General features: G+C 72.7%; 48 protein-coding genes (1 of these 48 running past the window's edge). 24 read left to right on the top strand and 24 right to left on the bottom strand.

Annotation, left to right across the window (positions count from 1 at the left end):
• The 3 genes from V5O46_RS26430 to V5O46_RS26420 form a co-directional block, all read right to left on the bottom strand.
• Positions 1-110, bottom strand: the start of a protein-coding gene (locus tag V5O46_RS26430) for an SDR family NAD(P)-dependent oxidoreductase (protein WP_332887214.1). It extends 655 nt beyond the left edge of the window; the window shows 110 of its 765 coding nt (coding positions 1-110); the start codon lies at positions 108-110; its stop codon lies off the left edge, out of view.
• A 32-nt stretch (positions 111-142) separates the two neighbouring features.
• Entirely contained in the window at positions 143-997 is an 855-nt protein-coding gene (locus V5O46_RS26425; protein WP_332887213.1) for an Fpg/Nei family DNA glycosylase, read from the bottom strand.
• Positions 998-1,128: 131 nt separating this feature from the next.
• On the bottom strand, positions 1,129-6,150 hold the full coding sequence (locus V5O46_RS26420; RefSeq protein WP_332887212.1) for an ATP-dependent helicase: 5,022 nt from the start codon (positions 6,148-6,150) through the stop codon (positions 1,129-1,131).
• Positions 6,151-6,264: 114 nt separating this feature from the next.
• Here V5O46_RS26420 and V5O46_RS26415 point away from each other — a divergent pair, with 114 nt between their 5' ends.
• From V5O46_RS26415 to V5O46_RS26405, 3 genes are read left to right on the top strand one after another with little or no spacing between them, the layout of a single operon-like run.
• Positions 6,265-7,125 carry an AraC family transcriptional regulator gene (locus V5O46_RS26415; RefSeq protein WP_332887211.1) on the top strand — a complete coding sequence of 287 codons (861 nt, stop codon included), beginning with the start codon at positions 6,265-6,267 and terminating at the stop codon, positions 7,123-7,125.
• Between the two features lie 22 nt (positions 7,126-7,147).
• The gene (locus V5O46_RS26410) at positions 7,148-7,879 is read left to right on the top strand and encodes an AzlC family ABC transporter permease (RefSeq protein WP_332887210.1); all 732 of its coding nucleotides are present in this window, start codon (positions 7,148-7,150) and stop codon (positions 7,877-7,879) included.
• The gene (locus V5O46_RS26405) at positions 7,876-8,184 is read left to right on the top strand and encodes an AzlD domain-containing protein (protein ID WP_332887209.1); all 309 of its coding nucleotides are present in this window, start codon (positions 7,876-7,878) and stop codon (positions 8,182-8,184) included. Before V5O46_RS26410 ends, V5O46_RS26405 begins: the two co-directional genes overlap by 4 nt.
• A 25-nt stretch (positions 8,185-8,209) precedes the next feature.
• Here V5O46_RS26405 and V5O46_RS26400 read toward each other — a convergent pair whose 3' ends face one another.
• Positions 8,210-9,154, bottom strand: a complete 945-nt coding sequence (locus V5O46_RS26400; RefSeq protein WP_332887208.1) for a hypothetical protein — start codon at positions 9,152-9,154, stop codon at positions 8,210-8,212.
• Between the two features lie 79 nt (positions 9,155-9,233).
• Between V5O46_RS26400 and V5O46_RS26395 the strand changes: the two genes are divergently transcribed.
• From V5O46_RS26395 to recX, 4 genes are all read left to right on the top strand, one after another.
• Entirely contained in the window at positions 9,234-9,428 is a 195-nt protein-coding gene (locus V5O46_RS26395) for a DUF3046 domain-containing protein (RefSeq protein ID WP_332887207.1), read from the top strand.
• A gap of 60 nt (positions 9,429-9,488) precedes the next feature.
• A complete protein-coding gene (locus tag V5O46_RS26390; RefSeq protein ID WP_332887206.1) occupies positions 9,489-10,802 on the top strand; it encodes an AI-2E family transporter in 1,314 nt (437 codons plus the stop codon).
• A 328-nt stretch (positions 10,803-11,130) separates the two neighbouring features.
• Positions 11,131-12,252, top strand: coding sequence for a recombinase RecA (gene recA, locus V5O46_RS26385; protein ID WP_332887205.1), 1,122 nt, complete (start codon positions 11,131-11,133; stop codon positions 12,250-12,252).
• A 3-nt stretch (positions 12,253-12,255) separates the two neighbouring features.
• Positions 12,256-13,080 (top strand): recombination regulator RecX, encoded by an 825-nt coding sequence (gene recX, locus V5O46_RS26380; protein ID WP_332887204.1) that lies wholly within the window; start codon positions 12,256-12,258, stop codon positions 13,078-13,080.
• Positions 13,081-13,280: 200 nt separating this feature from the next.
• Here recX and V5O46_RS26375 read toward each other — a convergent pair whose 3' ends face one another.
• The 8 genes from V5O46_RS26375 to V5O46_RS26340 all read right to left on the bottom strand — a co-directional run bounded on the left by V5O46_RS26375 (position 13,281) and on the right by V5O46_RS26340 (position 19,656).
• The gene (locus V5O46_RS26375) at positions 13,281-13,679 is read right to left on the bottom strand and encodes a rhodanese-like domain-containing protein (RefSeq protein WP_332887203.1); all 399 of its coding nucleotides are present in this window, start codon (positions 13,677-13,679) and stop codon (positions 13,281-13,283) included.
• Complete coding sequence (locus V5O46_RS26370) at positions 13,676-14,224, bottom strand: cupin domain-containing protein (RefSeq protein ID WP_332887202.1); 549 nt, start codon at positions 14,222-14,224, stop codon at positions 13,676-13,678. Before V5O46_RS26370 ends, V5O46_RS26375 begins: the two co-directional genes overlap by 4 nt.
• A gap of 92 nt (positions 14,225-14,316) precedes the next feature.
• Positions 14,317-14,364, bottom strand: a complete 48-nt coding sequence (locus V5O46_RS32010) for a hypothetical protein (protein WP_311314449.1) — start codon at positions 14,362-14,364, stop codon at positions 14,317-14,319.
• A gap of 71 nt (positions 14,365-14,435) precedes the next feature.
• Positions 14,436-16,028, bottom strand: a complete 1,593-nt coding sequence (locus V5O46_RS26360; protein WP_332887201.1) for an FAD-dependent monooxygenase — start codon at positions 16,026-16,028, stop codon at positions 14,436-14,438.
• Between the two features lie 184 nt (positions 16,029-16,212).
• Positions 16,213-17,109, bottom strand: a complete 897-nt coding sequence (locus V5O46_RS26355; protein WP_332887200.1) for an amino acid ABC transporter permease — start codon at positions 17,107-17,109, stop codon at positions 16,213-16,215.
• Entirely contained in the window at positions 17,106-17,771 is a 666-nt protein-coding gene (locus tag V5O46_RS26350) for an amino acid ABC transporter permease (protein WP_332887199.1), read from the bottom strand. Before V5O46_RS26350 ends, V5O46_RS26355 begins: the two co-directional genes overlap by 4 nt.
• Before the next feature lie 84 nt (positions 17,772-17,855).
• Entirely contained in the window at positions 17,856-18,689 is an 834-nt protein-coding gene (locus V5O46_RS26345; RefSeq protein WP_332887198.1) for a glutamate ABC transporter substrate-binding protein, read from the bottom strand.
• Between the two features lie 190 nt (positions 18,690-18,879).
• Positions 18,880-19,656, bottom strand: a complete 777-nt coding sequence (locus tag V5O46_RS26340) for an amino acid ABC transporter ATP-binding protein (RefSeq protein ID WP_332887197.1) — start codon at positions 19,654-19,656, stop codon at positions 18,880-18,882.
• A gap of 304 nt (positions 19,657-19,960) precedes the next feature.
• Here V5O46_RS26340 and V5O46_RS26335 point away from each other — a divergent pair, with 304 nt between their 5' ends.
• Positions 19,961-20,647, top strand: a complete 687-nt coding sequence (locus tag V5O46_RS26335; protein WP_332887196.1) for a response regulator transcription factor — start codon at positions 19,961-19,963, stop codon at positions 20,645-20,647.
• Positions 20,648-20,656: 9 nt separating this feature from the next.
• Complete coding sequence (locus V5O46_RS26330; protein WP_332887195.1) at positions 20,657-22,087, top strand: HAMP domain-containing sensor histidine kinase; 1,431 nt, start codon at positions 20,657-20,659, stop codon at positions 22,085-22,087.
• Between the two features lie 42 nt (positions 22,088-22,129).
• Here the strand turns inward: V5O46_RS26330 and V5O46_RS26325 are convergent, their stop codons facing one another.
• Positions 22,130-23,125 carry a TAXI family TRAP transporter solute-binding subunit gene (locus tag V5O46_RS26325; RefSeq protein ID WP_332887194.1) on the bottom strand — a complete coding sequence of 332 codons (996 nt, stop codon included), beginning with the start codon at positions 23,123-23,125 and terminating at the stop codon, positions 22,130-22,132.
• 251 nt (positions 23,126-23,376) lie between these two features.
• Here V5O46_RS26325 and V5O46_RS26320 point away from each other — a divergent pair, with 251 nt between their 5' ends.
• On the top strand, positions 23,377-23,763 hold the full coding sequence (locus tag V5O46_RS26320; RefSeq protein WP_408649065.1) for a pyrophosphohydrolase domain-containing protein: 387 nt from the start codon (positions 23,377-23,379) through the stop codon (positions 23,761-23,763).
• 275 nt (positions 23,764-24,038) lie between these two features.
• On the opposite strand, the gene V5O46_RS26315 is transcribed toward V5O46_RS26320, so the two are convergent.
• The 7 genes from V5O46_RS26315 to V5O46_RS26285 all read right to left on the bottom strand — a co-directional run bounded on the left by V5O46_RS26315 (position 24,039) and on the right by V5O46_RS26285 (position 31,137).
• Positions 24,039-25,274: a cation:proton antiporter gene (locus V5O46_RS26315; RefSeq protein WP_332887192.1), complete on the bottom strand. Its 1,236-nt coding sequence runs from the start codon at positions 25,272-25,274 to the stop codon at positions 24,039-24,041.
• A gap of 4 nt (positions 25,275-25,278) precedes the next feature.
• A complete protein-coding gene (locus V5O46_RS26310; RefSeq protein ID WP_332887191.1) occupies positions 25,279-25,764 on the bottom strand; it encodes a cation:proton antiporter regulatory subunit in 486 nt (161 codons plus the stop codon).
• Positions 25,765-26,221: 457 nt separating this feature from the next.
• Positions 26,222-26,779 carry a hypothetical protein gene (locus V5O46_RS26305; RefSeq protein WP_332887190.1) on the bottom strand — a complete coding sequence of 186 codons (558 nt, stop codon included), beginning with the start codon at positions 26,777-26,779 and terminating at the stop codon, positions 26,222-26,224.
• Positions 26,776-28,227 (bottom strand): sensor histidine kinase, encoded by a 1,452-nt coding sequence (locus V5O46_RS26300; protein WP_332887189.1) that lies wholly within the window; start codon positions 28,225-28,227, stop codon positions 26,776-26,778. Before V5O46_RS26300 ends, V5O46_RS26305 begins: the two co-directional genes overlap by 4 nt.
• Entirely contained in the window at positions 28,224-28,916 is a 693-nt protein-coding gene (locus tag V5O46_RS26295; RefSeq protein ID WP_332887188.1) for a response regulator transcription factor, read from the bottom strand. The genes V5O46_RS26300 and V5O46_RS26295 overlap by 4 nt, the downstream gene beginning before the upstream one ends.
• 88 nt (positions 28,917-29,004) lie before the next feature.
• Positions 29,005-30,243, bottom strand: coding sequence for an acyltransferase family protein (locus V5O46_RS26290; protein WP_332887187.1), 1,239 nt, complete (start codon positions 30,241-30,243; stop codon positions 29,005-29,007).
• Positions 30,244-30,297: 54 nt separating this feature from the next.
• Positions 30,298-31,137, bottom strand: a complete 840-nt coding sequence (locus tag V5O46_RS26285; RefSeq protein WP_332887186.1) for an SGNH/GDSL hydrolase family protein — start codon at positions 31,135-31,137, stop codon at positions 30,298-30,300.
• Positions 31,138-31,772: 635 nt separating this feature from the next.
• On the opposite strand from V5O46_RS26285, the gene miaB reads away from it, so the two are divergent.
• Complete coding sequence (gene miaB, locus V5O46_RS26280) at positions 31,773-33,302, top strand: tRNA (N6-isopentenyl adenosine(37)-C2)-methylthiotransferase MiaB (protein ID WP_332887185.1); 1,530 nt, start codon at positions 31,773-31,775, stop codon at positions 33,300-33,302.
• 126 nt (positions 33,303-33,428) lie between these two features.
• Positions 33,429-34,145 (top strand): class III extradiol dioxygenase subunit B-like domain-containing protein, encoded by a 717-nt coding sequence (locus tag V5O46_RS26275; RefSeq protein WP_332887184.1) that lies wholly within the window; start codon positions 33,429-33,431, stop codon positions 34,143-34,145.
• A 697-nt stretch (positions 34,146-34,842) separates the two neighbouring features.
• Here the strand turns inward: V5O46_RS26275 and V5O46_RS26270 are convergent.
• Together V5O46_RS26270 and V5O46_RS26265 are read right to left on the bottom strand one after the other, a co-directional pair.
• Positions 34,843-35,127 carry an antitoxin gene (locus V5O46_RS26270; protein ID WP_332887183.1) on the bottom strand — a complete coding sequence of 95 codons (285 nt, stop codon included), beginning with the start codon at positions 35,125-35,127 and terminating at the stop codon, positions 34,843-34,845.
• Between the two features lie 23 nt (positions 35,128-35,150).
• Complete coding sequence (locus tag V5O46_RS26265) at positions 35,151-35,435, bottom strand: hypothetical protein (protein WP_332887182.1); 285 nt, start codon at positions 35,433-35,435, stop codon at positions 35,151-35,153.
• Between the two features lie 183 nt (positions 35,436-35,618).
• Between V5O46_RS26265 and miaA the strand changes: the two genes are divergently transcribed.
• The 6 genes from miaA to hflX all read left to right on the top strand — a co-directional run bounded on the left by miaA (position 35,619) and on the right by hflX (position 43,865).
• Positions 35,619-36,557, top strand: coding sequence for a tRNA (adenosine(37)-N6)-dimethylallyltransferase MiaA (gene miaA / locus V5O46_RS26260; RefSeq protein ID WP_332887181.1), 939 nt, complete (start codon positions 35,619-35,621; stop codon positions 36,555-36,557).
• 108 nt (positions 36,558-36,665) lie between these two features.
• Positions 36,666-37,148, top strand: coding sequence for a hypothetical protein (locus V5O46_RS26255; protein ID WP_332887227.1), 483 nt, complete (start codon positions 36,666-36,668; stop codon positions 37,146-37,148).
• A gap of 76 nt (positions 37,149-37,224) precedes the next feature.
• On the top strand, positions 37,225-38,157 hold the full coding sequence (dapF, locus tag V5O46_RS26250) for a diaminopimelate epimerase (RefSeq protein ID WP_332887180.1): 933 nt from the start codon (positions 37,225-37,227) through the stop codon (positions 38,155-38,157).
• Positions 38,158-38,326: 169 nt separating this feature from the next.
• Positions 38,327-40,564, top strand: a complete 2,238-nt coding sequence (locus V5O46_RS26245) for a RelA/SpoT family protein (protein ID WP_332887179.1) — start codon at positions 38,327-38,329, stop codon at positions 40,562-40,564.
• Positions 40,565-40,676: 112 nt separating this feature from the next.
• Positions 40,677-42,188 (top strand): M1 family metallopeptidase, encoded by a 1,512-nt coding sequence (locus V5O46_RS26240; RefSeq protein ID WP_332887178.1) that lies wholly within the window; start codon positions 40,677-40,679, stop codon positions 42,186-42,188.
• 186 nt (positions 42,189-42,374) lie between these two features.
• Entirely contained in the window at positions 42,375-43,865 is a 1,491-nt protein-coding gene (gene hflX / locus V5O46_RS26235) for a GTPase HflX (protein ID WP_332887177.1), read from the top strand.
• Positions 43,866-44,058: 193 nt separating this feature from the next.
• Here the strand turns inward: hflX and V5O46_RS26230 are convergent, their stop codons facing one another.
• The gene (locus V5O46_RS26230; RefSeq protein ID WP_332887176.1) at positions 44,059-45,285 is read right to left on the bottom strand and encodes a trypsin-like serine peptidase; all 1,227 of its coding nucleotides are present in this window, start codon (positions 45,283-45,285) and stop codon (positions 44,059-44,061) included.
• Positions 45,286-45,631: 346 nt separating this feature from the next.
• Here V5O46_RS26230 and V5O46_RS26225 point away from each other — a divergent pair, with 346 nt between their 5' ends.
• From V5O46_RS26225 to V5O46_RS26210, 4 genes are all read left to right on the top strand, one after another.
• Entirely contained in the window at positions 45,632-46,909 is a 1,278-nt protein-coding gene (locus tag V5O46_RS26225) for an aminotransferase class III-fold pyridoxal phosphate-dependent enzyme (RefSeq protein WP_332887175.1), read from the top strand.
• A gap of 5 nt (positions 46,910-46,914) precedes the next feature.
• On the top strand, positions 46,915-48,843 hold the full coding sequence (locus V5O46_RS26220) for an IucA/IucC family protein (RefSeq protein WP_408649064.1): 1,929 nt from the start codon (positions 46,915-46,917) through the stop codon (positions 48,841-48,843).
• A 60-nt stretch (positions 48,844-48,903) separates the two neighbouring features.
• Positions 48,904-49,632 (top strand): GNAT family N-acetyltransferase, encoded by a 729-nt coding sequence (locus V5O46_RS26215; RefSeq protein WP_332887173.1) that lies wholly within the window; start codon positions 48,904-48,906, stop codon positions 49,630-49,632.
• A gap of 285 nt (positions 49,633-49,917) precedes the next feature.
• The gene (locus tag V5O46_RS26210) at positions 49,918-51,894 is read left to right on the top strand and encodes an ATP-dependent DNA helicase (RefSeq protein ID WP_332887172.1); all 1,977 of its coding nucleotides are present in this window, start codon (positions 49,918-49,920) and stop codon (positions 51,892-51,894) included.
• A 290-nt stretch (positions 51,895-52,184) separates the two neighbouring features.
• Here V5O46_RS26210 and lexA read toward each other — a convergent pair whose 3' ends face one another.
• On the bottom strand, positions 52,185-52,964 hold the full coding sequence (gene lexA, locus V5O46_RS26205; protein WP_332887171.1) for a transcriptional repressor LexA: 780 nt from the start codon (positions 52,962-52,964) through the stop codon (positions 52,185-52,187).
• Positions 52,965-53,487: 523 nt separating this feature from the next.
• Here lexA and nrdR point away from each other — a divergent pair.
• Together nrdR and V5O46_RS26195 are read left to right on the top strand one after the other, a co-directional pair.
• On the top strand, positions 53,488-54,072 hold the full coding sequence (gene nrdR, locus V5O46_RS26200; protein WP_332887170.1) for a transcriptional regulator NrdR: 585 nt from the start codon (positions 53,488-53,490) through the stop codon (positions 54,070-54,072).
• A 164-nt stretch (positions 54,073-54,236) separates the two neighbouring features.
• Positions 54,237-57,119, top strand: coding sequence for a vitamin B12-dependent ribonucleotide reductase (locus V5O46_RS26195; RefSeq protein WP_332887169.1), 2,883 nt, complete (start codon positions 54,237-54,239; stop codon positions 57,117-57,119).
• Positions 57,120-57,671 lie beyond the last annotated feature (552 nt).

Raw genomic sequence — 57,671 nt, 5'->3', positions numbered from 1 at the left:
ACGGTGGCACCGGCCTCGGCGAGCAGGACCGCCGTGGCGCGGCCGATGCCGGAACCGGCGCCGGTGACGAAGGCGGTGCGGCCGGTGAGGTCGTACGCCGTGACGGGCATGCGGGGACCGTACGGCGATATCTGACGGCCCGTCAATCCGTGCTGCGGGAGCGGCTCTGCCCGACGTCATGCGGCGCGGACGTGGGGCGGCGGGCGGGCGCCGGGCCCGGCTGGCAGGCGGGGCACCAGTACGTCGGGCGCTCCCGGGAGCCGTCGCCCTGCTCGGAGACCCGGATCGACGTGCTGCAGCGCAGGCAGGGGCGGGGCGCGCGGCCGTAGACGAACAGCTCCGGGGCACGGCGGCCGGTGGTGTTGCGGACCAGGCGGTCGCGGTTGGCCTCCAGCAGCCGCTTGGCCAGGGCGGGCAGCGCCTCGGCGCGCTCGGCGGACAGGTCGCCGACGGGCAGCCAGGGGGTGACGCCGAGCAGGAAGCAGAGCTCGCTCTTGTACACGTTGCCGATGCCGGCGAGGTTGCGCTGGTCGAGCAGGGCCTCGCCGACGGGGCGGGCAGGATCGGCGAGGAGATTGTCCCGTGCCCGCTCGGGATCCCAGTCGGGGCCCAGCAGGTCCGGGCCCAGATGGCCGACGACGCGCTGCTCGTCGGCGGTGCGGAGCAGTTCGAGCACCGGGAGGCGGTAACCGACGGCGGTGCGGTCGGCGGTGCCCAGGACCACACGGATCTGGTGCGCGGGGCCGCCGGTCCAGCGGCCGTCGGGTGCGAAGACCTTCCAGGAGCCGTCCATCCGCAGATGCGTGTGAAGTGTCAGGCCGCCCTCGATACGAGTGAGCAGATGCTTGCCGCGCGGGGTGATGTCATGGACCGTACGGCCGGTGAGGTCCACGGTGGCGTACTGGGGCACGCGGAAGTCGCTGCGGGTCAGCACCTTGCCCGCCAGGGCGTCGTGCAGCAGCCGCGCGGCCTGCCGGACCGAGTCTCCTTCGGGCATGGGTCCAGGGTGGCACGGCGGGCCCGGGCCGGGGTGAGGTGACCGGGAGCGCGGGCCGACCGGGGCAGGACCGTGCCCCGGCGACGATCGGATCCGGTGCTGTGGCCGCGACGGCCCGGGCCTTGCCCGGGTCAGGCCCGTATCCGCAGCCCGCGAGGCGTGGCGATGAAGCCGGCCGCTTCCAGCAGGGTGCCGAACGGGGAGGTCAGGGCGGCAGCACCGTTGACCCGCTCCACCGTGACCGTACCGAGGGAACCGGCGCGGGCCGCCGCGGCGAGCGCCTCGGTGGCCGCCTGCAGCCGGAGGTCGTCGACGGTACGGCCCTCGGGATCGGCCTGCCAGGCCAGCAGGGTCTTGCCACCGCGCTCCATGTAGAGCGCCAGCTCTCCGTCGACGAGCACCACCAGCGAGCCCGCCTTGCGACCGGGCTTGTGCCCGGCCCCGGTCGGAGGCTCGGGCCAGGCGAGGGCCGCGCCGTAGGCGTTCGCCGGGTCGGCGGCGGCCAGGACGACGGCTCGGGACCCGGGGGCCGGGCGGTGCGCACGGCGGGAGCCCGGGAGGCCGGGCGGGTAGGGGCCGGGGTCGGCCGATGCGCGGTCGTACGGGATGGGCGTGGGCCCGCCGCCGCGGGGTCCGCCGGCGCCCGGTGAGGCGAAGTCGGTGTCGAGGGCGGGGTAGGAGCCGCCGGTGGGCGCGGGGTGGGCCTGGTCGTCGGGCCAGGGGTGGCCGGCCGCCCAGGTGTCCTCGGGACTCCCTTGAGCGTGGGGGGCGCTGCCGTAGGGCCAGGTGTCGGAACCGGGGGCGTCGCCGCGAGGAGGCCAGTGGCCGGGGTCGCCCGGGCCGGTGCCGTGGGGCGTGCCGTCCCCTCCCGGACCGCCGGGGCCGGGATCCGGGGCGGGGAGGGCGTCGCCGCGCTCGCGGGCGTTGGCCACCGCGCGCAGCCGGTCCACCGCGCCGTCCATGGCGAACTGCGCCGCGCCCAGCCCCTCCACCACGTAGCCGCGCCGGGTCTGCCCGCTCTCCTCGAACGCCGACAGCACGCGGTACGTCGCCGAGAAGCCGCCCTCTACACCCTCCGCGGCGACCGCGCCGCGGGTCACCACCCCGTGCCGGTCGAGAAGGACGCGGGCCCGGGCGTGGGCGCGCACCGTGAGGTCGGCCTCCCGGTCGGGCAGCAGCGACCAGCGGCCGGCGACCGTAGGGGGACCGGTGCGGGAGGCGGGCCGGGCACCGGCCGCGAGAGCGCCGTAGCGCCCGCGCGGCACGGCGCGCCTGGCCCGGTGGGCCGTGGAGCCCGCGGTGCGCCCGGAGCCCAGGAACGAACGCAGCGGCGCCAGGGTGTCGTTGGTGAGCCGCCCGGACCAGGCCAGGTCCCACACGGCGTCGGCCAGCTGCGGATCCGTGACCTCCGGATGGGTGGTGGCACGGACCTGGTCGGCGATCTGGCGGAAGAACAGGCCGTACCCTCCGGAGAGCGCGTCCAGCACCGACTGGTGGAGCGCGGTCAGCTCCAGTGGCTGCGGCGTCGGCAGCAGCAGCGGGGCCGCGTCCGCCAGGTAGAGCGAGATCCAGCCGTCCTTGCCGGGGAGCGCACCGGCTCCCGCCCACACCACCTCGCCGGCGGCGGTCAGCTCGTCGAGCATCGTGGCGGTGTAGCCGGTCACCCGGGACGGCAGCACCAGCTTCTCCAGCGCGGAGGCCGGGACCGAGGCGCCCTGGAGCTGCTCCACGGCGCGGACCAGTCCGTCGATGCCGCGCAGGGAGTGGCCCTTGCCGAGGTGCTGCCACTGCGGCAGGAACTGGGCGAGCGCGGTCGGCGGCACCGGCTCCAGCTCGTGCCGCAGCGCGGCCAGGGAGCGGCGGCGCAGCCGGCGCAGCACGCCGGCGTCGCACCACTCCTGGCCGATGCCCGCCGGATGGAACTCCCCCTGCACGATCCGGCCGGCCGCCGACAGCCGCTGCAGCGCGCCCTCGGTCACCGCCACGCCCAGGCCGAAGCGGCCCGCCGCGGTGGCGGAGGTGAACGGGCCGTGCGTACGGGCATAGCGGGCGAGGAGGTCGCCCAAGGGGTCCTTGACCGGTTCGGTGAAGGCTTCGGGCACGCCCACCGGCAGCGCCGTGCCCAGCGCGTCGCGCAGCCGTCCGGCGTCCTCGACCGCGGCCCAGTGCTCGGCGCCCGCGATCCTGACCCGGATCGCCCGGCGGGCGCCGGCCAGCTCCCGGACCCACTGCGGCCGGGCACCGCGCTCGGACAGCTCGGCGTCCGTGAGCGGGCCGAGCAGCCGCAGTACGTCCGCGACGCCCTCGACGTCCTTGACCCGGCGGTCCTCGGCCAGCCACTGCAGCTCGCGCTCCAGCCCGGTCAGCACCTCCGCGTCGAGCAGCTCGCGCAGCTCCGCCTGCCCGAGCAGCTCGGCAAGCAGCCGGGAGTCCAGGGAGAGGGCGGCGGCGCGGCGCTCGGCGAGCGGAGAGTCACCCTCGTAGAGGAACTGGGCGACGTAACCGAACAGCAGGGACCGGGCGAACGGGGACGGCTCCGGCGTGGTCACCTCGACCAGGCGCACCCGGCGGGCCTCCAGATCGCCCATCAGCTCGACCAGTCCCGGCACGTCGAAGACGTCCTGGAGGCACTCGCGGACCGCCTCGAGAACGATCGGGAACGAGCCGTACTCGCTCGCCACCTCCAGCAGCTGCGCGGCCCGCTGCCGCTGCTGCCACAGCGGGGTGCGCCGGCCGGGGTTGCGGCGCGGCAGCAGCAGAGCCCGGGCGGCGCACTCGCGGAAGCGGGAGGCGAACAGGGCCGATCCGCCCACCTGGTCGGTGACGACCTGGTCGACCTCCCCCTTGTCGAAGACGACGTCGGCCGCGCCGACCGGGGCCTGGTCCGCGTCGTACTCCGTGCCCGTCCTCGCCGGTGCCTGGTCGAGGAGGTCCAGGCCCATCAGGTCGGCGTCGGGCAGCCGCAGCACTATGCCGTCGTCGGCGTGCATCACCTGGGCGTCCATGCCGTACCGCTCGGACAGGCGGGCGCCGAGGGCGAGGGCCCAGGGGGCGTGCACCTGGGCGCCGAACGGGGAGTGCACCACGACCCGCCAGTCGCCCAGCTCGTCCCGGAAGCGCTCCACGACGATGGTGCGGTCGTCGGGGATGTGGCCGCAGGCCTCGCGCTGCTCGTCGAGGTATCCCAGGACGTTGTCCGCGGCCCGGGCGTCCAGCCCGGCGGCGAGCAGGCGGAGCCGGGCGTCGTCCTTCGGCAGGGCGCCGACCTCGCGCAGGAACGTGCCCAGGGCTCGCCCCAGCTCCAGGGGGCGGCCGAGCTGGTCGCCCTTCCAGAACGGCAGCCTGCCCGGCACGCCCGGCGCGGGGGAGACCAGGACCCGGTCGCGGGTGATGTCCTCGATCCGCCAGGAACTGGTGCCGAGCGTGAACACGTCCCCGACCCGGGACTCGTACACCATCTCCTCGTCCAGCTCGCCGACCCGGCCGCCGCCCTTCTTCGGGTCGGCGCCGGCGAGGAAGACGCCGAACAGTCCGCGGTCGGGGATGGTGCCGCCGGAGGTGACCGCGAGCCGCTGGGCGCCGGGCCTGCCGGTGACCGTGCCGGCGATGCGGTCCCACACCACGCGCGGGCGCAGCTCGGCGAAGGCGTCGGACGGATAGCGGCCCGCGAGCATGTCCAGGACCGCGGTGAACGCCGACTCCGGGAGGGAGGCGAAGGGCGCCGCCCGCCGTACCGCGGCGAGCAGGTCGTCGACCTGCCAGGTGTCCAGGGCCGTCATCGCGACGAGCTGCTGGGCCAGGACGTCGAGCGGGTTGGCCGGGACCCGCAGGGACTCGATGGCGCCGGTGCGCATCCGCTCGGTGACCACGGCCGCCTGGACCAGATCGCCCCGGTACTTCGGGAAGACCACGCCGGTGGAGACCGCGCCGACCTGGTGGCCGGCCCGGCCGACGCGCTGGAGGCCGGAGGCGACCGAGGGCGGGGACTCCACCTGGACCACGAGGTCGACCGCGCCCATGTCGATGCCCAGCTCCAGACTGGAGGTGGCGACCACTGCGGGCAGTCGGCCCGCCTTGAGGTCCTCCTCGACCAGGGCCCGCTGCTCCTTGGAGACGGAGCCGTGGTGGGCACGGGCGATGACGGCGGGGGCGCCCTGCGCTGCTCCGCTGCTGCCCATGAGCTCGGCCGGGGAGTGGTGCTCGTCCAGGGGCTCTCCGGTGGCGCGTTCGTACGCGATCTCGTTGAGCCGGTTGCACAGGCGCTCGGCGAGGCGGCGGGAGTTGGCGAAGACGATCGTGGAGCGGTGGGCCTGGACGAGGTCGGTGATCCGCTCCTCGACGTGCGGCCAGATCGAGGGACGGTCCGCGCCGTCGTTGCCGTCCGCGACCGGGGAGCCGCCCAGCTCCCCCAGATCCTCGACGGGGACCACCACGGACAGGTCGAACTCCTTGCCCGAGGCCGGCTGGACGATCTCCACCTTGCGGCGCGGGGAGAGGAAGCGGGCGACCTCGTCGACCGGGCGCACCGTCGCGGAGAGGCCGATCCGGCGGGCGGGCCGGGGGAGCAGCTCGTCGAGCCGCTCCAGGGTGAGCGCGAGGTGGGCGCCGCGCTTGGTGCCGGCGACCGCGTGCACCTCGTCGAGGATCACCGTCTCCACGCCGGTCAGCGCGTCGCGCGTGGCCGACGTGAGCATGAGGAACAGGGACTCCGGCGTGGTGATCAGGATGTCCGGGGGGCGGGTGGACAGCGCGCGGCGCTCGGCCGCCGGGGTGTCGCCGGAGCGAATGCCGACCTTGACCTCCGGCTCGGGCAGGCCCAGGCGGACGGATTCCTGACGGATGCCGGTCAGCGGGCTGCGGAGATTGCGCTCGACGTCGACGGCGAGAGCCTTGAGCGGCGAGACGTAGAGCACCCGGCAGCGCTTCCTGGGGTCTGCGGGCGGCGGAGTGGAGGTCAGCTGGTCCAGCGCGGCGAGGAAGGCGGCCAGGGTCTTGCCGGAACCGGTGGGGGCGACGACCAGCACGTCCGAGCCCTCGGCGATGGCGTGCCAGGCGCCTGCCTGCGCGGCGGTGGGCGCGGGGAAGGCACCGGCGAACCAGCCGCGGGTCGCGGGGGAGAAGCCGTCCAGGGCTCGGTGTGCGGAGCTGACCATGGATCCATCGTGCACCCGGGCACTGACAATCGAGGGCGGCGCGGGGCCCTGGAGACCCCGGGCTCGGGGACGCCACCGGTTCGTGTGTCCCGGGCCGTCACGGAGAATGGAGGCATGGGAAGCGGGGAACGGGCACGGCACTGGCAGTACGCGGAGCTGCCCGGTGTCGATCTGCTGCGTGCCCGGTACATACGCAAGACGTTCGTGCGGCACACGCACGAGCACTTCGTCATCGCCGCCATCGCGGACGGGGTGGAGGTCTTCCACCACGGCGGCGGTGACCAGTACGCGGGGGCCGGGGCGCTGGCGCTGGTTAACCCGGACACCCCGCACACCGGGCGCGCGGGGGTGCCGGAGGGCTGGCGGTACGGCGCCGTCTATCCGTCGCCCGAGGTGGTGGCGGGCATCGCCGCCGAGACCACCGCGCTGCGGGGGACGCCCGGGTTCGTCCGGCCGGTGCTCGACGACCCGTACACCGTCGAGCTGGTGCACCGGGTGCTGCGGGCCGCCGACGAGGGCAACGCGCTTGCGGCGGACACGCTGCTGCGGGTCGCCGTGACGAGACTGCTCCGGTTGAACGGGGGAACGCTGCCGCGGCGGCAGGTGCGGACGGCGGGGGCGCGGATCGCGGCCCGCGCGCGGGCCCTGCTGGAGGAGCGGATGGCCGAGCCGCCGAGCCTGGAGCGGCTGGCCGCTGATCTCGGGACCGGCCCGTTCGCCCTGCTGCGGGCGTTCCGGGAGGCCTACGGGATGCCGCCGCACACCTGGCTGACCGACGCGCGGGTGCGCCGAGTGCGCGGGCTGCTCGACGCGGGGGTCACGCCGGCGGAGGCCGCCCTGACGGTGGGGTTCACGGACCAGCCGCATCTGAACCGGCACTTCACCCGGATCGTGGGCGTTCCTCCCGGGGCCTACCAGCGGGAACGCAACGACATGCCGAGCGGCGGCGCAAGAACGTACAAGACGCGCGGCTGACGCCGGCCGTAGCGTCGCGCACGTGGCAGAACAGACAGCAGTTCCCGTGGACGCGGGTGCAGGACGTGAGGGAGGCAGGCCGGACGCCGCCGTCGTGCGGGACGCCCTGGGGGTGGGCGTCGCCGTGGGGCTGTCCGGGTTCGCCTTCGGGGTGACGTCCGCGGGCAGCGGACTCACGCTGCTGCAGACATGCGCGCTCAGCCTTCTGGTGTTCACCGGGGCGTCCCAGTTCGCGCTCGTGGGGGCACTCGCCGCCGGCGGGAACCCGCTCACGGCCGCCGCCGGAGCTTTCTTCCTCGGCGTGCGCAACGCCTTCTACGGGCTGCGGCTGTCGCAGCTGCTCGCGCTCCCGCGCGCGGTACGGCCGTTCGCCGCGCAATGGGTGATCGACGAGACGACGGCCGTGGCGCTGGCGCAGCCGACCCGGCGCAGTGCCCGGATCGGGTTCGCCGTCACCGGGATCACCCTGTACGTGCTCTGGAATCTGACCACGCTGCTCGGCGCGCTGGGCGCCGAGGCCATCGGGGACACCGACGCCTGGGGGCTCGACGCGGCCGGGCCCGCCGTCTTCCTCGCACTGCTCGCACCGATGCTGAGCAGCACCGTCGAGCGGGCGGTCGCCGGTCTCGCCGTGCTGCTGGGGCTCGGCCTCCTGCCCGTGCTTCCGGCCGGGATTCCGGTGCTGGTGGCCGCGCTCGCCGCTCCGGTCGTGCTGTGGGCCCGGGGCCGCCGGGTTGGGGAGGAGGAGCGGTGAACATCTGGATCGCGATCGGTGTGACCGTGCTCGGCTGCTACGCCGTCAAGCTGGCCGGGCTGCTCGTCCCCGCGGGCGCCCTGGAGAAGCCGCTGGTCAAGCGGCTGGCGGCGTTGCTGCCGGTGGCGCTGCTGGCGGCGCTCACGGCCCAGCAGACCTTCGCCGACGGGCAGGCGCTGGTACTCGACGCGCGGGCCGCCGGGCTGGCGGCCGCGGCCGTGGCCCTGGTGCTGCGCGCCCCGTTCCTGCTCGTCGTCGCGGCGGCCGTCCTGGTGACCGCGGGGGTGCGGGCCCTGGGCGGGTGAGCCACCTTGCACGCGGCCGGCGGTCTCAGGACGGCGGTCGGCCGTACGCGCTGAGGGTGCGCAGCGCGTCGAGGGTCACCATGGAGCGCGCCTCGAGGGCGGGTGCCGGGGCCCAGTGGCGCCACCGCACGGGCCAGCCGCCGTCCTGCTGCTGCTCGGCGGCCAGGTGGTCCAGGGAACGGGCCATCTCGTCGTCGGTGAACCACGCGCGCGCGAGGGAGTGCGGTGCGGGCGCGAAGTCGTACGGGAAGTGGTGCTCGCCGGGGGCGTAGCCGGGCGCGACCGGGTAGGCGGCGCGGTCGTCCGGGTCCAGCACCGCCAGGCGCTGCTCGCGCACCAGGAGGCCCAGCCGGCCGGCCGCCGCCTGCGCGCGCGTGCGGTCGGGTACGGAATCCAGGAAGGCCACCGCGGCCTCGATCTCGTACGGGTGCGAGATCTGCAGCGACTCGACCGCCTGCCAGCAGAAGTCGGTGGCCCGGAAGAGCCAGGCGTGCCACACGTCGTTGCGGTGCAGCAGGCCGGCCACCGGGCCGGTGGTCAGCAGCGCGCCGGGCGGGTCGTCGACGACCGGGACGAAGGGCGCCGCCGGGTAGCCGCGCTGCGCTGGGTGGACCGCGGGCAGGGCACCCTCCGGGGTGGAGACGGCCGTCAGATACCGGCACATGCGTTCCACGCGCTGCCCGCCGCAGCGGTCCACGGCGTCCAGGACCTGCAGGGCGTGCGCGGTGTGCAGCGGCTGGCTGACCGGGCCGCGCAGGTCGGGCTCGAGGGCGTGACCGTACCCGCCGTCGCCGTTGCGGTAGGCGTCCAGTGCGGTCACCACCGGGTCGGCGCCGCCGTCCCGGAAGTGGTGGGCGAACAGACGTTGCTCCAGCACGCGCGCGGTGAGCCAGACGAACCGTTCGGCCCGCGCGAGCAGGGAGTGCGCCGGGGGCGTCGAGGGGGACGGGGCAGCTCCGGTATCGGCCATGCGTCAGACCGTAGGGCGGAAAGCGGTCCCGCCAGGTGGTCCCGGCCGAGGCACACCCCGGGGGCGGGATACTGGGGTCATGCGGTTGACGGTCTTCTGGCAGCGGATGGCGGACCACTTCGGTCCGGGCTACGCCGACACCTTCGCGCGCGACCATGTGATGTCGCAGCTCGGCGGGCGGACGGTGCACGAGGCCCTGGACGCGGGGTGGGACACCAAGGATGTGTGGCGCGTGGTGTGCTCGGTCATGAACGTGCCACAGGAAAAGCGCTGATGAGCCGCGGAGACCTCGGGACGGCGTCCGGCTGTCGGCGGCGTGGGCGACACTGGGTCCGTGGCATCCACTGAGGAGACCGGGCAGGCAGCCCCGCAGACATCCCCGTCCGACCCGACGCCGCCCGCCCGGCCCCCGGCCGCGGGCACCGCCGGGCCGAACAGGCGCATGCCGCGCTGGCTGCCGCGCGCCATGGTGCTCGCCCTCACGCTCTACGCAGTGTTCCAGCTGGGCAGCTGGGCCTTCCACCAGCTCACCGGTCTGCTGATCAACATCCTCATCGCGTTCTTCCTGGCGCTGGCGATCGAGCCCGCGGTCAGCTGGATGGCCGGGCGCGGCATGCGCCGGGGGCTGGCCACCTTCCTCGTCTTCCTCGCGGTGGTGATCGCCGCGGCCGGGTTCGTCACCTTGCTCGGGTCCATGCTCGCGGGCCAGATCGTCAAGATGGTCGAGGACTTCCCGCAGTACCTCGACTCCGTGATCAACTGGATCAACGCCCACTTCCGCACCGAGCTGAGACGGGTGGACATCCAGGAGGGCCTGCTCCGCTCCGACTGGCTGCGCGACTACGTGCAGAACAGCGCGACCGGCGTCCTGGACGTGTCCGCCCAGGTTCTCGGGGGGCTCTTCCAGCTGCTGACGGTCATGCTGTTCTCGTTCTACTTCGCCGCGGACGGCCCCCGGCTGCGGCGCGGGCTGTGTTCGGTACTGCCGCCCGCCCGGCAGGCCGAGGTGCTGCGCGCGTGGGAGATCGCCGTGAACAAGACCGGCGGGTATCTGTACTCGCGCGGTCTGATGGCGCTGGTCTCCGGCATCGCGCACTACGTCCTGCTGGAGATCCTCGGGGTGCCCTACGCCCCGGCGCTCGCCGTCTGGGTGGGTCTGGTGTCGCAGTTCATCCCGACCATCGGCACCTATCTCGCAGGCGCGCTGCCCATGCTGATCGCCTTCACCGTCGACCCCTGGTACGCGCTGTGGGTGCTGGGTTTCGTGGTGGTCTACCAGCAGTTCGAGAACTACGTGCTACAGCCCAAGCTGACGGCCAGGACCGTGGACATCCACCCCGCGGTCGCGTTCGGCTCGGTGGTCGCCGGCACCGCCCTCCTGGGCGCCGTCGGCGCGCTGATCGCCATTCCCGCGGTGGCCACGCTGCAGGCGTTCCTGGGGGCGTATGTCAGGCGGTACGACGTCACCGACGACCCGCGGGTCCACGGGCACCGGGAACGGGGACGGGCCCGCAGCCCGCTCGCGCGCGTGAGAGGACTGTGGGACCAGCGGACCGAGACGGCCCGGACCGCGACGGGGAGCCCGGCGGACGCCGAATCTCCCGCGGTCGCCGAACCGTCCGCAGGCTCTGCGCCGGCCCGTTCCTGACCCGAGCCGACCCGAGGCCGGTTCGAGCCGGTTCGAGCCGGTTCGAGGCAGGTCCATGTGCTCCCGAGGGCCCGTCCGCGGCGGTGACGGCCGCCCAGGACGGGCCCGGCGTACGCTCGGAAGTGCCGTGCGGTGCGCTTGACACGAAAATCGAACATCCATTCTCATGGAGGCTCCGGCGACGCTCGAGAAGGGTGATTCGGCAGAGTTTCGACAGAGATGTGCCCGAGTTGTCCACAGGCCGGACCCGCGTCGGGGCGCATTGTCAGTGGCAGGCGTTAGCGTCTTTGACGTGAAGCGATCGACTCAAGCAAACCGGGTGGAACCCATGGCAGGAACCGACCGCGAGAAGGCCCTGGACGCCGCACTCGCACAGATTGAACGGCAGTTCGGCAAGGGCGCGGTCATGCGCATGGGCGAGCGGTCGAAGGAGCCCATCGAGGTCATCTCGACCGGTTCGACCGCGCTCGACGTGGCCCTCGGCGTCGGTGGCCTCCCGCGCGGCCGTGTCGTGGAGATCTACGGCCCCGAGTCCTCGGGTAAGACGACCCTGACCCTGCACGCGGTGGCGAACGCGCAGAAGGCCGGTGGCCAGGTCGCGTTCGTCGACGCCGAGCACGCTCTCGACCCCGAGTACGCGAAGAAGCTCGGTGTCGACGTCGACAACCTGATCCTGTCCCAGCCGGACAACGGCGAGCAGGCCCTGGAGATCACGGACATGCTGGTCCGCTCCGGCGCCCTCGACCTCATCGTCATCGACTCCGTCGCCGCGCTCGTGCCGCGCGCGGAGATCGAGGGCGAGATGGGCGACAGCCACGTCGGCCTGCAGGCCCGGCTGATGAGCCAGGCCCTGCGGAAGATCACCAGCGCGCTCAACCAGTCCAAGACCACCGCGATCTTCATCAACCAGCTCCGCGAGAAGATCGGCGTGATGTTCGGCTCCCCGGAGACCACGACCGGTGGTCGAGCGCTGAAGTTCTACGCCTCCGTGCGCATCGACATCCGCCGCATCGAGACGCTGAAGGACGGCACGGAGGCGGTCGGCAACCGCACCCGGTGCAAGGTCGTGAAGAACAAGGTCGCGCCGCCCTTCAAGCAGGCCGAGTTCGACATCCTCTACGGCCAGGGCATCAGCCGCGAGGGCGGCCTGATCGACATGGGCGTGGAGCACGGCTTCGTCCGCAAGGCCGGCGCCTGGTACACGTACGAGGGCGACCAGCTCGGCCAGGGCAAGGAGAACGCCCGCAACTTCCTGAAGGACAACCCCGACCTCGCCAACGAGATCGAGAAGAAGATCAAGGAGAAGCTGGGCGTCGGTGTGCGCCCCGAGGAGTCGGGCACGCCGGGCGCGGACGCCTCGGCATCCGGCCCCGCGGCCGAGACCGCGACGGTGCCCGCCCCCGCACCGGCCAAGGCCACCAAGTCCAAGGCCGCCGCAGCCAAGAGCTGACCCGTGACACGACGAACCGACTGGGCCGAGTACGCCTACCTGGACGCCGCCGCGCATGAACGGCGCCGGGACGGACCGGGCGCCGCGGGCCTCGCCGGGGAGGGCGGCGACGGGTACGGCGGGGACCCCGCGACGGCCGGCGAGACGGGTGACGGAACACAGAGTGGGCCGCGGAAGCCGGAGTCGGACAGCGTCCCCGCGGGGTACGGCGGCAGCCGACCCCGCGGCACGGGCGGCTCGCGCGGGCGCCGCGGCCGTGGCCGCGGCCGGACACCCGCTGAGGACGGAGGTACCACTTCCTCGTCGAGGGCCGAGAAGGGGGAGCCTCCGCGGGACCCGGTCGAGCAGGCACGGGCGATCTGCCTGCGCCTGCTCACCGGGACCCCGCGCACCCGCCGACAGCTCGAGGACGCCCTGCGCAAACGACAGATCCCGGACGACGCCGCCGAAGAGGTGCTCTCCCGGCTCGAGGAGGTCGGCCTGATCGACGACGGCGCCTTCGCCGACGCCTGGGTGGAGTCCCGGCACCACGGCCGCGGACTGGCCCGGCGAGCGCTCGCCCAGGAGCTGCGCACCAAGGGCGTCGACCCGGCCACCATCGACGCGGCCGTCTCCCAGCTCGACTCCCAGCAGGAGGAAACGACCGCCCGCGAGCTCGTCGACCGGAAGCTGCGCTCCACCCGCGGCCTCGACCGCGACAAGCGCCTCCGCCGCCTCGCGGGCATGCTGGCCCGCAAGGGGTACCCCGAGGGCCTGGCGCTGCGGGTGGTCCGGCAGGCGCTGGAGGAAGAGGGCGAGGACACCGACTTCCTCGACGAAGGGGCCTGACGCCGGTCGGCGTCCACGACGTCCCCTTGTCCTCTTCGGGAGGCGGAAGGCCCGGTCCCGTCGAGGTTTGCCCGGGAGGGCCCGGTCTCGTCGATGTCTGCTCGGGAGGGACCTGCCGCGTCGACGTTCGTACGGGGAGGGCCCGGAGTCGTCGAGGCTTTGACCGGGAGTGGGCCAGCCCCGTCGGCGCTCCCACGGCATCACTGCACCACCGGTTCCACCGGCAGCCCGGCCGCCCGCCAGGCCTGGAAGCCACCGGCCAGATCGGTGGCCCGGTACAGCCCCAGCCGGTGCAGGGACTCCGCCGCCAGGCTGGAGGCGTAGCCCTCGTTGCAGATCACGACGGTCCGCAGGTCGTGGCAGGTGGCCTCGGGGTGGCGGTGGCTCCCCGAGGGATCCAGCCGCCACTCCAACTCGTTGCGCTCGATCACCAGCGCGCCGGGGATCAGCCCGTCCCGCTCGCGCAGTGCGGCGTACCGGATGTCCACCAGCAGCGCCGACCCGGCCCGGGCGGCCTCGAAGGCCGCGTGCGGCTCGATCCGCTCGTAGCTCCGGCGCACCCGCTCCAGAAGCGCGTCGATGCCGATCGGCTCGTTCACTGCCAGTCCTCCGGCCGCTCGACCTGCTCCAGCCGCAGCACCAGCCCGGTGCGGCTGTACCGGCGGATACGCGGCAGTGGCGGGTGGTAGGCGTGCACCGAGACGGCATGCCGGTCGGGGGACTCGTTGAGCACCTCGTGCACATGGTGCCGGCCGAACGCGCGGCCCTGTCCGGCCGGGAGCCGCCGCTCCCGGTCCACACCGTCGGTGAGTTCCAGTGTCCGCCAGCCGTCGGTGGGCAGCCGGGCGGCGAGCGAGAACTCCGTCAGTTCGCCCGCGGCGGTCACGAAGGCGCCCACGGAGTCGGCGTGGTCGTGCCAGCCGGTGCCCGTGCCGGGCGGCCAGCCGATCAGCCAGGCCTCACTGCCGGCCGGTCCCGCCAGCCGGACCCAGGTACGGCCCTGGGGATCGAGCGGCAGCGACGCGACGAGCGTGCTGTCAGCGGCCGTACGTCGCGCGAAGTCGAGGAGCTCGGCCTGCGTCGGCGCAGCACCGACGACAGCCGGAGAAGAGACAGCCGGAGAAGAGGGAAGGGAGCCGGACACGGATACCGTCCTGAGGAAGTGCGTTCGCGAGGACGCGCACCGGCTGTGAGAGCGCGGGAAGCGGCGCGCGCATGAAGGAAAGTGACGCGAGTTCAGCAGGACGGACGACACACACAGCCTGCATAGCGGAGCAGGTCCATATGGACCCTTCGCCACAGGCGTACAGCGGTGTCGGTCACGCTCCGGAGTACACCATGGGGGTACAGCCCGGTCAACTCACCCCAACCCTGGCCGCCGCCTTCTCCGGTCCGCCCAGAACGGTCTCGGCCGCCTCGTACAGATCGGCGGGCCGGACCCCGCCCAGTGCCGTGACCAGGTGGCCGTCGGGCCGCACCAGCAGCACGGTGTGCGCGGCGGCGCCCGGGTAGTGCTCGGCGACGAGCAGTTCGGCACGGTACGGCAGCGCCGTCACCGCCGCCGCCAGCCGCGGCATGATGCCGGCGCTCACCCAGTGCTTGCGCTCCCATACCCCGGTACCCGGCGCGATCAGCACCACCAGCAGCGCCCCGCGTCCGAGCCGGTCGCGCAGCCGGACGAAGGTGCCGTCCTCCGCAGTGACCCGGACGTCCGTGACGAGCGCACCGGGTGCCGTGTCCACGGGCACCTCACCGCCGAGGCGCGGGGGCGCGAGCGGCGAATCGGCGTACGCCCCCGGCGCACCCAGCGCCCCACGCCCCAGATGGCCGTCGGTGAGCAGAGAATCATGGCCACGGGAGGCACCGAGAACGTACGAGCGCAGTCCCCCGCCGCCGCGCAGCAGCGGCAACACCTGGTCGGCGGCGCGCAGCCGGCCGGCGACGGTCGTGCGCCGCTCCGTCTGGTAGCTGTCGAGCAGCGCCTCGTGCGGCCCGTGGTGCCAGGCCAGGGCCAGCTTCCAGGCGAGGTTGTCGGCGTCCCGCAGCCCTTCGTCGAGCCCCTGCGTGCCCAGCGCACCGAGCAGATGCGCCGAGTCCCCTGCCAGGAAGACGCGCCCCGCCCGCCAGCGACGGGCCAGCCGGTGGTGGACGGTGTGCACACCGGTGTCGAGCAGCTCGTACGACGGCGCCTCCCCGCCGCCCCAGCCGGACAGGGTCTCCCGGATCCGGTCCACCAGCAGCTCCGGCGTGACCAGGTCCTTGCCCGGCGGCAGCAGCCAGTCCAGCCGCCACACGCCGTCGGGCAGCGGACGAGCGGTGATCTCCCCGGCCGACGGGCCCGATGAGCGCCACGGCGGCAGCCGGTGCAGCAACGCCTCCTCGGTCCAGGGCAGTTCGGTGCGCAGGGCGGCGACGGCATGCCGCTCCACCGCCGTACGACCGGGGAAACGGATGTCCTGGAGCTTGCGGACGGTCGAGCGGGGGCCGTCGCACCCGACCAGGAAGCTGCCGCGCCACCAGGTGCCCTGCGGTCCGCGGGTGTGGGCGGTGACGCCCGAGGGCTCCTGCTCGACGGCGTCCAGGCGGCTGTCCGTCGCGATCCGTACCAACGGCTGGTCGGCCAGCGCGGCGCGCAGGGCACCGGTCAGCACATGCTGGGTGATGTGCAGGGGTGCGGGTCCGGTGTCGAACGTGACCTCACGCATCACCTGCCTGCGCCGCATGGACCGCCATCCGGCCCAACGGAATCCCGCCTCCGCGAGCGGCTGTCCGGTCAGGCGTTCGGTCAGGGCGATGGTGTCGTGGTGCAGGACGACGGTGCGGGCGGGGCGCGGTTCGTCCTTGCCCTGGCCCTCGTCCAGGACCACACAGGGCACCTCCTGGCGCGCCAGCGCCAGGGCGAGCGTCAGCCCCACGGGCCCCGCTCCGACGATGATCACCGGGTCCACGGCGCGGCGCCCCCTGCCTGCGGCGGTGTCACGGGGGACGTGGGTGAACAGAGAGTTGGGGCAGGGTGCACGATCACAGAACGTATGCAACCCATTGCCGCTGCTTGCGTCAAGTGACGGAGGCAGCGGCGATCACGCCGCTGCCTCCATGATGGTCATACGAATTGACTGGGGCTCAGACGGTTCAGGCAGCGCCGCCCGCGCCGGTCGCGGCGGTGCCCCCGGTGCCCGCGTCGTCCGCCTTCAGCACCGCCCCCGTCGACTTCTTGCCCTGCCGCAGCCGGCGCTCCAGCCAGCTCGCGAAGGTCGTGAGGGCGAAGTTCAGCGCGATGAAGATCACGGCCACGACGGTGAAGCTGGCGATGGTGTTGGCGCCGTAGTAGCCGCTCATCGTGCTGGCCGAGGAGAGCAGTTCGGAGAAGGTGAGGACCGCGCCGCCGAGGGCGGTGTCCTTCACGATCACGACCATCTGGCTGACGATGGCAGGGAGCATCACGGTGACCGCCTGCGGCAGCAGGATCAGGCGCATCGTCTGGTTCTTGCGCAGACCGACCGCCATCGCCGCCTCGGACTGGCCCTTGGGCAGCGCCAGGATGCCGGCGCGCACGATTTCCGCGAGAACGGAGGCGTTGTACAGCACCAGGCCCGTGACGACCGCGTACAGCGGGCGGTCGTCGGAGCCGACGCTGGTGTACTCGGCGTACAGCGCCAGACCGAAGATCATCAGGACCAGCACGGGGATGGCCCGGAAGAACTCGACCACGATCCCGGCCGGGACGCGGACCCAGGCGTGGTCCGACAGCCGGGCGATGCCGAGGGCGGCACCGAGAGGCAGCGCGATGATCATCGCGAGCGCAGCGGCGGTCAGGGTGTTCTTCAGGCCCGGCCAGATGTAGGTGGTCCAGGGCTCGCTGCTGGTGAAGAACATCTCCCACTTGGCCCACTCGAGCTGGCCCTTCTCCTCGAGTGTGCTGAACACCCACCACAGCAGGGCTGCGAGGGCGACCACGAAGACCGCCGTGAAGACGATGTTGCGCCGCTTGGCCCGGGGGCCCTGGGCGTCGTACAGAACGGAGCTCATCGCTTCACCGCCACCTTCTTGCCCACCCAGCCGAGGATCAGGCCGGTCGGCAGCGTCAGAACCACGAAACCGAACGCGATGACCGCGGAGATCAGCAGCAGCTGCGCCTCGTTCTCGATCATCTCCTTCATCAGCAGGGCCGCCTCGGCGACACCGATGGCGGCGGCCACCGTGGTGTTCTTGGTGAGCGCGATCAGCACGTTCGCGAGCGGACCGACCGAGGAGCGGAACGCCTGGGGCAGCACCACGAGGCTCAGCACCTGGCTGAAGCTGAGGCCGATCGCGCGGGCCGCCTCCGCCTGCCCGACCGGCACCGTGTTGATGCCGGAGCGGAGCGCCTCGCACACGAAGGCCGAGGTGTAGAGGATCAGGCCGAGGACCGCGAGCCGGAAGTTGATCGTCTCGAAGTCCTCCGCACCGAGACTGACGCCCAGTGACTGGTTCAGGCCCAGTGACGTGAACAGGATGATCACGGTCAGCGGGATGTTCCGCACGATGTTCACGTACGCGGTCCCGAAACCGCGCATCAGCGGCACCGGGCCGACACGCATGGCGGCCAGCAGGGTGCCCCAGATCAGGGAGCCGACGGCGGAGAGCACAGTGAGCTGCACCGTCGTCCAGAACGCCCCCAGCAGGTCGTAATCCTCAAGAAAGTCGAACACGATCTCCCGCGATTCCGCGTGTAGGGATGCCTGCCCCGGCGCGCCGCCCCTGGCCCGGGGCGGCGCACCCCGTCAGGCGTTGCCTCAGCTCTTGATGTCGCCGATCTTCGGCGCGGGCTCGTTCTGGTAGTTGGCCGGACCGAAGTTGTCCTTCACGGCCTGGTCCCACGCACCGTCGGCGACCATGGCCTCCAGCGCCTCGTTGATCTTCGCCTTGAGGTCGCTGCCCTTCTTCACGCCGATGCCGTAGTTCTCGTTGGTCATCTTGAAGCCGGCGAGCTTGAACTTGCCCTCGAACTGCTTCTGCGCGGCGTAGCCGGCCAGGATCGAGTCGTCCGTGGTCAGCGCGTCGATGGCGCCGTTCTCCAGACCGCCCAGGCAGGCCGAGTACGTCGGGTAGTTCTGCAGGTTGGCCTTGAGGCCCAGCTTGTCGTTGACGTTCTGCGCCGAGGTGGAGCCGGTCACCGAGCAGAGGTTCTTGCCGTTGAGGTCCTCGGGCTTCTTGATCGAGTCGTCGTCGGCGCTGATCAGCACGTCCTGGTGGGCGAGCAGGTACGGGCCGGCGAAGTCGACCTTCTCCTCGCGCTTGGGGGTGATCGAGTAGGTCGCGGCGATGAAGTCGACGTCACCGCGCTGCAGCATCGTCTCGCGGTCGGCGCTCTTCGACTCCTTCCACTCGATCTGGTCCTCGCTGTAGCCGAGCTTCTCGGCGACGTACGTGGCGACGTCCACGTCGAAGCCCTCGTAGCCCTGCGGGGTCTTCTGGCCGAGACCCGGCTGGTCGAACTTGATACCGACGGTGATCTTCTTGTCGCCGGAGGAGCCGCTGTCGCCGTCGTCGCCGGAACCGCACGCGGTGGCGGTCAGGGCGAGAGCGAACACGGTGGCCGAGGCCGCGGTGACCTTGCGGAGCTTCATGGTGAACATCCTTTGGCTGTGATCGGACGATCGGACGGAACGACCGCCGGGACGGGCAGGCCGTCGGGGCGGAGGGACCGCCGGTACGGACGAACCGTCGCGGCGGGCGGACCCGGGGGGCCGGGCAGACCGTCGGGACGGGCGGGCCGTCAACGGGTGACGCAGGCCGTCCGGGGACGGACCGGCGACGTCAGTGGTGCAGGATCTTCGACAGGAAGTCCTTGGCGCGGTCGCTGCGCGGGTTGCTGAAGAACTGGTCCGGGGTGGCTTCCTCGACGATCCGGCCGTCCGCCATGAAGACCACGCGGTTGGCGGCCGACCGGGCGAAACCCATCTCGTGGGTGACGACGATCATCGTCATGCCGTCCCGGGCGAGCTGCTGCATGACCTCCAGCACCTCGTTGATCATCTCGGGGTCGAGCGCGGAGGTCGGCTCGTCGAAGAGCATGACCTTCGGGTCCATGGCCAGCGCCCGCGCGATCGCGACACGCTGCTGCTGGCCGCCGGAGAGCTGGGCGGGGTACTTGTCCGCCTGCGCGCCCACGCCGACCCGGTCGAGCAGCCGGCGGGCCTTCTCCTCGGCCTCCTTCTTGTCGGCCTTGCGGACCTTGACCTGGCCCAGCGTCACGTTCTCCAGCACCGTCTTGTGCGCGAAGAGATTGAAGGACTGGAAGACCATGCCGACGTCGGCGCGGAGCCGGGCCAGTTCCTTGCCCTCCTGGGGCAGCGGCCTGCCGTCGATCGTGATCGAACCGGAGTCGATCGTCTCCAGGCGGTTGATGGTGCGGCACAGCGTGGACTTACCGGACCCGGAGGGCCCGATGACCACGACCACCTCGCCGCGGGCGATCGTCAGATCGATGTCCTGGAGTACGTGCAACGCGCCGAAGTGCTTGTTGACGCTCTTCAGGACGACCAGATCGCCGGTCGCGGCCACGTCTTCCTTGGCCACCGATACTTCGGTCATCGCTCTTGGGCTCCGTCCTCCTCGGTTTCGGAGGACAGTAGTGAGCCACGACGACCTGCGTCATTACATCTGAGGGGAATCTGAGCATCACGATCCGGTAGCAATCGGACACGCGTCGTAGCACTTCGGAGCCGGTGCATATCGGCCGGATAACTTCGGGCGGTCCGTGGCCGGAACCCCCTTGACTCTGTCACCGTCCATCGGCGTGACTGCACAGGATGCACACGCGCGCGTGCACATGCGCGGGTTCACCCACCTGTGTAGCGACCTTGATCGTACGGCCGATGAACCGAAGGGGGCTCGGATGAGACTGCTGCTCGTCGAGGACGACAACCACGTCGCGGCGGCGCTGTCCGCGGTCCTGGCCCGGCACGGCTTCGACGTCACCCACGCGCGCAGCGGCGAGGAGGCGCTGCAGGCGCTGGTCCCCGAGGGCAGCGGCTTCGGCGTGGTGCTGCTCGACCTCGGCCTGCCCGACCAGGACGGATACGAGGTCTGCGGCAAGATCCGCAAGCGCACCAGCATTCCGGTGATCATGGTCACCGCCCGCTCCGACGTGCGCTCCCGCATCCACGGCCTGCACCTCGGCGCCGACGACTACGTGGTCAAGCCGTACGACACCGGGGAGCTGCTCGCCCGGATCCACGCCGTCAGCCGGCGCACTTCCCAGGAGGAGACCGCCGCACCCGCCGACACCGGCCTAAGGCTGGGCCCGGTCCATATCGAACTGCCGACGCGCCAGGTCAGCGTGGACGGTTCGGTCGTCCAACTGACCCGCAAGGAGTTCGATCTGCTCGCCCTGCTCGCCCAGCGCCCCGGGGTGGTCTTCCGCCGGGAGCAGATCATCAGCGAGGTCTGGCGGACCAGCTGGGAGGGCACAGGCCGCACCCTGGAGGTGCACGTCGCCTCCCTGCGCGCCAAGCTGCGTATGCCCGCGCTGATCGAGACCGTTCGCGGCGTGGGCTACCGGCTCGTCGCGCCCACTTCCTAGCGGGCCCGGGTGCGCACACGACTGCTTCCGCTGCTCATCGTGCTGATGGCGGCCGTCCTGCTCGCGCTCGGCATCCCGCTCGGGGTCAGCGTCGCCCGGGCCGAGCAGCAGAAGGTCGTCGTCGACCGGATCGACGACACCGCCCGCTTCGCCGCCCTCGCACAGTTCGTCACCGACGTCGTCGACGCCCCCTACGGATCCCGCACCGCACCGACCGAGCGCCTGGAGACGCTGCAGAGCGAGCTGACGAGCTACTACGAGGTCTACGACATCCGGGCGGGGGTCTTCTACCGCAACGACATCCCCATGGCCAACGCGCCCACGACCTGGTTCCTCCCTCAGGAGGGCGATGTGCGCTCGGCCTTCGACGAGGCGCTGCTCAGCCGACGCAGCCACGACCCGCGGCAGGTGTGGCCCTGGGAGGAGGGACGGATCGTGGTCGCCTCGCCGGTCATCCGGGACGGGGACGTCGTCGCCGTGGTGGTCACCGACTCGCCCACCGACTCGATGCGGTCCCGCACCCTGCGCGGATGGCTGCTCATCGGAGCCGGCGAACTGGCAGCGATGCTGCTGGCCGTCGGCGCGGCCCTGCGGCTGACCGGCTGGGTGCTGCGTCCCGTCCGAGTCCTGGACGCGACCACCCACGACATCGCCACCGGACGCCACAAGTCCCGGGTCGCGGCGGCCGGCGGGCCGCCGGAGCTGCGTCGCCTGGCCAAGTCGTTCAACGAGATGGCGGACCACGTCGAGGACGTGCTGGAGCAGCAGCGTGCCTTCGTCGCCGACGCCTCCCACCAGCTGCGCAACCCTCTCTCCGCCCTGCTGCTCCGCATCGAGCTGCTCGCCCTGGAGCTGCCCGAGGGCAACGAGGAGATCGCCTCGGTCCAGGCCGAGGGAAAACGCCTGGCCCGCGTCCTGGACGACCTGCTCGACCTGGCGCTGGCCGAGCACGCCGAGCCCGACCTCCAGGTCACCGACATCGGCGCGCTGACCGCCGAACGCGTCGCGGCCTGGGCGCCGACCGCCGAGGCCAAGGGCGTACGGCTGGCCGGGGAGTGCCCGCCGACCACGGCGTGGGCCGACCCGGTGGCCCTGTCCAGTGCGCTGGACGCGGTCATCGACAACGCGGTCAAGTTCACGCCGGAGGGGGAGTGCGTGCGGGTCGAGGTGGGCTCGCGCGGCGCCGACTCGACCGTCGTCGTCACCGACAACGGGCCGGGTCTCGCCGACGACGAGCTCGCCCGCGTCGGCGACCGCTTCTGGCGCAGCGGCCGGCACCAGAACGTCAAGGGCTCCGGCCTCGGGCTGTCCATCTGCCGGGCGCTGCTGTCCGTGAGCGGCGGCAGCATGGCGTACGACCACCATGAGCCGCACGGGCTGAAGGTGACGGTGACCGTGCCGCGGACGCCGCCCCAGGTCGACGGACCGGTCTCAGGTTGAGCGGCTTCAGGGCTTGACGGACCGGCCTCAGGTTGAGCGGCTTCAGGGCTTGACGGACCGGTAGTAGCTCCGGGCGCCCTCGTGGAGCTGGAGCGGGTCGGTGTAGATCGCCGTGCGCAGGTCGACCAGCTGGGCGGAGTGGACGTGGGCGCCGATGCCGTCCCGGCTCTCGAGCACCGTCCGGGTCAGCCACTCGGCGAGCCGCGGATCCAGGTCGTCCCGGGTCACGAGGAGGTTGGACACCGCCATCGTCGGCACCGCGGAACCGTTCTGCACCGTGGGGTAGGCCGACTCCGGCATGCTGGTCGCACGGTAGTAGCGGGTGGCGCCGCCCTGGTCGTGCAGCTCGGCGACGCGTTCCTCGCCGATCGGCACGAACCGGAACGCGGAGGTCTCCGCAACCTGCTTCAGCCCGTCGGTCGGCAGACCCCCGGACCAGAAGAACGCGTCGAGCTCCTCCCCGAGCCGCTCCGGGCCGGTGTCGATGCCGTCCGACCGGGGCGTGATGTCCTTGTCCGGGTCGATGCCCACCGTCCTCAGCAGCCGGGTGGCGATCAGCCGCACGCCCGAGTTCGGCAGCCCTATGGCCACCCGCTTGCCCCGCAGATCGGCGAGCGAGTGGACGTCCGAGTCCACCGGGACGACGAGCTGCACGTAGTCGTCGTACAGCCGGGCCACTCCGCGCAGCCGGTCGGCGGCCGGAAGCTCCTGGATCTTGTACGTCTCCACCGCGTCGGCCGCCGCGATGGTGACGTCGGCCTTTCCCGACGCCAGCCGCTCGAGGTTCTCCTGGGAACCCGCGCTGGGCTCCAGCCGGACCTTCAGCCCGGGCATGTCCTTGGCGAGCCGGTCGCGCAGCAGCTCCCCGTACTCGTGATACACACCCGCGCGCGTGCCGGTACTGAACGTGATCGTCCCCCTGGGCGGCTCCTCGCCCAGGGGCAGCAGCCACCAGAGCAGCAGCCCCAGGGCGACGACGGCCGCCGCCGCGGCCTGCACGGCCCGGCGTCCGCCGATACGGGGGAGCGTCCTGGACATGGGCGCGATCCTGCCAGCCCGAGTCGCCGCTGACCAGGGCCGGGCTCACAGGAGGCGGTGGGCGTGCCGGTGCGGGCGGCTAGGGTCGGCGCATGAGTTCCACCTCCGCCGCAGGCTCCGTCCCCGCCTCGAGCCCCGCTTCTGCCTCAGGCTCGGCTTCTGTCTCAGGCTCCGCCTCTCCCTCGGGCTCGGCTTCTCCCACGCCCACTGCCTCTGGCGTACGCTCTGCCTCCGCCGCCTCGCCCGCCGGCCTGGTCCGTGCCTTCCACCTCGCCTTCGGCCTGGACGCCCGCAGCGCGCCCGCCGAGGTCCCGCCGGAGCTGGCCGCGCACCGCGGCGAGCTGCTCGCGGAGGAGGCGGCGGAGGTCGCGGAGGTATCGGTCGAGGGACCGCTGGACCGGCTGGCGCACGAACTCGCAGACGTGGTGTACGTCGCCTATGGCACCGCGCTCGTGCACGGCATCGACCTCGACGCGGTGATCGCGGAGATCCACCGCGCCAACATGTCCAAGCTGGGCCCCGACGGCAGCATCGCCCGCAGAGCCGACGGCAAGGTCCTCAAGGGGGAGCACTACCGCGCCCCGGACGTGGCGGCCGTGCTCCGTCGGCAGGGGTGGACACCGGGTGGGGGCGGCTGAGGCAGCCACCCGGCGTCGGCCTGCCGGGTTCCGGGGTCCGGGTTCCTGGGGCCCTGGGGTTCCGGGGTTCCCGGGTCCTGGGGTTCTAGGGTCCCCCCTGGTCCCGGATTCCCGGATTCCCGGGGCACCGGGTCCACCCGCGCCGGTCGTGCCGTCGGAGTCCCCGCCCATCCGGCAGCCGCGGACTCCGGCCACCACCGGTCCGGCAGCCGCCGACTCCGGCCACCACCGGTCCGGCAGCCGAGACCCCGGCCACCACCGGTCCGGCCTGCGCCTCAGTCGCCCACCGACGCCTCCGCCCCCGTAGCCCGCGGGGTGCCTGCGGCGGTGTCCGGGCCGCGGCCGGGGTCGGGCCTGCGCCTGGCGGACAGCCGCATGGCCAGGGGCTCGGTGTAGCGGGCGGTCAGCGGACCGAGGACCACCAGGATCAGGACGTACGCGGTGGCCAGCGGGCCCAGCGACGGCTCGATGCCCGCCGACACCGCGAGCCCGGCGATCACGATCGAGAACTCGCCGCGCGCCACCAGCGCACCGCCCGCCCGCCAGCGGCCCTTCACGGAGATACCGGCGCGCCGCGCCGCCCAGTACCCGGTGGCGATCTTCGTCAGCGCGGTGAGGGCGGCCAGCGCCAGTGCAGGCAGCAGCACCGGTGGGATGCTCGCCGGATCGGTGTGCAGCCCGAAGAAGACGAAGAAGACCGCGGCGAACAGGTCCCGCAGCGGACTCAGCAGCGTGTGCGCACCCTCGGCGACCTCCCCGGAGAGGGCGATGCCCACCAGGAACGCACCGACCGCGGCCGACACCTGCAGCTGCTGCGCCACGCCCGCGACCAGGATCGTCAGGCCCAGCACCACCAGCAGCAGCTTCTCCGGATCGTCGCTGGAGACGAACCGCGAGATGACCCGCCCGTAGCGCACCGCCAGGAACAGCACCAGCCCCGCCGCCCCGAGCGCGATCGTCAGCGTGATGCTGCCGGTCATCAGACCCACCCCGGCCACCAGCGCCGTCACGATGGGCAGATACACCGCCATCGCCAGGTCCTCCAGGACCAGCACGCTGAGGATGACCGGGGTCTCCCGGTTGCCGATCCGGCCGAGATCGCCGAGCACCTTGGCGATGACGCCGGACGACGAGATCCAGGTGACCCCGGCCAGCACCACGGCGGCCACCGGCCCCCAGCCCAGCAGCAGCGCCGCCGCGGCCCCCGGCAGGGCGTTGAGCGCGCAGTCGACGAGGCCCGCCGGATAGTGCGCCTTGAGGTTGGTGACGAGGTCGCCGGCCGTGTACTCCAGGCCCAGCATCAGCAGCAGCAGGATGACGCCGATCTCGGCACCGGTCGCGATGAACTCCTCGCTCGCGCCCAGCGGCAGCAGCCCGCCCTCCCCGAAGGCCAGACCGGCGAGCAGATACAGCGGGATCGGGGAGAGCCGGAAACGGCCGGCGAACCGGCCGAGGAGTCCGAGCCCGAGAATGATGGACCCGAACTCGATGAGCAGAACCGCGGAGTGCACCGGCTCACTCCCGCCCGAGTATCGCCGCCGCGGCGTCGACGCCCTCGCGGGTGCCGATCACGATCAGCGTGTCACCGCCCGACAGCCGGAAGTCCGGCGCGGGGGACGGGATCGCCTCTGCCCGGCGCAGCACTGCCACCACGGACGCGCCGGTCTCCGTGCGCATCCGGGTATCGCCGAGCACCCGGCCGTTCCAGTGCGAGGTCCCGGAGACCTCGATCCGCTCGGCCACCAGGCCCAGCTGTGTGGTGGACAGCAGACTGGGGCTGTGGTGGGACGGCTGGAGCGCGTCTATCAGCGCGCCCGCCTCGGCGCCGGTGAGCCGCAGCGAGTGGGCGCAGGAGTCGGGGTCGTCCGCCCGGTACAGGTTCACGGTGCGGGCGCCGTCCCGGTGCGCGACGACCGACAGATGCCGGTGTTCCCGGGTGACGAGGTCGTACTGCACCCCGATTCCCGGCAGCGGCGTCGACCTCAGGCGTGGAGCGGACACGTCTCTTCTCCTCGTTCGTCCCATACATCATCCTGCGCCCGGGGCCCGCTCGTCACGTGCCCGCGGCCCGGCCATGCTGTCATCCGCCTGTACGGCGGGGGCACGGGCGTGGCGATTCGGTGTCCTCGGCACCACGGCCGGCGCCGGAGCGGACCCGGACCGGGCACTGGCCGGACTCATACGGGTCACCTGCTGGCTCCCCACGGGGCACTCGGCGCCCCCCACGGGGCACTCGGCCGGCCCCCCACGGGGCACTCGGCCGCCCCCCCCGGGGCACTCGCCGGACCGCCCACCCTGGAGGGCATGACCGGCAGGGGGGACCGGATCCCCGCCGCGGACGTTCACGGACCCAGGAGCTACGGCTGGTCCGCCACGGCTGGTCCCAGGGATTCCTCACCCGTGCGCACGAGCGCGCACACGGCATACCCACGCAGGATGCGGGCGTGGGAGAAGCCCCTCAGGCTCCGGGCGATGCGTCGTCAGCAGAGGGCACGGGCACGACGCTGCCTGCTGCGTTGCAGCGCACGGTCCAAGGCGTCCCGTAGCCCGCTTCATAGACCCGTACGTCGACGTCAGGGGGCTGCTTCCCGCCGGGCACCCGTGCATTGGCGACGGTGCAGATGATCTGGCTGAGGCCGAGGCCACCCCCGGTCATGTCCGCCACGCGCACCGGGAGGTGCAGATCCACTGCGCCGTCGGCGGCCTGCGCGGTCAGCCTCCCACGGAGCGGGGGCACCTCGCTGACCAGGCCGCGGGCGCGTTCGGCCTGGTCCGGGCCCTTCAGGAGTTGGTCGAGTGCCTGCTGGGGAGTGGTGGGAGCCGCGACTTCACGGGCGACGGACTCGAGGCCGTATGGGCTGACGAAGTAGAGCTGGGCGTAGTGGGTCTCGAATCCGGGCTGCCGAAGACCGGAGGCCGGGGCGCCGGCCTGGACAGGCCCGGTGGAACCGATGCCGCAGCCGGCGGACACGGCCGCCGACAGCGCGGCCAGGCACGCGAGTCCACGCCTCGTCACCAGTCCTCCTCTGGGGCGGCGTACGGGAGGGTGATGGTGAACACTGCCCCGCCGCCAGGGAGGTTGGCGGCGGTCAAGGTTCCGCGGTGCAGCCGGACGTTCTCCCTCGCGATGGCCAGGCCGAGGCCGCTGCCCGCCGAGCGGGTGCGGGCGGTGTCCGCCTTGTAGAAGCGGTCGAAGACGTGTGGCAGGACGGCGTCGGGGATGCCGGGGCCGCGGTCGGTGACCTCGATCACAAGGGAGTGCTGCGTGGACGTCGCCCGCGTCGTGACAGGTGCGGCGCCGTGGCGCAGGGCGTTGCCGATCAGGTTGGCGAGGACGACATCGATGCGGCGCGCGTCGATGCGGATGCGCAGGTCGTCGTCCGGGAGCTCGGTGACGACCTCCTCCGGTTCGCGCCAACCGCGCAGCTGGAGCGTCTTGCGGATCACGGTGTGCAGGCTGACGTCGTCCAGGTGCGGCATCGCCGCGCCCGCGTCGAAGCGGGAGATCTCCACGAGGTCCTCGACCAGGCCGACGAGCTTGCGGGTCTCGTCGCTGATGAGGAGGACGGCCTCGGCGGTGTCCACAGGCAGCTTGCTGGAGCGGGCGTCCTGGTCGAGGGCATCGGTGACGGCGGCCATCGCGGCGAGCGGGGTACGCAGCTCGTGCGAGACGTCGGCGGCGAAACGGCGGGCGTTCGCCTCCATGCGGCGCAGCTCGGCGTCGTCCCGCTCCAGCGTGGCTGCCATGGTGTTGAACGTGACGGTCAGCGCCGCGAGTTCGTCCTTGCCGACGACGTCCAGGCGGGTGTCCAGGGCACCGGAAGTGATCCTCTCGGCTGCCGAACGCAGTTGTCGAGCGGGACGCAGCACCCGGCGGGCCGCGAACAGTGCGGGCACGACAGCGAAGGCCAGCGCGGGGACGGCGCCCGCCCATGCCGCCGCGATCAGCGCGGAGATGTCGGCCCGTTCGCCGTCCAGGGAGAGGTCGGCGTAGACGACGAGACCCGACGGTCTGGCCGCCCCCTTGCCGTGGTCGGTGTAGTTGACCGGCATGGCGATGAGCAGTCGGGGCCCGTCGCCGTGGGCCACACGCTCGTAGAAGGCGGTGCTGTGGTTCCTCGCCGTCGCGTCGCGCAGGGCGGCGCTGACGCCGCCCGCGGTGCCGACGAGTGGCCCGCCGTCGCGGGAGACGGCCGTGTGCCAGCCGCGCGAGCCCGCGGCGCGATCGAGTTGGCGGGCGAAGAGGCGCAGGTCGTCGTCGGTGGGGTCGGCCGGAAGATTGGGCGCCAGTGAGCTGACCTGGAGACGCAGATCACGGACGGCGCTGTTCTGGGTGCGGTCCAGGATCGTGCCGCGGGCCTGGCGGAAGGTGAGCGCGGCGGTGATCAGCGCGCTGAGCGCGGCGACGAGGAGGAAGGCGACGACCAGACGCGGGCGCAGACCGCGTGGGAGCGTGACCTTCATGCGGGCAGCGGGCCGAAGCGGTAGCCGAAGCCGCGCACCGTCTGGACGTACACGGGCTTGCGCTGGTCCTCCTCGATCTTGGCGCGCAGCCGCATCACGCACGCGTCGACCAGGCGCAAGTCCCCGTAGTAGCTGTGTTCCCAGATGTCCTCCAGGAGCTGCTGGCGGCTGAAGGTCCGCTCCGGGGCGGCGCTGAGGAAGAGCAGGAGCTTCAACTCGGAGGGGGCGAGGGTGAGTTCCTCACCGTTCTTCCGGACGATGAGCGCGTCGCGGTCGATCTCCAGAGCGCCCATCCTGGTCCGCCCGGCGCCCGTGTCGGGCTGGGACGGGGCCACACGGCGCAGCACCGCGCGCATCCGGGCCTCGATGAGGGCGGCACTGGCAGGCTTGACGACGTAGTCGTCGGCGCCCGCCTCCAAGCCGATCACGACATCGATGTCGTCGCCTCGCGCGGAGAGAATCACGACGGGCACCTGGCTGGTCTCCCGGATGTGGCGGCACACCTCCAGCCCGCTCACGCCCGGCAGCATGAGGTCGAGGAGCACGAGGTCGGGCTTGAAGGCGGCCAGTGCCTCCATGCCGTCCTCGCCGGTGCCGACTGCCTCGGTGGCATGCCCGTTGCGGGTCAGTCCCAGGACGACACCGCGGCGCACGGCCGGATCGTCCTCGATCAACAGGACGCGGGTCATGTACGGGGTCCCTTCCGGCGGTGCGTACGCGTCGTTCGGCGTCGGGGCGGGGCGCCCACTCTACGGGCCCGTGCCCGGCCTGCGCGGGTCACCGCAACCGGTCGACGTCGACGGTGCCCGCCCCCGGCACCGGTTCGGGCACCGTCGCCCACAGCACCGCACCGAGAAGGGCCACTGCGGCCACGGCGATCGGGCCGCGCCCGCCACGCGCCCATCCGGCCCGGAACCGCACCGGGTCCTCGACGAACAGCTTCGTCAGCGCCGCGGCGATCAGCGACACCCCGACGGCGACGGCGGTCCCGCCCCAGTCGCCGAGCCCGGAGAGCCGGGGCAGCAACAGCAGGTAGACCGGCCAGTGCCACAGATACAGGGCGTACGACAGCCCGCCCAGGCCACGCGGCAGGCGACCGCCCACCATCCGCGCCACCCAGGTGCCCGGCACCTGAGCCAGCAGCACGACCAGTACGGCCGCCGTCAGGGAGTGCAGGAACAGACCGCCCTGGAAGAGCAGCGGCGTGTGCGCACCGTCGGTCACCGCCCACGCCACCGCGAGACCGCACGCCGCAGCCAGGCACACGAGGCCGGCCACACGGCGCGGGACGCGACGAGCCTGATTCCGTACCGGTGCGGTGGCCACGAGCGCACCGAGCAGCAGGGCGCCGGCGCGGGTGTCGGTGCCCTCGTAGGCGCGCGTGGTGTCCACGGCCGCCCCGAGCGAGACGGTCAGGGCGAGGGAGACCAGGGCCCCCGTCCCCGCGAGCCCGGCCACGATCCGCTCGCCGAACCGCCCTCGGGCCGCCACGGCCACCACCAGCGGCCAGGCCAGGTAGAACTGCCACTCCACGCCGATGCTCCACAGGTGGGCGAAGACCCGGGTGTCGGAGGCGTTCCAGTAGCCGATCCGTTCGGTGATGTAGTGCCAGTTGACCGCCTGTGCCCCGACCCAGGGCAAGTCGGCGAGGGCGAAGCGCAGTTGAGCCGAGGTGCCCCACGCCCACGTCGTTGCCACCGTCACGACCACCACGCAGACGAAGGCGGGCAGCAGGCGCCGAGCACGGCGGACCCAGAAGCCGACCGGGTCCACCCGGTCGCGGGCGGCCCGCCCCGCCGCCGTGTCCTCGCCGAGCAGCAGCCCGGTGATCAGGAACCCGGAGAGCACGAAGAACAGGTCGACCCCGAGGAACCCGCCGCTCAGATGCCCGGCGTGGAAGAGCAGCACGGCTGCGACCGCGAAGCCGCGCAGCCCGTCGAGAGCGGCGATGTGCGCACGGCCCGCCTCGCCGGCGCGCGCTGCACGTTGCGCTCCCTTCGGCCTGCGACGGCGCACTGACCCGGACGTGGGGGGCTCGGGGGGAGGGGGAACCATCGTGCCGCCCGTCCCTCAGCCCTCGCACTTGAGCATGCCGTACCGTTCGGAACCGGTCCACGCGCCGTCGGCCCACTCGTCCACGGGCGCCGGAGTGAAGCCCTCCTGCTTGCCCAGCTCATCGGTGAACCACTTGGCGAAGGCGGCTGCGCCCTGCTGGCAGTTGTGGATGCCGTCCGGGGCGCGCTGTGCCTTGTCCGCCGTGGCGTCGGTGCCCCACACCTGCGAGGAGTCGAGGAACAGAGCTGTGCCGCCGTGTTCTCCGGCGACCTTCTCGGCCGCTGCGGGAGCGGTACGCATCTGGGCCTCGTGCTCTTTGTAGAACCCGTCGATCTTGATGGGCGGTGCTGCCACGAACACGACCTCGGCGCCGGCGTCCTCGGCCGTGGCGACGAGCTTCTCGTAGGCGGCGCGCTGCTGGTCACGGCTGCCCCAGTCGTACGTGGTGACCTGGTAGGCGATCACGGTCGGGGCGAACGCCTCGACGTGCTCGGCCAGCTGCTTCCAGGTGTCCCTGGAGATCATCTGCGTGATCTTCTCGCCGCTGTCGACGATGGTGCCGCCGCCGTCGGACGACGCGTCCTTGAACCGCACGCCGCTCGCCCTCAGCGCCGCGCCCAGGGCAGGGGCCTCGGCGCCCGCGACGGAGTCGCCCAGCCACAGCACCTTCGTACGGGTGCTCGCAGTCGCCCCGCTCCCGTCCCCGTCCCCGTCCCCGTCCCCGGCACCGGGCTCCTGCCGGCCGCAGCCGACCAAGGTGAGGCCGAGCACGGCGGCAGCGGCCACGGCGCTGAGGGCGAGACGGGACGGGCGGCGGTACGCCGAACCGAAACGAACCTTGTTGTCGCTGTTCATGCCTTCAGCACAACAGCCCGGAGGCCCCGAACCGGCCGCCGTCATCGTTTGCTCATCATCCGGGCAACGAGCGCTCATGAGGCGCCCCCCGGGACATCGAGCATGAGTCGCCGCCCGGGACATCGAGCATGAGTCGCCGCCCGGGACATGGAGGCCAGGCAGGGCCCCTGAGCACGGCATGGTGCCGGGAATGTCGACCCGCGGCCGCCGAACCCGGCCGGCGTGGCCCGGCCGACCGCCGGTGACGCGCGTCCGCACGGCCCGCGTCGATCACACGCTGCCGCGCATGGGGCCGCCAGGGCCGCAGGGATGTCCTCGGCCGCGTGGACATCCGCCCGGAAAGCCGCACGCAACCGACCCGCATGAGCTGGAAGAAGCCGTGTGCAGCTCCGGCGGGCGCTCCGGACCGGCGGCACCGGGGCCACAGGCCCGGGAGGCCGGCGCCGGGCGGCCCAGAGGAAGGAATCGTGGTGCAGCGCCCTGCGGGACCCGCGCGCCCTCACCGTCTCCACCAGGACAAACCCCCGTCGCCGTTCGATGCAGACCGCGTGGCCCACGGCGATTCATCGCCGGCCAAGGGTCTCCCCGCGGTGAGCACGGGACGGGGTCCTGCAGCCAGCGCCTACCCTTGAGCCATGACCAGCAGCAGCGACCGGAGCCCGGCAGTGAACGTTCGATCATCCAGGACCTATGAAATTCGCACCTACGGGTGCCAGATGAACGTCCACGACTCCGAGCGGTTGGCCGGCCTGCTGGAGGACGCGGGGTACGTCCGGGCCTCCGAGGGCGCCGAGGGCGCGGCCGACGTCGTCGTCTTCAACACCTGCGCGGTCCGGGAGAACGCCGACAACAAGCTGTACGGCAACCTGGGCCACCTCGCCCCGCAGAAGGCGAGCAGGCCCGGCATGCAGATCGCGGTCGGCGGCTGCCTGGCGCAGAAGGACCGCGACACCATCGTCAAGCGCGCCCCCTGGGTCGACGTCGTCTTCGGCACCCACAACATCGGAAAGCTGCCGGTGCTGCTGGAGCGCGCCCGCGTGCAGGAGGAGGCGCAGGTCGAGATCGCGGAGTCGCTGGAGGCGTTCCCGTCCACGCTCCCGACGCGGCGCGAGAGCGCGTACGCGGCCTGGGTCTCCATCTCCGTCGGCTGCAACAACACCTGCACCTTCTGCATCGTCCCGGCGCTGCGCGGCAAGGAGAAGGACCGCCGCCCCGGCGACATCCTCGCCGAGGTCGAGGCGCTGGTCGCCGAGGGAGTCTCGGAGATCACCCTGCTCGGGCAGAACGTCAACGCCTACGGCTCCGACATCGGCGACCGCGAGGCGTTCAGCAAGCTGCTGCGTGCCTGCGGGACGATCGAGGGGCTGGAGCGGGTGCGCTTCACCTCCCCGCATCCGCGGGACTTCACCGACGACGTGATCTCCGCCATGGCCGAGACACCGAACGTGATGCCGCAGCTGCACATGCCGCTGCAGTCCGGCTCCGACCCGGTCCTGAAGGCGATGCGCCGCTCCTACCGCCAGGAGCGCTACCTGGGGATCATCGAGAAGGTCCGTGCCGCCATCCCGCACGCGGCGATCACCACGGACATCATCGTCGGCTTCCCCGGTGAGACCGAGGAGGACTTCGAGCAGACCCTCCACGTGGTCCGCGAGGCCCGTTTCGCCCAGGCGTTCACCTTCCAGTACTCCAAGCGGCCCGGCACCCCGGCCGCGGAGTTGGACGGCCAGATCCCCAAGGCGGTCGTCCAGGAGCGCTACGAGCGGCTGGTCGCCCTCCAGGAGGAGATCTCCTGGGAGGAGAACAAGCAGCAGGTCGGCCGCACGCTGGAGCTGATGGTCGCCGAGGGCGAGGGCCGCAAGGACGGCACCACCCACCGGCTGTCCGGCCGTGCCCCGGACAACCGTCTGGTGCACTTCACCAAGCCGGAGCAGGAGGTCCGCCCCGGTGACGTGGTGACGGTCGAGGTCACCTATGCCGCCCCGCACCACCTCCTCGCCGAGGGAGAGGTGCTGGAGGTGCGTCGCACGCGCGCGGGCGACGCCTGGGAGAAGCGCAACGCGACCGAGCAGGCGAAGCCTGCCGGCGTGATGCTGGGACTGCCGAAGATCGGCGCCCCCGAGCCGGTCCCGGTGGCCGCGGCGAGCGGCTGCGGCTGCGACTGACGCGGCCCGTCGGGACCGGCGCCCAGAACCCGGTGGGCGATGGGCGGGCGGCCGGTCCGGTGAGCGCCGGGCCGCCCAACCGGTGCCGGTGCCGGTCGGTGGCCGTTCGGGGTTACGCTGCCGATCATGCTCGTCGCCGCCGCAGTCTGCCCCTGCCCGCCCCTCCTTGTGGCCGAGGTCGCCGCGGGCGCCGCACCCGAACTGGCCGCCGCGCGCGCCGCGTGCACGGACGCGCTCGGCGTGCTCGCCGCCGCCCGGCCCGACCGGCTCGTGGTCGTCGGCCCCGGGAACGGGAGCGGCCCCGAGCCGTTCCCGGAGGGCACCCGGGGCTCGTTCCACGGTTTCGGCGTGGACCTGGACGTCCGGCTGGGCGCGGACCGGGGCACCGGCGCCGGACCGGCCCTGCCGTACGGCCTCGCGGTGGGCGCCTGGCTGCTGGAGCGCACCGGCTGGGCCGACGCCCCGCTCGAAGGGCTGGCCGTGGGCGAGGAGGCCTCGCCGGAGCGCTGCGCCGGCCTCGGAAGGGACCTCGCCACCCGGGCCGACCGGGTGGCGCTGCTGGTACTGGGCGACGGCAGCGCGTGCCGCACGCTGAAGGCGCCCGGCTACCTCGACGAGCGGGCCGCGGCCTTCGACGCCGGTGCCGCGCAGGCCCTGGGGACGGCCGACGCACGCGCCCTCGAGGCGCTGGACGCCGACCTGGCGCGAGAGCTGAAGGTGACGGGACGGGCGCCCTGGCAGGTCCTCGCGGGCGCGTCGGCCGGGGGGACCGCACGCGACGGAGCCCTGCTGTACGAGGACGCCCCCTATGGGGTGGGTTACATGGTGGCCACCTGGTCGTAGACGACGGCCCCCCGGTCCGCGGCACGCGTGCCGGGCAAAGGGCTCCTGCACGGCCCGGGCACGCGACGGCACAGGCACAAAGGGCCCGGCTCCAGCCCCTGCACTCGTCCGTGTCCCCGCTCGCGCGCGCGTCCCGCGTGGCCCGTGTTCGCGGGCTCTTCGGGCGTGGTTTCTGCTCGTGTGTGGGTGCGGCGTGGTCCTTGCTGATGGGCGCTTCGGGCGTGGCTCCTGCCCGTGGGCTCGTACGGTGCAGCCCTCAACACGGTGGAGCCCTCGCTCATAGCGCGTCCGGCCGGGGGCACCGCTCGTACGGGGAGTCGCGCGGGCCACGGTCGTGAGGCGGCCCCGTCCTGTTGCGTCGTGCGGGGCGGCCCCCTCCGTACGAGCGTGGGCCGGCCGCATCCGTACGAGCGTGGGCCGGCCGCATCCGTACGAGCGTGGGCCGGCCCCCGGCGTCGGGCAGCGGTCCTCCGGCTCCGGCGCACGGCAGCCGCCCGGGCCGTACGTCCAGCGGGGCGGAACGCACCACCCCGCACCGATACGCGGACACCCGGATACCAGGACGCGCGGATACGCGGATACACGGATACGCGGATACGCACACGCCGACGGCGGACGGCCGGGGCGTGCTCTCCCCGGCCGTCCGCCGTAGCCGTCGGGCAGGTGCGTCACCACCCGCGCCGGATGGCCGCTCCGGTCAGGAGGCCGGCGGCGGGCTGCCCGGCGTTGTCGTACCCGGTGTGCCCTCGCCGCCCTGATCACCGGAGCGGTCGTCCTTGTGCGCGAGGCGGTCCATGGCGTCCTTGGCCTTGCCCGTACCGGACTGGATCCGGTCGCTGTACTTGCCCTTGGTCTTCTGGTCGACGGTCTTGGCCATCTTGTCGAGACCACGGTCGATCTTGTCCCCGTGCTCTCGCGCGAGGCCCGAGACCTTGCCCTTCGCGGGGCCCAGCTTGGCCTTCAAGTTGTTCACGAGACCCATGGTTCACCTTCCCTCGCGGGTGGTTACGAGCGGGCGCCCTCACCGGCCGCGCTGTCGACGGCCGCCCCGGCGGACTGCTGCTTGGGGATCCCGACGCCGTCGCCCTCGGTCTCGGTCTCCGCGGCCCCGGCAGGCTGCTCCGGCTCCGCCTTCTGCGCAGCCTCCGCACCGCCGGTGTCCTCCGGATCCTTGGCCCCGGCCGAGTCCTCCGGCGTGGACTCGGGAGCCGGCGCGCCGGTCCGCTCCTCGGCGGCCGGTGCCTCCTCCGTGGCCTTCGACCTCCGAAGAAGCCGTGCAAAAACGCCCATATCAACTCCATACGGTACTCGTGCGGGCGAATTCCCGCGTTGCCCGGTGCGTCCGATTGCGCCACCCCGGGCACACCGCCTCGGTCTGCGCAGGCGGAAACCTCGCAACGGGCAACGACCCCGCCCCCGCGCCGTCACGTAACTCGTTCGAGCGCACGCCGCGAGGTTTGCGAGACTGGTGCGGTGAGCAGCGCAGCCCCCGAACCCCGAGTCATCGCCGTCGTCGGCCCCACCGCGGCCGGAAAGTCCGATCTGGGAGTCTGTCTGGCTCAGCAGCTCGGCGGCGAGATCGTCAACGCCGATTCCATGCAGCTGTACCGGGGGATGGACATCGGCACCGCCAAGCTGACGCCCGAGGAGCGCGGCGGGGTCCCGCATCATCTGCTGGACATCTGGGACGTGACCGTCACCGCCTCCGTCGCCGAGTACCAGCGCCTGGCCCGGGCGAAGATCGACGCGCTGCTGGCCGCCGGACGCTGGCCGATCCTGGTGGGCGGCTCGGGGCTCTATGTCCGCGGAGCCGTCGACAACCTGGAGTTCCCCGGCACCGACCCCGAGGTCCGGGCCCGGCTCGAGGAGGAGCTCACGCTGCGCGGCTCCGGGGCGCTGCACGCGCGCCTCGCCGCCGCCGACCCGGAGGCGGGGCGGGCCATCCTGCCCAGCAACGGCCGCCGGATCGTCCGGGCGCTCGAAGTGATCGAGATCACCGGGCGGCCCTTCACCGCCAACCTCCCCGGGCACGACTCCGTGTACGACACCCTCCAGATCGGCGTCGACGTCTCCCGACCCGAGCTGGACGACCGGATCGCGCGCCGGGTCGACCGGATGTGGGAGGCCGGTCTGGTGGAGGAAGTGCGCGCACTGCAGGCGCAGGGCTTGCGCGAGGGGCGTACGGCGTCGCGCGCGCTGGGCTACCAGCAGGTGCTCGCGGCACTCGCCGGCGAATGCACGCTCCAGGAGGCCCGGGACGAGACCGTGCGTGCCACCAAACGCTTCGCGCGCCGTCAGGATTCATGGTTCAGGCGCGATCCACGGGTGCACTGGTTGAGTGGGGCCGAGACGGATCTCACGGAACTTCCGCGGCTGGCTCTGTCGTTGGTCGAACGACCGGTTACAGCCTGATCACGTCATGGCATCGGGACGCTCCGGCCGTCATCGCGGCCTCCGGCGCCGTGCCATCATCAAGCTTCGATCGACCAAGTGGAGTCCAAGTTGGGAGGGCGCGTGGCGATGGAGGCCGGCCCTCGCGACACCGCAGCGAGCACCGAGCACGTCACCGCCGACGGCGGGGAACCGCAGCCGGACGAGACCGGGCTGAGCCCGGACGGGCCGGACGCGCCCGAGTCCGAGGAGATGTACGCGGGCGGCGGCGAGGTCGACGAGGTCGAGCTGCGCCCGCAGCGGCGGCTGCGGATCTGGCAGCTCGCCCCCATCGTGTCGCTTGCTGCGGTCGGCTCGCTGATGTTCGCCTTCCCGCTCGCCTTCGACTTCGGCGACAGCGGCGCCGTGATCGCGATGCTGGGCCTGCTGATCTGCTCGTGCGCCGCGGGCTGGGGCATGATGGCCGCCCGCCGCGTGGGCTACGCCTGGCCGGGCCTGCCCCAGCGGGGCTCCGACCGTCGCCCCGACTGGCGGGTGATCCTCCTGTACGTGGTCGTGGTCGCGGCCGTGGTCGCCCTCGCCGTCTGGAGAGTCGCCCGGCTGCGCGGCTGACCCCGGCGCCGGACGCTTCCCGGCGATGGGCAGGCACCGGGCCCTGGCTGTCGGCGGGACGCCGTACGATCGAGGAATGAGCACGCGCACGCGGATCGCCTTCCTCAAGGGGCACGGCACCGAGAACGACTTCGTGATCATCCCGGACCCGGACAACGCCCTCGATCTGCCCCCGGCCGTCGTCGCCGCCCTGTGCGACCGCCGCGCCGGCATCGGAGGCGACGGACTGCTGCATGTCGTGCGGTCCGCCGCCCACCCGGAGGCCCGGGACATGGCGGGCGACGCGGAGTGGTTCATGGACTACCGCAACGCCGACGGCTCCGTCGCGGAGATGTGCGGCAACGGCGTCCGCGTCTTCGCCCGCTATCTCCAGCACGCCGGTCATGTCACCGAGGGCGATCTCGCCGTCGCCACGCGCGGCGGCGTGAAGACCGTGCACATCGCCAAGGCCGGGCCCGGCAGCGGCTCCGCCGCGGGCGACGTCACCGTCGGCATGGGCCGGGCCGGACTCCCCGAAGGGGAGGTCACGGTCGGCGTCGGCGAGCGCAACTGGCCCGCGCGGAACGTGAACATGGGCAACCCGCACGCGGTCGCCTTCGTCGCCGACCTGGCCCACGCCGGAGACTTGTACTCGCGGCCCGCGTTCGGACCGGCCACGGCCTACCCGGACGGGGTGAACATCGAGTTCGTGGTCGACCGCGGCCCCCGGCACGTCGCCATGCGGGTGCACGAGCGCGGCTCCGGCGAGACCCGCTCGTGCGGGACCGGCGCCTGCGCCGTGGCCGTCGCCGCGGCCCGGCGGGACGGCGCAGACCCGGCCGTCACCGGCACCCCGGTGACGTACACCGTGGACGTGCCCGGAGGGACGCTGGTGATCACCGAGCGGCCCGACGGCGAGATCGAGATGACCGGCCCCGCGGTGATCGTCGCCGAGGGGGAGATCCGTCCGGAGTGGCTGGAGACGGTCGCACCGGCCGCCGACACCCCGGTCGAAAACGTAAACCAGTGAACCTTCGCTCGAATGGGTGATCCGTTTCACGCTCGGCGAGAGGCGGTCAGCGGCACGTGATGGGCTCGATAGCATCAAGCACCGGCCCGGACGGGGGACCGACGCCGTCCCCTGAGCCGTGTCAGCCCTGGGGCGCCCCGTCCGCCGGTCCACGCAGCCGGAGGTGCCCATGAACGCGGAGGCGACGAATTCCGCGAGTCCGGTCCCGATGCCCCCCGGGGCCGTCGCCGGCACCGACCCCGCCGCACCCCCGGCGCCCCGCAGAAAGGCCCGCTCCCGGCTCGACCTGCGGCGGCTGGGCCGCGCCGCACTGCTCGGACCCGCCGCCCGCGACCGGCTGCCCGCCGCCATCGGCCATGTCGTCGAGGCCCACCGCGCCCACCACCCCGACGCCGACCTCGACCCGCTGCGCCGCGCCTATCTGCTGGCCGAATCCTCGCACCGCGGCCAGATGCGCAAGAGCGGCGAGCCGTACATCACCCACCCGCTCGCCGTCACCCTCATCCTCGCCGAACTCGGCGCGGAGACCACGACCCTGACCGCCTCTCTCCTCCACGACACCGTCGAGGACACCGAGGTGACGCTGGACCAGGTCCGTGACCAGTTCGGCGAGGAGGTCCGCTACCTGGTCGACGGCGTCACCAAACTGGAGAAGGTCGACTACGGCGCCGCCGCCGAACCCGAGACCTTCCGCAAGATGCTCGTCGCCACCGGCAACGACGTCCGGGTGATGTCGATCAAACTCGCCGACCGGCTGCACAACATGCGCACCCTCGGCGTCATGCGCCGCGAGAAACAGGAGCGCATCGCCAGGGTGACCCGGGACGTGCTCATCCCGCTCGCCGAACGGCTCGGCGTCCAGGCGCTCAAGACCGAACTGGAGGACCTCGTCTTCGCGGTCCTGCACCCCGAGGAGCACGCCGAGACCCGGGAAATGATCGCCGGGAACGCCGCCGCCGGGACCGACCCGCTGGCCGACGCCGCCGAGGACGTCCGCAGAGTGCTGCGCGAGGCCGACATCACCGCGGACGTGCTCATCCGGCCCCGCCACGTGGTCTCCGTGCACCGCGTGGCCCGCAAGCGCGGCCGGCTGCGCGGCGCCGACTTCGGCCGGCTGCTGGTCCTGGTCCACGAGGACGCCGACTGCTACGCCGTGCTGGGCGAGCTGCACACCTGCCTGACGCCGGTGGTCTCGGAGTTCAAGGACTTCATCGCGGTCCCCAAGTTCAACCTCTACCAGTCCCTGCACACGGCCGTCGCCCGCAAGGACGACGGCCAGGTCGTCGAAGTCCTCATCCGCACCCACCAGATGCACCAGGTCGCCGAGGCCGGCGTCGTCGCCCTCGGCAACCCCTACGCAGCCCCGTCGGAGGAGCAGCACCCGGGGGACGGGGAGCGCGCCGACCCGACCCGTCCCGGCTGGCTCTCCCGGCTCCTCGACTGGCAGCAGTCCGCACCCGACCCCGACACGTTCTGGTCCACACTGCGCGAGGACCTCGCCCAGGACCGTGAGATCACCGTCTACCGGCCCGACGGCGGCACACTCGGCCTGCCCGAGGGCGCGACCTGCGTGGACGCGGCCTATGCGCAGTACGGCGAGGACGCGCACGCCTGTATCGGGGCGCGGGTCAACAGCCGCCTGGCGACGCTGAGCACCGTACTGCGGGACGGCGACAGCGTGCAGCTGCTCATGGGGCAGGACCCCGCCGCCGAGCCCTCCCGGGAGTGGCTCGAGCATGCGCACACACCCGGCGCCCGGATCGCCATCCAGCGCCGGCTCGCCGCCCACCCCGCCGACCCCGCGCCCGCCGACCCCGCGCCCACCGGCCCGCACCCGGGCGCGCAGGACGGCGCCCCGCACCCGCCCCCGGCGCCCGGCGCCCGCACCCGTGCCGAAACACCGGCCGTGCCCCGCCCGCCCGAAGGGGCCACCGCCCGGCCCACGGCCCCCGAGGTCCGCGCCGCCCGGCCCGCCGCCCCGGACGTCCGCGTCGACCGGCCCGGCGCCCCCGTACGACTCGCCGGCTGCTGCACCCCTGTTCCGCCCGACGAGATCACCGGCTTCACCGTGCGCGGAGGAGTGGTGACCGTGCACCGCACCGAGTGCGCCGTGGTGGCGCGAATGCGGAGCACGGGGCGCGCGGAGGTCGGCGTGGGCTGGGGGGACACCGCCGAGTGCCGGGTCACGCTGCTCGCCGAGTCGTTCGTCCGCCCCCATCTCCTCGCCGACCTCACCGAGGCCATGGCACTGGAGGGCGCCGAGATCGTATCCGCCACCGTCGAGCCCCCGGACCGCCAGCGCGTCCGCCACACGTACACCGTCCAGCTCCCGGACTCCGCCCACCTGCCCGCCCTCATGCGCGCCATGCGCAACGTGGCCGGCGTGTACGACGTGAACCGCGCCTAGAACCGGTGCGGCGGATCATGCCGCAGACGCGCGGCCGGCCGGCGGGACCCGTTCGGGTGCGCCCGGCGCGCGTCGCCGCCACCGCGTCCCCGCCCGCTGATAGCCGTGGGGCATGCTGCACACCCCCCACCTCCGGGCCCGCCGCCGGCGCACGGCCGCGGCGCTGCTCGCCTCCGCCGTCTCCGCCTGTCTGGTCGCCGCCGCGGCTCCGCCGACCCCGCTGGGCGTCGGCGACCGCCTCTTCCCGCATCTGGGCAACCCCGGATACGACGTCGCCGCCTACGACCTGTCCTTCACCTACTCCGGCAGCAACAGCGCGCCGCTGGAGGCGATCACCGTCATCGACGCCTGGGCGACGGCCGACCTGGAGCGGATCAACCTCGACTTCGCCCACGGACGGGTCCACTCCGTCGACGTCGACGGCGATCCCGCAGAGTTCACCGGCGCCGGCGAGGACCTGGTGATCACCCCCGAGGACGAGGTCGACCAGGGCGACTGGATGCGCATCACCGTGCGGCACACCAGCGACCCGGTGTACACCGGCGGACGCAAGGGCGGCTGGGTGCGCACCGCGGACGGTCTCGCCATGGCCAACCAGGCCGACGCCGCCCACCTGGTGTTCCCCTGCAACGACCACCCCTCCGACAAGGCGCTGTTCACCATCCGCGTCACCGCCCCCGACGGCCACACCGCGGTCGCGGGCGGCCTGCCCGCCGGGGTCGACCGCGCCGGCGGCGCGACCACCTGGACGTACCGCACCCGGCACCCCATGGCCACCGAACTCGCCCAGGTGTCCATCGGGCGCTCCACCGTGCTGCGCCGCACCGGCCCGCACGGACTGCCCGTCCGGGACGTCGTGCCCACCCGGCACCGCGAGGCACTGGAACCCTGGCTGGAGAAGACCCCGGACCAGATCGCCTGGATGGAGGCCAAGGTCGGACGCTACCCCTTCGAGACGTACGGGGTACTCCTGGCCGACGCCACCACCGGGTTCGCCCTCGAGACACAGACGCTCTCGCTGTTCGAACGCAAGCTCTTCACCGATCCCGCCTACCCCCGCTGGTACGTCGAGTCGATCATGGTGCACGAGCTGGCCCACCAGTGGTTCGGCAACAGCGTCACCCCCCGCACCTGGTCCGACCTGTGGCTCAACGAGGGCCACGCCACCTGGTACGAGGCGCTGTACGCCGAGGAGACGGCCGGACGGCCGCTGGCGGACCGGATGAAGGCCGCCTACGGCGTCTCCGACCGCTGGCGCGAGGCGGGCGGACCGCCGGGCGCACCCGAGCCACCGGCCTCCGGCAGCAAGACCGGCATCTTCCGCGCCAACGTCTACGACGGCGCCGCGCTCGTGCTCTACGCGCTGCGCCAGGAGATCGGCCACCTCGCCTTCGACCGCCTGCAGCGGGCGTGGGTGAGCGGCCACCGGGACGGCACGGCGGGCACCACCGACTTCGTCCGCCTCGCGTCGCAGACCGCCGGCCGTGATCTGAGCGGCTTCCTCCAGGCCTGGCTGTACGACGCGAAGACCCCGCCCATGCCCGGGCACCCGGAGTGGAAGTCCCAGGTCCCCGCACCCGCGGCCGGACAACCGGCAGCCGCCGGGGGAGCGGCGGATGAATAAGCCGGTGACGAGACGGCCCGTGCCGTGCGACCATCGTCGGGACGCCACGGCACGGCCCGCGCGCCGGAACCGGAGATCCCCCGCGGTACCCCGACCGGCACGGGTAAGGGTGGTAGCGGGAATCCCCGGGGGTACTCGCACGTTGTGACCAGTGACGGACCAGACTTCCAGCTACGTAAGGATCCAATGACCTCCTCTTCTTCCCCTTCCCAGGACACCCAGCGCCTTGCGCACAGCTACTCCGAGGGTCTTCGGGCCGATGCCCTGATGGAAGAGGACGTCGCCTGGAGCCACGAGATCGACGGAGAGCGGGACGGCGACCAGTTCGACCGCTCCGACCGCGCGGCCCTGCGCCGTGTGGCGGGGCTCTCCACCGAGCTCGAGGACGTCACCGAGGTCGAGTACCGCCAGCTCCGGCTGGAGCGGGTCGTCCTCGTCGGCGTCTGGACCACGGGAACCGCGCGCGACGCGGAGAACTCCCTCGCCGAGCTGGCCGCCCTCGCGGAGACGGCGGGCGCACTCGTCCTCGACGGCGTGATCCAGCGCCGGGACAAGCCCGACGCCGCCACCTACATCGGCTCCGGCAAGGCCGAGGAGCTGCGCGACATCGTCCAGGAGACGGGCGCGGACACCGTCATCTGCGACGGTGAGCTCAGCCCCGGCCAGCTGATCCAGCTGGAGGACGTCGCCAAGGTCAAGGTCATCGACCGGACCGCCCTGATCCTGGACATCTTCGCCCAGCACGCCAAATCCCGGGAGGGCAAGGCGCAGGTCGCGCTCGCGCAGATGCAGTACATGCTGCCCAGGCTGCGCGGCTGGGGCCAGTCGCTGTCCCGGCAGATGGGCGGTGGCCGCGGCGGTCTGGCGACCCGCGGTCCCGGTGAGACCAAGATCGAGACGGACCGGCGCCGGATCCGCGAGAAGATGGCGAAGATGCGCCGGGAGATCGCGGAGATGAAGACCGGCCGTGAGATCAAGCGCAGGGAGCGCCGCCGTCACAAGGTGCCCTCCGTCGCCATCGCCGGCTACACCAACGCCGGCAAGTCCTCCCTGCTCAACCGCCTCACCGGCGCCGGCGTGCTGGTCGAGAACGCCCTGTTCGCGACCCTCGACCCGACCGTCCGCCGGGCCGAGACCCCGAGCGGGCGGCTGTACACGCTGGCCGACACCGTCGGCTTCGTCCGGCATCTGCCGCACCACCTGGTCGAGGCGTTCCGCTCCACGATGGAGGAGGTCGGCGACTCCGACCTGATCCTGCACGTGGTGGACGGTTCGCACCCCGACCCGGAGGAGCAGCTGGCCGCCGTGCGCGAGGTGATCCGGGAGGTCGGTGCCACCTCCGTACCCGAGATCGTCGTGATCAACAAGGCCGACCTGGCCGATCCGCTGGTGCTGCAGCGGCTGCTGCGGGTCGAGAAGCACTCGCTCGTGGTCTCCGCCCGCACCGGCAAGGGCATCGACGAGCTGCGCGCCCTGATCGACCGCGAGCTGCCCCGCCCGTCCGTCGAGATCGAGGCGCTCGTGCCGTACACCCGCGGCAAGCTGGTCGCCCGTGCGCACGACGAGGGTGAGGTGATCTCCGAGGAGCACACCGCGGAGGGCACCCTGCTCAAGGCGCGGGTGCACGAGGAGCTCGCGGCGGAGCTCATGCCGTACGCCCCGGCGCCGATCGCCTGAGCACCGCGGACACCTCCGGCCGGACAGAGAGAGACGGCGGCGGGCCGCCCCCTGCAGCAGGGGGCGGCCCGCCGCCATGGCCGTCACGGACCGCTGCCGCATGTGCGGCAGGCCGCTTTCGTGCTGCCGAGGGCCGGAAGCCGCTTGCGGCTCCGACCCTCCGCGGCCGGTTCCTGGTTCCGAGCGCGCCGGACTACTGTCCTGCGAACTTGCCGCTGACCGCGTCGAACACGCCCTTGGCCGCCTCGCCCAGGCGCGGACCGGCCAGCCAGCCGCCCGTCACCGGGCCGATCGAGGTGTTGGAGACCAGTGCGGGCTTGCCGTCGGAACCGGTGGCGACCCAGCCGCCGCCGGACGAACCCCCGGTCATCGTGCAGCCGATGCGGTACATCGTCGGGTCGGACGCGGTGATCGACAGCCGGCCGGGCTTGTCCTCGCACCGGAACAGCTCCTGCCCGTCGTACGGCGGCGCGGCCGGGTAGCCGGTCGCGGTGATGCTCTCGACCTGCGGCACCGCCGGAGCCTCGAAGTCCACGTCCAGCGCCGAACCGACCGTCTCCTCCAGCGACTTGCCGCCGCTGCCGTCCTCCGGCGTCACATGGATGACGGCGAAGTCGTGGGCGGCGCCGTCGCCGCCCGTCGCTCCGCCCTGCTCGATCCACTGGTCCGACGTCTGCGCCCAGTCGCCCCACCAGACGCCGTACGGAGCGACCTCCTCCTTGGTGGCGTTCTGCAGCTCCTCGGTCGACATGCCCGCGTCGTTGTACGACGGCACGAAGGCGATGTTGCGGTACCAGCCTCCCTCCTTGCCGGCGTGCACGCAGTGGCCCGCGGTCCACACCAGGTTGGACCTGCCCGGGTTGGCCGGGTCCTTCACCACCGTCGCCGAGCAGACCATCGAGCCCTTGGGCGAGTCGAAGAGCAGCTTGCCCGCCGTGGCGGCGTTGTCGTGGTACTTGGGCGGCACGGACTGCGCCTCGACCGGCTGCGGCTCCGGGTCGGTGACCCCCTGGTCACCCGAGATCTCGCCCTCGTCGACCTCCTGGTCCGGTTCCTGGGCGTCCCGCATGCGGTCCGGGTCCCACAGCCCCTCGATGATCGGGTTGACGAAGTCCTGCGCCTCGCGCAGCCAGTCCTCCCGGTCCCAGTTCTTCCAGGCGCCGTCCCGCCACTGGTCGACGTCGATCCCGTGTTCCTTGAGCTTGTCCTTGATGTGGTCCGGGATCGTGATCCCGCCCTTGCCGTTGCCGTAGTCGGCGGCCGTGGCCGAGGCGTCCCCGCCCGCCTCGGCGTCCCCCGACTCGCAGGCTGTGGCGGTGAGCACCAGCGCCGAGACCAGGGCGACTGCGGCCGGCCCGGGGGAGGTGCGGCGCCCGCCCCCTCGTCGGCGGGCGGTGAACGACGGCCGTATGGAACGCATGGTGGTGACTCCCCCTGCTGTGAACGTACGTGGCGCCGAAGCCCGGTCGGACCGGCCGGCCGAGCCGTGCCGCCGACCGGGTGACGCCTGGAACGGCACCACACACTATGCGGTCGCTGTGGGGGAGTTCCGACGGAACGGCAACGGTTACGTCACGGCAAGGATCTTGCCGCAACCCGTAACCGGCCGACGGGTGCGCGGTTGGTAGCGGTGGGGGCCGGTCCGAGACTCGGTACGGGTGGGTCCCCGTGCGGAGGGCGACGCGCGAGGCCGGCTCGTCCCTGGAGAGCGGGAGGTCGGTAGCCGTGGAGGGATCCGGGTACGGGGAGTCGGCAGGGGGTCGGCGGTGACGTCGGTGGACGAGGCGCGTACGGCGCACGAGGGCGTACCGAGGCGTCAGACAGCGCGCGACCCGTCCACGCGCAGCTACGCGTGTGCCCTGCCGGTCGTGCCGGTCCGGGCCCGCGGCCTGACCGTCGACGGCGCGGACGGCCGCCGCTATCTGGACTGTCTCTCCGGCGCCGGAATGCTCGTCCTCGGGCACCACCACCCCGTCGTGCTGGAGGCGATCCGCAAGGTCCTCGACTCCGGTGTCCCCCTCCAGGTGCTCGGTGGGGCGACTCCGGTGGAGGACGCCTTCGTGGCCGAGTTGACCCGTACGCTGCCGCCGGCACTGGCGCGCCACGCGCGCGTGCGCTTCTGCGGACCGTCCCGGACCGACGCCCTGGAGACCGCCGTCCGCCTGGCCCGGGCGGCCACCGGACGGACCGGGATCCGCACCCTCGAACACGTCCCGTGCGAGGACGACGACGAGGAGAGGGCAGCCGAGGCCGCGCTCGCCGCCACCGAGGACCGTGCCCGGCTACCGGCGGGGGTGGTCGTGCACCCCGTACGGGGCGACGGCGGCATGGCCCCCGCCCCCGAGGGCTGGCTGCGCCGGCTGCGGGCGCTCACGGCCGACCGGGCCGTCCCGCTGATCGCCGACGAGTCCGAGACCGGCGTGGGACGCAGCGGCGCCTTCTGGGCCGTGCAGCACAGCGGGGTCAGCCCCGACGTCATGGTGCTCTCCCAGGCCATCGGCGGCAGCCTGCCGCTGGCCGTCGTCGTCCACCGCGACGGCCTGGAAACCGGGGAGCCCACGGCCCGCGCCTGCCGCGTCCGCGGCAACCAGCTCGCCATGGCCGCGGGCAGAGCGACCCTCGCCCACGTCCGCGAGCACCGGCTCGCCGAGCGTGCGGCGGTCCTGGGGTCCCGGATGCTCCGTCAACTGCGCGAACTGGCAGCGCGGTTCGGCTGCGTCGGCGAGGTGCGGGGGCGCGGGCTGATGATCGGGGTCCAGATGACGGACCCGGAGGCCGGGGCCGGCGCCGAGGCTGATGCCGGGGCCGGCACCGGATCCGCTCCAGCAGCTCATGGCCGCCGAGCGCGCGAACTGGCCGTCGCGGTACGCCGGGAGAGCCTGCGGCGCGGTCTCATCGTCGACGTGGGCGGCCGGCACGAGAACGTCGTCCGGCTGCTTCCGCCGCTGACCATCACCGAGGAGCAGGCGGCGGCGGTACTCGACCGACTCGCCGACGCGGTACGGGCGGTGGCCCGCACGCCGGCCGGGGGAGGCGCCACGTGAGCACTGTGCCGACGCCCCTCGACCGCGTCCCCGTCCCGCCGCCGACCCCGTACGACCGCCCGGTCCCCAGGTCCACGAGCACGGACGCCTCGGACCCGCCGGCCACGGGCCGGTGTTGGACGGACTCGCATGCGGCGGTCCCGGGCACGGGGGGTCCGGGCACGGGGGCCCCGCACGCGGAGGTCCCGGGCACGGCGGACCTGCTCGCGGCGGACTCGCACGCCATGGCCCAGTCGGCGGCGGTGGAGAACCTGCTGCGCTGCTGGGTGCGGGAGAAGGGGCTGCCCGCCCCCGGCGACGGCACCCTCCGCATCGCTCTGCCCGCCAGCGGTACGGCGCTGCTCGTCCCCGTCACCCACTGGTCGCCGACGGGCCGGCACCGCTTCGGCCCCCCGCGGCCGGCCGGTGCCCCCGAGGCCGCCGCACCGGCCGACGCGGTCATGGTCGCGGCGCTGCTCGCCCGGGAGGAGGCGGACGCCGACGGGACCCACGGCGCCGACCTCGTCGCGCGGGTCGCCGACTCCGTACGCCGTACCGCCCTCTTCCTCCGGGAACGCGCCGCGGGACCCGGAGCGGTGCCGGACGCCCCTGCCGACCTCTTCCTCGACGCAGAGCAGGCGCTCCTCCTGGGACACCCCCTGCATCCGGCGCCGAAGAGCCGCGAGGGACTGTCCGAGGCGGAGACCCGGCGCTACTCACCCGAACTGCGCGGCTCCTTCCCCCTGCGCTGGCTGGCCGTGGCACCCGGCCTCCTCGCCACCGACTCCGCCTGGACCGAGCGCGGCCGCCCGGTCCCCGCACCCCGGCTCACCGCGCGTCTCGCGGGGCCCGGTCCGGCGCTGCCGGACGGACACACCGCCCTGCCCGTCCACCCCTGGCAGCTCCGCGAGCTCCGCCACCGCCCCGATGTCGCCGCCCTGCTGGACGCGGGACTGCTCCTCGACCTCGGCGCCCACGGAGACCACTGGCACCCCACGTCCTCCGTGCGCACCGTCCACCGGACCGGCGCACCCGCCATGCTCAAGCTGTCCCTGGGGCTGGACATCACCAACTCTCGCCGGGAGAACCTCCGCAAGGAACTCCATCGGGGCGTCGAGGTCCACCGGCTGCTGCGCAGCGGGCTGTCCCGGCAGTGGCGGGCCGCACACCCCGGCTTCGACACCGTCCGCGATCCCGCCTGGGTGGGCGTCGACGCGGCGGACGGCACGCCGTTGCGCGGACTCGACGTGATGATCCGGCACAACCCCTTCGGCCCCTCGGACGACGTCTCCTGCGTCGCCGGTCTGGTCGCAGCGCGGCCCGGGCGGCCGGATCACCGCTCCCGGCTGGCGGACCTCGTCGCCCGGCTCGCCGCACGGACCGGCCGCCCCGTCGGGGCCGTCGCCGCCGAGTGGTTCCTGCGCTACCTGGAAGCCGTCGTACGTCCCGTGCTGTGGCTGGACGACGAGGCCGGTATCGCCCTGGAGGCACACCAGCAGAACACGCTCGTCCTCCTCGACCCCGACGGGTGGCCGGCCGGCGGACGCTACCGCGACAACCAGGGCTACTACTTCCGAGCATCCCGGCGCGCCGCACTCGAGGCCCGGCTGCCGGGCATCGGCGGGCACAGCGACACCTTCGTCGCCGACGAGGTCGCCGACGAACGCTTCGCGTACTACCTCGCCCTCAACAACGTCTGCGGTCTGATCGGTGCCTTCGGATCCATGCAACTCGCCGACGAACAGCTGCTGCTGGCCGCCTTCCGCCGGTTCCTCGGCGGCGCCGCCACGGGACCGGGCCGGGCGCCCGGGTCGCTGCCCGCGCTCCTGCTGGACTCACCCGTGCTGCGCTGCAAAGCCAATCTGCTGACCCGGCTGCGCGGCCTGGACGAGCTCGTCGGTCCGGTCGACACCCAGTCCGTCTACGTCACCATCGCCAACCCGCTGCACCGCTGACCCGTCCTCACGCCCCCCCGTCAAGCCTGACCGAACCCGCCTGCTGAGAGGAGCGCCGCCGTGCCACCCACCGACGCGAGCACCGACGCCGGTACCGACCCGGGAGCCGGTGCGGGTCCGGACGGCGAGGACACCCTGGACTTCCGGCTCCCCGACGACTTCGCTTCTCTCGTCGCGCCGCGGGACCCCGGTCCCGAACGCATGCCGTGGCTGGGGGACGATCTGCTCGACCGGATCGCCGACTGGGGGCCGAGCGTCACGCCCGCCGGGGTGTTCCACCTCGTTCCGGTCCGCCCGGAGCGGGACATTGCCATGATCGGGCGCTGGATGAACGACCCCGGTGTCTCGGCGTTCTGGGAGCTCAGCGGGGAGCAGGGCGTGACCGAGGAGCATGTGCGCGCCCAGCTGGCCGGCGACGGCCGCAGCGTTCCGTGCGTCGGCGTACTGGAGGGCACTCCGATGAGCTACTGGGAGGTCTACCGAGCCGATCTCGACCCGCTGGCCAGGCACGTGCCCGTCCGGCCCCACGACACCGGCATCCATCTGCTCATCGGCGACGCCGGCGACCGCGGGTGCGGGCTGGGCACCACGCTGATCAGGGCCGTCGCCGACCTAGTGCTCGCCCGCCGGCCGCGCTGCGCACGCGTCCTCGCCGAGCCCGACCTGCGCAACACCCCCTCCGTGGCCGCCTTCCAGGGCGCGGGATTCCGCTGCGTCGCCGAGGTGGACCTGCCCGCCAAGCGGGCCGCACTGATGATCCGGGACCGGTTCCCGAAGGCCCCGGCGTAGCGGTGCTCGGCCCGCGTTGCCCGGCCGCCGCCAGCCCAGTCCGCCGCCCGCGTTGTCCGGCCGCCGCCCGCGCTGACCGGCCGCCGCCCACACCACCGCAGTCGAGGAGCCTGTCGTCTTGACCCCCGTCCATGCTCCGGGCCCCGTTCGCCGTCCGGGCCTCGTTCGCCGTCCGGGCCTCGTTCGCCGTCCGGGCCCCGTCCACCCTCCGGGCCCCGTCCGCCGTCCGGTGGTCGCGGCCGTGATCGCCCGATTGTCAGTCCCGGGTCGTAGGGTGGACGGGCTATGACGAAGCCCTCACTCCCCGAACTCCTGCATGCCGCCGTCACCGCCGTGGGCGGCACGGAGCGCCCCGGTCAGGTGGCCATGGCCGAAGCCGTCGCGGAGGTCATCGACGACGGCTCCCATCTGCTGGTCCAGGCCGGCACCGGCACCGGCAAGTCGCTGGGGTACCTGGTGCCGGCGCTGGCCCACGGGGACCGGGTCGTCGTGGCCACCGCCACCCTGGCCCTCCAGCGCCAGCTCGTGGAGCGCGACCTGCCGCGCACGGTGGACGCGCTGCACCCGCTGCTGCGCCGCCGCCCGGAGTTCGCCATGCTGAAGGGCAGGTCGAACTACCTGTGTCTGCACCGCCTCCATGAAGGTGTCCCGCAGGACGAGGAGGAGGGGCTCTTCGACCAGTTCGAGGCCGCCGCCCCGACCAGCAGACTGGGCCAGGACCTGCTCCGCATGCGCGACTGGGCCGACGAGACCGAGACCGGCGACCGGGACGATCTCACCCCGGGCGTCTCGGACCGGGCCTGGGCCCAGGTGTCGGTGTCGTCCCGGGAGTGCCTGGGCGCCTCGAAGTGCGTGTACGGCGCGGAGTGCTTCGCCGAGAACGCCCGGGAGCGCGCCAAGCTCTCCGAGGTCGTCGTCACCAACCACGCGCTGCTCGCGATCGACGCCATCGAGGGTGCCCCGGTGCTGCCGCAGCACGAGGTGCTGATCGTCGACGAGGCGCATGAGCTGGTCTCCCGGGTGACCGGTGCCGCCACCGGCGAGCTCACTCCCGGCCAGGTCAACCGAGCGGTGCGGCGCGCCGCGAAACTGGTCAACGAGAAGGCCGCCGACCAGTTGCAGACCGCCGCGGAGGGCTTCGAGCGGCTGATGGAGCTGGCCCTGCCCGGCCGTCTGGAGGAGATCCCGGAGGACCTCGGCTACGCGCTGATGGCCCTGCGGGACGCCTGCCGTACGGTCATCTCCGCGATCGGGGCGACGCGCGACAAGTCGGTCCAGGACGAGGACGCCGTCCGCAAACAGGCGCTGGCCTCCGTGGAGAACGTGCACGACGTCGCCGAGCGGATCGCCAACGGCTCCGAGTGGGACGTCGTCTGGTACGAGCGGCACGACCGGTTCGGGGCCTCCCTCAGGGTCGCTCCCATGTCCGTGTCCGGTCTGCTGCGCGAGAAGCTCTTCGCCGACCGCTCGGTCGTCCTCACCTCGGCCACCCTGAAGCTGGGCGGCGACTTCAACGGCGTGGGTGCCTCACTGGGCCTCTCCCCGGAGGGAACCGAGGGCGACGACGTCCCGCAGTGGAAGGGCGTCGACGTCGGCTCGCCGTTCGACTACCGCAAGCAGGGCATCCTGTACATCGCCAAGCACCTGGCCCGCCCGGCGCGCGACGCAGACCGCGGTGACATGCTCGACGAGCTCACCGAGCTGGTCCGGGCCGCCGGTGGCCGCACCCTGGGGCTGTTCTCGTCGATGCGCGCGGCCCAGCTGGCCGCGGAGGAGCTGCGCTCCCGCATCCCCGACTTCCCCGTGCTCCTCCAGGGCGAGGAGACGCTAGGGGAGCTGATCAAGAACTTCGCCGCCGATCCGCGCACGTGTCTGTTCGGCACTCTCTCGCTCTGGCAGGGCGTCGATGTGCCCGGACCCAGCTGCCAGCTGGTCGTGATGGACAAGATCCCGTTCCCGCGTCCCGACGATCCCCTGATGAGCGCCCGGCAGAAGGCCGTGGAGGAGGCGGGGGGCAACGGTTTCATGGCGGTCGCCGCCACGCACGCGGCGCTGCTCATGGCCCAGGGCGCGGGTCGGCTCGTCCGGGCGTCGGGCGACCGCGGGGTGGTCGCCGTGCTGGACCCGAGGCTGGCCACGGCCCGGTACGGGAGCTACCTCAAGGCCTCGCTGCCCGACTTCTGGGCCACCACGGACGGCAACCAGGTCCGCAAGTCCCTCGCCGCGATCGACGCGGCGGCCCGGCAGGCGGACGCCGGGTGAGCGGACCGGCGCCCGGCAGGACGATCGGAGGGCGGTGAGGACCTGCGCCCGTCCTGCCAGGCGCTGAACACTCCGCCCGTCCTGTCGCCCTCGGAGACGCTGCCCGTCCTGCCCGGCCGTCGGAGCCGCTGCCCGTCCTATCGGCCGCTGGACGCTCCGACCTGCCTTCCGGCCGATGGAGACTCCGCCCGTCGTTCCGGGCGCCGGACAGCACAGGGCCCCGGAACCGGCGCAGTGGTCCCGGGGCCCGGTCGGTACGGCGGGCCGCAGGGTCGCCCGCCGTGGCCGCCTCAGACGCGGCGCAGTACCGCCACCACCTTGCCGAGGATGGTCGCGTCGTCGCCGGGGATCGGCTCGTAGGCCGCGTTGTGCGGAAGCAGCCAGACGTGGCCGTCCTCGCGCTTGAAGCGCTTGACGGTCGCCTCGCCGTCGAGCATGGCCGCCACGATGTCGCCGTTCTCGGCGACGGGCTGGCGGCGGACCGTGACCCAGTCGCCGTCGCAGATTGCGGCCTCGATCATCGAGTCGCCGACGACCTTGAGTACGAACAGCTCACCGTCGCCGACCAGCTGCCGGGGCAGCGGGAAGACGTCCTCGACGGACTCCTCGGCGAGGATCGGACCACCGGCGGCGATGCGGCCGACGAGCGGCACATAGGACGCGGCGGGCTTGCCGGCGGTGTCGGTGGGCTGCACCGACGCGGCCTGGTCGGAGCCGCGCACCTCGTACGCGCGCGGGCGGTGCGGGTCCCGGCGCAGGAAGCCCTTGCGCTCCAGGGCCATCAGCTGGTGGGCGACGGAGGACGTGCTGGAGAGGCCGACCGCCTGGCCGATCTCCCGCATCGACGGCGGGTAGCCCCGGCGCTGCACGGAGTCCCTGATGACCTCGATCACCCGGCGCTGGCGGTCCGTGAGTCCGGAGCTGTCGGCCCGGATGCCTGGAGGTCGGCCGGGCAGGGAGCGCTTGGGTCCCTCGGGACTCGCGGCGTCGCTCATCGCGGGCACGGGTTCGAGCCGGCCCGGGGAACGGTCCTGGGCAGTGATGGCGGCACTGTCTGCGGTGGTGGTCACGTCGTCGGCCCCTCTCGATGGTCTCCCTGCAGGACAACGGTAGATGCTTTCGAAAGGTTGCGCCAAACACACGTTCGAGTGAAAATTCGCGGATCACGTGACGTGATCAGGCGTCCAGGTGTATGGCTGCCGCGTTGTCCGGCGGGTACGAGGACCCGCTGCTGTACGCTTCACGGCCGGGGTGGGCGGTCGGCCGCGCGCGTTGCCGACCCAGTCTGCCACCCGGTTCCCGCCGTGCGGGGTCCGGTTCTCCTCCTGCGCGCAAGTCCCACGCGCCCTCCGTACGGGACTCACCGTATCTCCGCATGCGTCACCGCGGACGCGACACGCGTGAGTGGCGTGTATGTATGAGCCAATCCCCACATCTAGTGGTTGGATTGCATCAGCAGCCCACAAGTTGTGGTCGCTCGAGTCCCCCGAGGTCTACGGGCCCTCGGCGATCGCCTATGCTGGGGGCTGCTTCGGGAGGGGCCCGAGAGGTCCTACGAGGCTGTTGAGTCTGCTGTGAGGAGGGTTGGAGTCCATGCACTGCCCCTTCTGCAGGCACCCCGACAGCCGTGTCGTCGACAGCCGTACGACCGACGACGGCACGTCGATCCGCAGGCGCCGCCAGTGCCCCGACTGCTCGCGTCGTTTCACGACCGTGGAGACGTGCTCGCTGATGGTGATCAAGCGGTCCGGGGTCACCGAACCGTTCAGCCGCACCAAGGTCATCAACGGCGTGCGCAAGGCGTGCCAGGGCAGGCCCGTCACCGAGGACGCGCTCGCCCAGCTCGGCCAACGGGTCGAGGAGGCGGTGCGGGCCACCGGAAGCGCCGAGCTGACCACCCACGACGTGGGTCTGGCGATACTCGGTCCGCTCCAGGAACTCGACCTCGTCGCCTATCTGCGGTTCGCCTCGGTCTACCGGGCGTTCGAGTCGCTCGAGGACTTCGAGGCCGCGATCACGGAGCTCAGAGAACAGACGGGACAGTCCGATGCGGTCGACGCGGACCGCGCGGACACCGCCGGCGGGCAGCGCCCGGACGCTGCCACGGGGCGCCGGGAGGACGACCAAGGGCGCGGCGGGACCGCCGAGGTCCCCGAGCCCGCCCGCGCCGCGGACTGACCGGCGGGCCGGTACCGGACGGCAGGGCCTCCGGCGCCGGCGACACGGCGGCGATGAAGACCTGTCGCGGGCGCAGCGAGAGACGCCCGCGGCACCAGACAGAACACCGTGCCCACGGGAACAACGGGGCACTTCAGGGCGTTTTGCCCGTACAGGGAGGCGGCATGACAGAGACGGCGAGCGGTCCGGCACGGAGTTCCCGCGCCAAGGGTGCCAAGGCGGGCAAGGGACTCCGAGTCGAGCGCGTCCACACCACCCCCGGGATCCACCCCTACGACGAGGTCGCCTGGGAGGGCCGTGACGTCGTCATGACCAACTGGCGCGACGGCTCGGTCAACTTCGAGCAGCGCGGCGTCGAGTTCCCCGAGTTCTGGTCGGTGAACGCGGTCAACATCGTCACCAGCAAGTACTTCCGCGGCGCCGTCGGCACCCCGCAGCGCGAGACCAGCCTCAAGCAGCTGATCGACCGCATCGTGAAGACGTACCGGAAGGCCGGTGAGGACCACAGGTACTTCGCCTCGCCCGCCGATGCCGAGATCTTCGAGCACGAGCTGGCCTACGCCCTCCTGCACCAGATCTTCAGCTTCAACAGCCCTGTCTGGTTCAACGTCGGCACCCAGCAGCCCCAGCAGGTGTCCGCCTGCTTCATCCTCTCCGTCGACGACTCCATGGAGTCGATCCTCAACTGGTACAAGGAAGAGGGGATGATCTTCAAGGGCGGCTCCGGCGCCGGCCTGAACCTCTCCCGCATCCGCTCCTCCAAGGAACTGCTGTCCTCCGGGGGCAATGCCTCCGGCCCGGTCTCCTTCATGCGCGGCGCCGACGCCTCCGCCGGCACCATCAAGTCCGGCGGCGCCACGCGCCGCGCCGCCAAGATGGTCGTCCTCGACGTCGACCACCCCGACATCGAGGACTTCGTCGAGACCAAGGTCAAGGAGGAGGAGAAGATCCGCGTCCTGCGCGACGCGGGCTTCGACATGGACCTGGGCGGCGACGACATCACGTCTGTCCAGTACCAGAACGCCAACAACTCGGTCCGGGTCAACGACGAGTTCATGAAGGCGGTCGAGCAGGGCGGCAGGTTCGGCCTGCGGGCCCGGATGACCGGCGAGGTCATCGACGACGTCGACGCCAAGGAGCTCTTCCGCAAGATCGCGGAGGCCGCCTGGGCCTGCGCCGATCCCGGCATCCAGTACGACGACACCATCAACGCCTGGCACACCTGCCCCGAGTCCGGCCGGATCACCGCGTCGAACCCGTGCAGCGAGTACATGCACCTGGACAACACGTCCTGCAACCTGGCCTCGCTGAACCTGATGAAGTTCCTCAAGGACGACGGCCAGGGCAATCAGTCCTTCGAGACCGAGCGGTTCCAGAAGGTCGTCGAGCTGGTCATCACCGCGATGGACATCTCGATCTGCTTCGCGGACTTCCCGACCCAGGCGATCGGCGACAACACCCGCGCCTTCCGCCAGCTCGGCATCGGCTACGCCAACCTCGGCGCCCTGCTGATGGCCACCGGCCACGCCTACGACTCCGACGGCGGACGGGCACTGGCGGGTGCCATCACCTCCCTGATGACCGGAACCGCCTACCGGCGCTCCGCCGAGCTCGCCGCCGTCGTCGGTCCCTACGACGGCTACGCGCGCAACGCCGGCGCCCACCAGCGCGTCATGAAGCAGCACGCCGACGCCAACGGCGTGGCCGTACGCATGGACGACCTGGACAACCCGGTGTGGGCCGCGGCCACGGAGGCCTGGCAGGACGTGCTGCGCCTCGGCGAGAAGAACGGTTTCCGTAACTCCCAGGCATCCGTCCTCGCTCCCACCGGCACCATCGGATTGGCGATGTCCTGCGACACCACCGGTGTCGAGCCCGACCTCGCGCTGGTCAAGTTCAAGAAGCTGGTCGGCGGCGGCTCGATGCAGATCGTCAACGGCACCGTCCCGCAGGCCCTGCGCCGCCTGGGCTACCAGGAGGAGCAGATCGAGGCGATCGTCGCCCACATCGCCGAGCAGGGCAATGTGATCGACGCCCCCGGTCTGAAGCCCGAGCACTACGAGGTGTTCGACTGCGCCATGGGCGAGCGGGCCATCTCCCCGATGGGCCACGTCCGCATGATGGCCGCGGTCCAGCCGTGGATCTCCGGTGCCATCTCCAAGACGGTCAACATGCCGGAGTCGGCGACCGTCGAGGAGGTCGAGGAGATCTACTTCGAGGCCTGGAAGCTGGGCGTCAAGGCGCTCGCCATCTACCGCGACAACTGCAAGGTCGGCCAGCCGCTCTCCGCCAAGAAGAAGGAGGAGAAGGCTGCCGAGGCCGAGGAGGCCGCGGAGCCTGCGGTCGAGAAGGTCGTCGAGTACCGCCCGGTCCGCAAGCGCCTCCCCAAGGGCCGCCCCGGCATCACGACGTCCTTCACGGTCGGCGGCGCCGAGGGCTACATGACCGCCAACTCCTACCCGGACGACGGTCTCGGTGAGGTCTTCCTCAAGATGTCCAAGCAGGGCTCGACCCTCGCGGGCATGATGGACGCCTTCTCCATCGCGGTCTCGGTCGGCCTCCAGTACGGTGTGCCGCTGGAGACCTACGTCTCGAAGTTCACCAACATGCGTTTCGAGCCGGCTGGTATGACGGACGACCCGGACGTGCGGATGGCGCAGTCGATCGTCGACTACATCTTCCGCCGACTGGCGCTGGACTTCCTGCCCTTCGAGACCCGTTCCGCGCTCGGCATCCACTCCGCCGAGGAACGCCAGCGTCACCTGGAGACCGGCTCCTACGAGCCCTCCGACGACGAGCTGGACGTGGAGGGCCTGGCCCAGTCGGCGCCGCGCGCCCAGGAGCTGAAGGCCATCGCCACGCCGAGGGCCGGGGCCGAGGCCGCCAAGCCCGCGCCGCAGCAGGCGCACACCAGCGCAGAGCTGGTGGAGATGCAGCTGGGCATCCAGGCAGACGCCCCGCTGTGCTTCTCCTGTGGCACGAAGATGCAGCGCGCCGGGTCCTGCTACATCTGCGAGGGCTGCGGCTCGACGAGCGGCTGTAGCTGATTCCCGCGCCCGACGCGGGCGTGAACCTCCCGCCGAGGGCGGTGGAGCCGGTTCGCCGGCGCCACCGCCCTCGGCGTCCGGGACGGGACGCGCACCGGGGGCTGCCCCTGCAGGGCTCCGATGGCAGGCTCGCGCGCCGATCAACAGAATCGAGCAGGTCGGGTGCCGGTGAGCGAGCCGCCCGGGCCCGGACGGCCCGGAGCCCCGGCCGCCCTGTCCGGCCGGCCCCTCCCGCCGCTCCGCCTGAGCCCGGACAACCCCGCTGCCGCGGCTCGGTGCCTTTCCGGCTGCCCTACGCCGCGTCCGTCACCGCCGCGGGACTCCCCTGGCCCCAGAGCCCGCGCGCGCCCGTCCAGGGGCCGACGTCGCGGGTACCCTCGACGCGCACTTCGCCATGTGCCGGTGCGTCACGACGAAGACGTCCCGTGCCGCAGGGAGATCCCGAGGCACTGATCAGGCAGACGGGTCGCGGTGACGTCCTCGGGGGCGGGCGCACCGCGCCGAGTCACGGTGCCTCCCGGTACGGCAGGCACCCCGCCACCGCCGGCTGCT

The sequence above is a fragment of the Streptomyces poriticola genome, from assembly GCF_036689765.1.
GTDB classification, from domain to species: Bacteria; Actinomycetota; Actinomycetes; order Streptomycetales; family Streptomycetaceae; genus Streptomyces; species Streptomyces poriticola.
The sequence above is the reverse complement of the archived record's forward strand: the minus strand, read 5'-3'. Positions and strand labels throughout refer to the sequence as shown.

Excerpts from the sequence above, each read along its gene's own strand:
- V5O46_RS26425 (WP_332887213.1), bottom strand. The coding sequence starts at position 997 with ATGCCCGAAGGAGACTCGGTCCGGCAGGCCGCGCGGCTGCTGCACGAC.
- V5O46_RS26420 (WP_332887212.1), bottom strand. The coding sequence starts at position 6,150 with ATGGTCAGCTCCGCACACCGAGCCCTGGACGGCTTCTCCCCCGCGACC.
- V5O46_RS26415 (WP_332887211.1), top strand. The coding sequence starts at position 6,265 with ATGGGAAGCGGGGAACGGGCACGGCACTGGCAGTACGCGGAGCTGCCC.
- V5O46_RS26400 (WP_332887208.1), bottom strand. The coding sequence starts at position 9,154 with ATGGCCGATACCGGAGCTGCCCCGTCCCCCTCGACGCCCCCGGCGCAC.
- V5O46_RS26395 (WP_332887207.1), top strand. The coding sequence starts at position 9,234 with ATGCGGTTGACGGTCTTCTGGCAGCGGATGGCGGACCACTTCGGTCCG.
- recA (WP_332887205.1), top strand. The coding sequence starts at position 11,131 with ATGGCAGGAACCGACCGCGAGAAGGCCCTGGACGCCGCACTCGCACAG.
- V5O46_RS26355 (WP_332887200.1), bottom strand. The coding sequence starts at position 17,109 with ATGAGCTCCGTTCTGTACGACGCCCAGGGCCCCCGGGCCAAGCGGCGC.
- V5O46_RS26345 (WP_332887198.1), bottom strand. The coding sequence starts at position 18,689 with ATGAAGCTCCGCAAGGTCACCGCGGCCTCGGCCACCGTGTTCGCTCTC.
- V5O46_RS26340 (WP_332887197.1), bottom strand. The coding sequence starts at position 19,656 with ATGACCGAAGTATCGGTGGCCAAGGAAGACGTGGCCGCGACCGGCGAT.
- V5O46_RS26335 (WP_332887196.1), top strand. The coding sequence starts at position 19,961 with ATGAGACTGCTGCTCGTCGAGGACGACAACCACGTCGCGGCGGCGCTG.
- V5O46_RS26325 (WP_332887194.1), bottom strand. The coding sequence starts at position 23,125 with ATGTCCAGGACGCTCCCCCGTATCGGCGGACGCCGGGCCGTGCAGGCC.
- V5O46_RS26300 (WP_332887189.1), bottom strand. The coding sequence starts at position 28,227 with ATGAAGGTCACGCTCCCACGCGGTCTGCGCCCGCGTCTGGTCGTCGCC.
- V5O46_RS26295 (WP_332887188.1), bottom strand. The coding sequence starts at position 28,916 with ATGACCCGCGTCCTGTTGATCGAGGACGATCCGGCCGTGCGCCGCGGT.
- V5O46_RS26285 (WP_332887186.1), bottom strand. The coding sequence starts at position 31,137 with ATGAACAGCGACAACAAGGTTCGTTTCGGTTCGGCGTACCGCCGCCCG.
- miaB (WP_332887185.1), top strand. The coding sequence starts at position 31,773 with ATGACCAGCAGCAGCGACCGGAGCCCGGCAGTGAACGTTCGATCATCC.
- V5O46_RS26275 (WP_332887184.1), top strand. The coding sequence starts at position 33,429 with ATGCTCGTCGCCGCCGCAGTCTGCCCCTGCCCGCCCCTCCTTGTGGCC.
- V5O46_RS26270 (WP_332887183.1), bottom strand. The coding sequence starts at position 35,127 with ATGGGTCTCGTGAACAACTTGAAGGCCAAGCTGGGCCCCGCGAAGGGC.
- V5O46_RS26265 (WP_332887182.1), bottom strand. The coding sequence starts at position 35,435 with ATGGGCGTTTTTGCACGGCTTCTTCGGAGGTCGAAGGCCACGGAGGAG.
- V5O46_RS26255 (WP_332887227.1), top strand. The coding sequence starts at position 36,666 with ATGGAGGCCGGCCCTCGCGACACCGCAGCGAGCACCGAGCACGTCACC.
- dapF (WP_332887180.1), top strand. The coding sequence starts at position 37,225 with ATGAGCACGCGCACGCGGATCGCCTTCCTCAAGGGGCACGGCACCGAG.
- V5O46_RS26245 (WP_332887179.1), top strand. The coding sequence starts at position 38,327 with ATGAACGCGGAGGCGACGAATTCCGCGAGTCCGGTCCCGATGCCCCCC.
- V5O46_RS26240 (WP_332887178.1), top strand. The coding sequence starts at position 40,677 with ATGCTGCACACCCCCCACCTCCGGGCCCGCCGCCGGCGCACGGCCGCG.
- hflX (WP_332887177.1), top strand. The coding sequence starts at position 42,375 with ATGACCTCCTCTTCTTCCCCTTCCCAGGACACCCAGCGCCTTGCGCAC.
- V5O46_RS26230 (WP_332887176.1), bottom strand. The coding sequence starts at position 45,285 with ATGCGTTCCATACGGCCGTCGTTCACCGCCCGCCGACGAGGGGGCGGG.
- V5O46_RS26210 (WP_332887172.1), top strand. The coding sequence starts at position 49,918 with ATGACGAAGCCCTCACTCCCCGAACTCCTGCATGCCGCCGTCACCGCC.
- nrdR (WP_332887170.1), top strand. The coding sequence starts at position 53,488 with ATGCACTGCCCCTTCTGCAGGCACCCCGACAGCCGTGTCGTCGACAGC.
- V5O46_RS26195 (WP_332887169.1), top strand. The coding sequence starts at position 54,237 with ATGACAGAGACGGCGAGCGGTCCGGCACGGAGTTCCCGCGCCAAGGGT.